At 67.8% G+C, this 56457-nt stretch carries 56 protein-coding genes (1 of these 56 only partly in view); 19 read left to right on the forward strand and 37 right to left on the reverse strand.

Annotated elements, in window-relative coordinates; all coding sequences use genetic code 11:
* Positions 1-576, forward strand: a 576-nt coding sequence (locus AC3ENX_RS10695; RefSeq protein ID WP_488184913.1) for a hypothetical protein, incomplete at its 5' end; no start/stop codon positions are given.
* Positions 577-650: 74 nt separating this feature from the next.
* On the opposite strand, the gene AC3ENX_RS10700 is transcribed toward AC3ENX_RS10695, so the two are convergent.
* The gene (locus AC3ENX_RS10700) at positions 651-1325 is read right to left on the reverse strand and encodes a Type 1 glutamine amidotransferase-like domain-containing protein (RefSeq protein ID WP_434811871.1); all 675 of its coding nucleotides are present in this window, start codon (positions 1323-1325) and stop codon (positions 651-653) included.
* A gap of 87 nt (positions 1326-1412) precedes the next feature.
* Positions 1413-2702, reverse strand: a complete 1290-nt coding sequence (locus AC3ENX_RS10705; RefSeq protein WP_434811872.1) for a serpin family protein — start codon at positions 2700-2702, stop codon at positions 1413-1415.
* A gap of 89 nt (positions 2703-2791) precedes the next feature.
* Between AC3ENX_RS10705 and AC3ENX_RS10710 the strand changes: the two genes are divergently transcribed.
* The 4 genes from AC3ENX_RS10710 to AC3ENX_RS10725 all read left to right on the forward strand — a co-directional run bounded on the left by AC3ENX_RS10710 (position 2792) and on the right by AC3ENX_RS10725 (position 5521).
* Complete coding sequence (locus AC3ENX_RS10710; protein WP_434811873.1) at positions 2792-2962, forward strand: hypothetical protein; 171 nt, start codon at positions 2792-2794, stop codon at positions 2960-2962.
* A gap of 31 nt (positions 2963-2993) precedes the next feature.
* Complete coding sequence (locus tag AC3ENX_RS10715) at positions 2994-3383, forward strand: MmcQ/YjbR family DNA-binding protein (RefSeq protein ID WP_434811874.1); 390 nt, start codon at positions 2994-2996, stop codon at positions 3381-3383.
* Positions 3384-3534: 151 nt separating this feature from the next.
* Positions 3535-4446 carry a formate/nitrite transporter family protein gene (locus AC3ENX_RS10720; protein WP_434811875.1) on the forward strand — a complete coding sequence of 304 codons (912 nt, stop codon included), beginning with the start codon at positions 3535-3537 and terminating at the stop codon, positions 4444-4446.
* Between the two features lie 97 nt (positions 4447-4543).
* Positions 4544-5521: an arsenic resistance protein gene (locus AC3ENX_RS10725; RefSeq protein WP_434812006.1), complete on the forward strand. Its 978-nt coding sequence runs from the start codon at positions 4544-4546 to the stop codon at positions 5519-5521.
* A 138-nt stretch (positions 5522-5659) separates the two neighbouring features.
* On the opposite strand, the gene AC3ENX_RS10730 is transcribed toward AC3ENX_RS10725, so the two are convergent.
* Positions 5660-6283 (reverse strand): GNAT family N-acetyltransferase, encoded by a 624-nt coding sequence (locus tag AC3ENX_RS10730; RefSeq protein WP_434811876.1) that lies wholly within the window; start codon positions 6281-6283, stop codon positions 5660-5662.
* A 111-nt stretch (positions 6284-6394) separates the two neighbouring features.
* On the opposite strand from AC3ENX_RS10730, the gene AC3ENX_RS10735 reads away from it, so the two are divergent.
* On the forward strand, positions 6395-6712 hold the full coding sequence (locus AC3ENX_RS10735) for a cupin domain-containing protein (RefSeq protein WP_434811877.1): 318 nt from the start codon (positions 6395-6397) through the stop codon (positions 6710-6712).
* A gap of 31 nt (positions 6713-6743) precedes the next feature.
* Here AC3ENX_RS10735 and AC3ENX_RS10740 read toward each other — a convergent pair whose 3' ends face one another.
* The 3 genes from AC3ENX_RS10740 to AC3ENX_RS10750 form a co-directional block, all read right to left on the reverse strand.
* Positions 6744-7172: a hypothetical protein gene (locus AC3ENX_RS10740; RefSeq protein ID WP_434811878.1), complete on the reverse strand. Its 429-nt coding sequence runs from the start codon at positions 7170-7172 to the stop codon at positions 6744-6746.
* 146 nt (positions 7173-7318) lie between these two features.
* The gene (locus tag AC3ENX_RS10745) at positions 7319-8809 is read right to left on the reverse strand and encodes a sensor histidine kinase (RefSeq protein ID WP_434811879.1); all 1491 of its coding nucleotides are present in this window, start codon (positions 8807-8809) and stop codon (positions 7319-7321) included.
* Positions 8806-9447 carry a response regulator gene (locus AC3ENX_RS10750; protein WP_434811880.1) on the reverse strand — a complete coding sequence of 214 codons (642 nt, stop codon included), beginning with the start codon at positions 9445-9447 and terminating at the stop codon, positions 8806-8808. Before AC3ENX_RS10750 ends, AC3ENX_RS10745 begins: the two co-directional genes overlap by 4 nt.
* Before the next feature lie 148 nt (positions 9448-9595).
* Here AC3ENX_RS10750 and AC3ENX_RS10755 point away from each other — a divergent pair, with 148 nt between their 5' ends.
* Together AC3ENX_RS10755 and AC3ENX_RS10760 are read left to right on the forward strand one after the other, a co-directional pair.
* On the forward strand, positions 9596-10402 hold the full coding sequence (locus tag AC3ENX_RS10755; protein ID WP_434811881.1) for a nuclease-related domain-containing protein: 807 nt from the start codon (positions 9596-9598) through the stop codon (positions 10400-10402).
* Positions 10403-10450: 48 nt separating this feature from the next.
* On the forward strand, positions 10451-10615 hold the full coding sequence (locus tag AC3ENX_RS10760) for a hypothetical protein (protein ID WP_434811882.1): 165 nt from the start codon (positions 10451-10453) through the stop codon (positions 10613-10615).
* Positions 10616-10619: 4 nt separating this feature from the next.
* Here the strand turns inward: AC3ENX_RS10760 and AC3ENX_RS10765 are convergent, their stop codons facing one another.
* From AC3ENX_RS10765 to AC3ENX_RS10785, 5 genes are all read right to left on the reverse strand, one after another.
* Positions 10620-11573: a carbohydrate kinase family protein gene (locus tag AC3ENX_RS10765; RefSeq protein WP_434811883.1), complete on the reverse strand. Its 954-nt coding sequence runs from the start codon at positions 11571-11573 to the stop codon at positions 10620-10622.
* Positions 11573-11878: a putative quinol monooxygenase gene (locus AC3ENX_RS10770; protein ID WP_434811884.1), complete on the reverse strand. Its 306-nt coding sequence runs from the start codon at positions 11876-11878 to the stop codon at positions 11573-11575. The genes AC3ENX_RS10765 and AC3ENX_RS10770 overlap by 1 nt, the downstream gene beginning before the upstream one ends.
* Positions 11875-12675 carry an ATP-binding cassette domain-containing protein gene (locus tag AC3ENX_RS10775; RefSeq protein WP_434811885.1) on the reverse strand — a complete coding sequence of 267 codons (801 nt, stop codon included), beginning with the start codon at positions 12673-12675 and terminating at the stop codon, positions 11875-11877. The genes AC3ENX_RS10770 and AC3ENX_RS10775 overlap by 4 nt, the downstream gene beginning before the upstream one ends.
* Positions 12672-13706, reverse strand: coding sequence for an ABC transporter permease (locus AC3ENX_RS10780; RefSeq protein WP_434811886.1), 1035 nt, complete (start codon positions 13704-13706; stop codon positions 12672-12674). Before AC3ENX_RS10780 ends, AC3ENX_RS10775 begins: the two co-directional genes overlap by 4 nt.
* Before the next feature lie 68 nt (positions 13707-13774).
* Entirely contained in the window at positions 13775-14884 is a 1110-nt protein-coding gene (locus tag AC3ENX_RS10785) for a substrate-binding domain-containing protein (RefSeq protein WP_434811887.1), read from the reverse strand.
* A 118-nt stretch (positions 14885-15002) separates the two neighbouring features.
* Here AC3ENX_RS10785 and AC3ENX_RS10790 point away from each other — a divergent pair, with 118 nt between their 5' ends.
* The 4 genes from AC3ENX_RS10790 to AC3ENX_RS10805 all read left to right on the forward strand — a co-directional run bounded on the left by AC3ENX_RS10790 (position 15003) and on the right by AC3ENX_RS10805 (position 21204).
* Complete coding sequence (locus tag AC3ENX_RS10790; protein ID WP_434811888.1) at positions 15003-16043, forward strand: LacI family DNA-binding transcriptional regulator; 1041 nt, start codon at positions 15003-15005, stop codon at positions 16041-16043.
* Between the two features lie 200 nt (positions 16044-16243).
* Positions 16244-19480, forward strand: coding sequence for a GH32 C-terminal domain-containing protein (locus AC3ENX_RS10795; protein ID WP_434811889.1), 3237 nt, complete (start codon positions 16244-16246; stop codon positions 19478-19480).
* A gap of 48 nt (positions 19481-19528) precedes the next feature.
* Positions 19529-19915 carry a hypothetical protein gene (locus tag AC3ENX_RS10800; RefSeq protein ID WP_434811890.1) on the forward strand — a complete coding sequence of 129 codons (387 nt, stop codon included), beginning with the start codon at positions 19529-19531 and terminating at the stop codon, positions 19913-19915.
* Positions 19916-20037: 122 nt separating this feature from the next.
* Positions 20038-21204 carry a fatty acid desaturase family protein gene (locus AC3ENX_RS10805; protein ID WP_434811891.1) on the forward strand — a complete coding sequence of 389 codons (1167 nt, stop codon included), beginning with the start codon at positions 20038-20040 and terminating at the stop codon, positions 21202-21204.
* A 188-nt stretch (positions 21205-21392) separates the two neighbouring features.
* Here AC3ENX_RS10805 and AC3ENX_RS10810 read toward each other — a convergent pair whose 3' ends face one another.
* The gene (locus tag AC3ENX_RS10810) at positions 21393-21737 is read right to left on the reverse strand and encodes a type II toxin-antitoxin system PemK/MazF family toxin (RefSeq protein WP_434811892.1); all 345 of its coding nucleotides are present in this window, start codon (positions 21735-21737) and stop codon (positions 21393-21395) included.
* Positions 21734-22024: a ribbon-helix-helix protein gene (locus AC3ENX_RS10815; protein ID WP_434812007.1), complete on the reverse strand. Its 291-nt coding sequence runs from the start codon at positions 22022-22024 to the stop codon at positions 21734-21736. Before AC3ENX_RS10815 ends, AC3ENX_RS10810 begins: the two co-directional genes overlap by 4 nt.
* 358 nt (positions 22025-22382) lie before the next feature.
* Between AC3ENX_RS10815 and AC3ENX_RS10820 the strand changes: the two genes are divergently transcribed.
* From AC3ENX_RS10820 to AC3ENX_RS10830, 3 genes are all read left to right on the forward strand, one after another.
* Positions 22383-22931, forward strand: coding sequence for an SRPBCC family protein (locus tag AC3ENX_RS10820; RefSeq protein WP_434811893.1), 549 nt, complete (start codon positions 22383-22385; stop codon positions 22929-22931).
* A gap of 66 nt (positions 22932-22997) precedes the next feature.
* Positions 22998-23183: a TY-Chap2 family putative peptide chaperone gene (locus AC3ENX_RS10825; protein ID WP_434812008.1), complete on the forward strand. Its 186-nt coding sequence runs from the start codon at positions 22998-23000 to the stop codon at positions 23181-23183.
* A 7-nt stretch (positions 23184-23190) separates the two neighbouring features.
* Complete coding sequence (locus AC3ENX_RS10830; RefSeq protein ID WP_434811894.1) at positions 23191-23499, forward strand: hypothetical protein; 309 nt, start codon at positions 23191-23193, stop codon at positions 23497-23499.
* A 283-nt stretch (positions 23500-23782) separates the two neighbouring features.
* On the opposite strand, the gene AC3ENX_RS10835 is transcribed toward AC3ENX_RS10830, so the two are convergent.
* The 13 genes from AC3ENX_RS10835 to merA form a co-directional block, all read right to left on the reverse strand.
* Positions 23783-25312 (reverse strand): multicopper oxidase family protein, encoded by a 1530-nt coding sequence (locus tag AC3ENX_RS10835; protein ID WP_434811895.1) that lies wholly within the window; start codon positions 25310-25312, stop codon positions 23783-23785.
* Positions 25305-27896, reverse strand: a complete 2592-nt coding sequence (locus tag AC3ENX_RS10840; RefSeq protein ID WP_434811896.1) for a heavy metal translocating P-type ATPase — start codon at positions 27894-27896, stop codon at positions 25305-25307. The genes AC3ENX_RS10835 and AC3ENX_RS10840 overlap by 8 nt, the downstream gene beginning before the upstream one ends.
* Positions 27893-30346, reverse strand: a complete 2454-nt coding sequence (locus tag AC3ENX_RS10845) for a phosphoketolase family protein (protein WP_434811897.1) — start codon at positions 30344-30346, stop codon at positions 27893-27895. The genes AC3ENX_RS10840 and AC3ENX_RS10845 overlap by 4 nt, the downstream gene beginning before the upstream one ends.
* A gap of 58 nt (positions 30347-30404) precedes the next feature.
* Positions 30405-31265, reverse strand: a complete 861-nt coding sequence (locus AC3ENX_RS10850; RefSeq protein WP_434811898.1) for a F510_1955 family glycosylhydrolase — start codon at positions 31263-31265, stop codon at positions 30405-30407.
* Between the two features lie 117 nt (positions 31266-31382).
* The gene (locus AC3ENX_RS10855) at positions 31383-31997 is read right to left on the reverse strand and encodes a DUF305 domain-containing protein (protein ID WP_434811899.1); all 615 of its coding nucleotides are present in this window, start codon (positions 31995-31997) and stop codon (positions 31383-31385) included.
* A 100-nt stretch (positions 31998-32097) separates the two neighbouring features.
* Positions 32098-32568, reverse strand: coding sequence for a DUF6153 family protein (locus tag AC3ENX_RS10860; protein WP_434811900.1), 471 nt, complete (start codon positions 32566-32568; stop codon positions 32098-32100).
* Positions 32569-32619: 51 nt separating this feature from the next.
* A complete protein-coding gene (locus AC3ENX_RS10865) occupies positions 32620-33303 on the reverse strand; it encodes a YobI family P-loop NTPase (RefSeq protein WP_434811901.1) in 684 nt (227 codons plus the stop codon).
* 203 nt (positions 33304-33506) lie between these two features.
* A complete protein-coding gene (locus AC3ENX_RS10870; RefSeq protein ID WP_434811902.1) occupies positions 33507-34106 on the reverse strand; it encodes a signal peptidase II in 600 nt (199 codons plus the stop codon).
* Positions 34103-36007 (reverse strand): heavy metal translocating P-type ATPase, encoded by a 1905-nt coding sequence (locus AC3ENX_RS10875; protein WP_434811903.1) that lies wholly within the window; start codon positions 36005-36007, stop codon positions 34103-34105. The genes AC3ENX_RS10870 and AC3ENX_RS10875 overlap by 4 nt, the downstream gene beginning before the upstream one ends.
* A complete protein-coding gene (gene cmtR, locus AC3ENX_RS10880; protein WP_330170743.1) occupies positions 36004-36363 on the reverse strand; it encodes a Cd(II)/Pb(II)-sensing metalloregulatory transcriptional regulator CmtR in 360 nt (119 codons plus the stop codon). The genes AC3ENX_RS10875 and cmtR overlap by 4 nt, the downstream gene beginning before the upstream one ends.
* A 246-nt stretch (positions 36364-36609) precedes the next feature.
* Positions 36610-40314, reverse strand: coding sequence for a YobI family P-loop NTPase (locus AC3ENX_RS10885; RefSeq protein WP_434811904.1), 3705 nt, complete (start codon positions 40312-40314; stop codon positions 36610-36612).
* Between the two features lie 56 nt (positions 40315-40370).
* On the reverse strand, positions 40371-40775 hold the full coding sequence (gene merB / locus AC3ENX_RS10890; RefSeq protein WP_434811905.1) for an organomercurial lyase: 405 nt from the start codon (positions 40773-40775) through the stop codon (positions 40371-40373).
* A gap of 45 nt (positions 40776-40820) precedes the next feature.
* Positions 40821-42245 carry a mercury(II) reductase gene (gene merA, locus AC3ENX_RS10895; protein WP_005882720.1) on the reverse strand — a complete coding sequence of 475 codons (1425 nt, stop codon included), beginning with the start codon at positions 42243-42245 and terminating at the stop codon, positions 40821-40823.
* A gap of 105 nt (positions 42246-42350) precedes the next feature.
* On the opposite strand from merA, the gene AC3ENX_RS10900 reads away from it, so the two are divergent.
* Positions 42351-42740 carry a heavy metal-responsive transcriptional regulator gene (locus AC3ENX_RS10900; protein WP_040347802.1) on the forward strand — a complete coding sequence of 130 codons (390 nt, stop codon included), beginning with the start codon at positions 42351-42353 and terminating at the stop codon, positions 42738-42740.
* A gap of 134 nt (positions 42741-42874) precedes the next feature.
* Here AC3ENX_RS10900 and dnaB read toward each other — a convergent pair whose 3' ends face one another.
* The 6 genes from dnaB to rpsF all read right to left on the reverse strand — a co-directional run bounded on the left by dnaB (position 42875) and on the right by rpsF (position 46864).
* Positions 42875-44245, reverse strand: coding sequence for a replicative DNA helicase (dnaB, locus tag AC3ENX_RS10905; protein ID WP_434811906.1), 1371 nt, complete (start codon positions 44243-44245; stop codon positions 42875-42877).
* 273 nt (positions 44246-44518) lie between these two features.
* A complete protein-coding gene (locus AC3ENX_RS10910; protein WP_434812009.1) occupies positions 44519-44959 on the reverse strand; it encodes a family 1 glycosylhydrolase in 441 nt (146 codons plus the stop codon).
* Positions 44960-45146: 187 nt separating this feature from the next.
* On the reverse strand, positions 45147-45599 hold the full coding sequence (gene rplI, locus AC3ENX_RS10915; RefSeq protein ID WP_434811907.1) for a 50S ribosomal protein L9: 453 nt from the start codon (positions 45597-45599) through the stop codon (positions 45147-45149).
* 11 nt (positions 45600-45610) lie between these two features.
* Positions 45611-45865, reverse strand: a complete 255-nt coding sequence (rpsR, locus tag AC3ENX_RS10920; protein WP_005054609.1) for a 30S ribosomal protein S18 — start codon at positions 45863-45865, stop codon at positions 45611-45613.
* Between the two features lie 142 nt (positions 45866-46007).
* A complete protein-coding gene (locus tag AC3ENX_RS10925) occupies positions 46008-46520 on the reverse strand; it encodes a single-stranded DNA-binding protein (protein WP_434811908.1) in 513 nt (170 codons plus the stop codon).
* A 5-nt stretch (positions 46521-46525) separates the two neighbouring features.
* Positions 46526-46864, reverse strand: coding sequence for a 30S ribosomal protein S6 (gene rpsF / locus AC3ENX_RS10930; protein ID WP_434812010.1), 339 nt, complete (start codon positions 46862-46864; stop codon positions 46526-46528).
* Positions 46865-47298: 434 nt separating this feature from the next.
* Between rpsF and AC3ENX_RS10935 the strand changes: the two genes are divergently transcribed.
* The 3 genes from AC3ENX_RS10935 (at position 47299) to AC3ENX_RS10945 (ending at position 49860) form a co-directional block, all read left to right on the forward strand.
* Positions 47299-48300 (forward strand): hypothetical protein, encoded by a 1002-nt coding sequence (locus tag AC3ENX_RS10935; protein WP_434811909.1) that lies wholly within the window; start codon positions 47299-47301, stop codon positions 48298-48300.
* The gene (locus AC3ENX_RS10940) at positions 48297-49493 is read left to right on the forward strand and encodes a hypothetical protein (protein ID WP_434811910.1); all 1197 of its coding nucleotides are present in this window, start codon (positions 48297-48299) and stop codon (positions 49491-49493) included. The genes AC3ENX_RS10935 and AC3ENX_RS10940 overlap by 4 nt, the downstream gene beginning before the upstream one ends.
* Before the next feature lie 121 nt (positions 49494-49614).
* A complete protein-coding gene (locus AC3ENX_RS10945; protein WP_434811911.1) occupies positions 49615-49860 on the forward strand; it encodes a hypothetical protein in 246 nt (81 codons plus the stop codon).
* A 183-nt stretch (positions 49861-50043) separates the two neighbouring features.
* Here the strand turns inward: AC3ENX_RS10945 and AC3ENX_RS10950 are convergent, their stop codons facing one another.
* The 5 genes from AC3ENX_RS10950 to AC3ENX_RS10970 all read right to left on the reverse strand — a co-directional run.
* Positions 50044-51141 (reverse strand): mechanosensitive ion channel family protein, encoded by a 1098-nt coding sequence (locus AC3ENX_RS10950; protein ID WP_434811912.1) that lies wholly within the window; start codon positions 51139-51141, stop codon positions 50044-50046.
* A gap of 162 nt (positions 51142-51303) precedes the next feature.
* Entirely contained in the window at positions 51304-51699 is a 396-nt protein-coding gene (locus AC3ENX_RS10955) for a DUF779 domain-containing protein (protein WP_434811913.1), read from the reverse strand.
* 110 nt (positions 51700-51809) lie between these two features.
* Entirely contained in the window at positions 51810-53357 is a 1548-nt protein-coding gene (gene exaC / locus AC3ENX_RS10960; protein ID WP_434811914.1) for an acetaldehyde dehydrogenase ExaC, read from the reverse strand.
* A 213-nt stretch (positions 53358-53570) separates the two neighbouring features.
* A complete protein-coding gene (gene malQ / locus AC3ENX_RS10965; protein WP_434811915.1) occupies positions 53571-55724 on the reverse strand; it encodes a 4-alpha-glucanotransferase in 2154 nt (717 codons plus the stop codon).
* A gap of 125 nt (positions 55725-55849) precedes the next feature.
* Positions 55850-56457: the 3' end of a GAF domain-containing protein gene (locus AC3ENX_RS10970; RefSeq protein WP_434811916.1), read on the reverse strand. It continues 703 nt past the right edge of the window; 608 of the gene's 1311 nt are visible here — the last part of the coding sequence; the start codon falls outside the window, past its right edge — the gene reads right to left on this strand; its stop codon occupies positions 55850-55852.

Below are 56457 nucleotides of genomic sequence, written 5' to 3' on the forward strand. Positions count from 1 at the left end.
GAGGATGCCGCTGGACAGGCCGTTGCCGACTCCGAGCACCGCGGCGAACATCGCGAACCACATCGCGGCCTGGGGAAGATCGTGCGTGAACGCGAGCGCCAAGAACCCGGCGCCCATCAGTCGTCCCGCGACTCGATCGCCTCCTGCCCGCGGCGACGGCGCTGGCCGTACGACACGATCGCCGGCAGCACGGCCGCGATCGCCAAGTCGGTATTGGCTCGACCGGCCCGCCCAGACGACGCGGACGAAGAGATCCTCGAGCACGGCATCGACTTCCGCTACCTCGTGATCGGCGACGGTGGGCAGCTGTACAGCTCGCCCGAGGCACCTCCCGAGGCACCGGCCAAAATCGTCGTCGACGCTGACTCCTTCCTCGAGGGCGAGCTGCGGCGGGAGCGGGTGGGCACCCAGGGTCGTCGCGAGGGCGGCTTCGAGTTCATCGGCGTTCGCACCGGGGATGGCCTCGTTTTCCGTGTGGTATCCATCGGACACGTGACACCCGGCGACCGAGTCTTCCCCGACGCTTGGTGCTCGAGGTGCCGACCTGCGCCGCAGACCCGCACGGGTATGCCGTGATCTCCGGCACCGTGTTCGCCGCGGTCATCGCTCTGCCGCTCGTCGCGGTCGGTCTCGTCACCGTCGCCCTGCAGTCAGGCTGCAGGAAACTGCTCCCAGTGCCCCTCGGAGATGACTTCGACGACGCCGTCGACCACGCTGATCGCGGTCTGATCGTCGATCGCATACGACGGGATGCCGATGCGCGCCGCCCACTCGCGAGCGCATTCGAGGGTGTTCTCATCCCAGCCGGGGTAGTCGAGGTGCGGAAAGATCGCGAAGTCGACGAGGCCGAGCGTTTCGTCGCCGCCGTCGGGGTCGCGGTCGACGAACTCGGGCCCGATGCGGGGGGTCATCACCATGCTGCCGGCGCTCACGCCGACCCACACGGTGTCATCGAGTTCGGGCAGGACTGCGGCAAGGCCGGACCGCCGCATCCATTCGGCGAGGTAGACCGCCTCGCCGCCGTCGACCAGCAGCACGTCGGCGGCGAGCACCCACGGCCGCCAGCGCTCTGCGCCGATGCTCGGGAGTGCGGTGAGTTCGAGGAGGCCGACCGACTTCCAGCCGAGGCCCGTCATCGAGGTGTGACTCGGCCACGTGTCGGCGGTCGAGTTGAACGCGGTCGTGGGGCTGCACGCCGGCTGCCCCCACTGCGCGGTCGGCACGAAGAGGGCGTTCGCCTCGCCGATCGGCTTGCCGAGCATTCTTTCGAGCGCGTTGCGGATGCTGTCGTTCGTGATCCCACCCGACGTGAGCAACAGTTTCATGCGGTCAGTCTGCCGCGCGAGACTTCACGAATGTCACGCTTCACGCACGAAATCGTGACATTCGTGAAGTCTCGCGGAGTCGGTGGATCAGCTGCGCGGGTCGCGGATGGCTGCGGCGAACAGCAGCCAGTCCGTGTCGGTGTGGGCGATCTGGAACAGGAACGGCCTGTCGAGGTGCAGTTGCCGGTCTGGCGCCGCGGGGGCGGCGCTCGCTTCCGCACCGATCTCGGTGAGCGCTGCGGCGACGGTCCCCTCCTCGTCGATCCGCAGAACGGTCTGCTGCGATGCCTGGGCGACGCACAGCTCACCAGGCACCCCGCCGATGCCCGACAAATCCGCGTCGCCCGTACAGCCGATCGATGCGACGCCGAGTGCCGCCAGCGACGGCAGGAGGTCGAGCGTGCCTGCGGTGTCGACCTTGGGGAGTGCGAGATCGAGCGGCTCCGGCGACGCGACGTCGAGTGCGGCGTCGAGGTCCGCGAGCAGGTCGGCGGAGGCCGCGGCGGGATCGATGCCGGTCGGCGGCAGCACGACGTCGGCGTGCAGCGCATCGTTGTACGGCAGCCGGGCGGCACGCCAGCCATCGACTTCGACGTAGGCGAATGGTTCGATGCTGTGCATCATGTCGACGTCGACCCTGTCGCCGCCGGGCAACATGAACGGCTGCGGAAACGTGGCCGCTGTTCCGAACGGGGTCTGCCACTGCGCCGCCAGCAGAATCGCGTCCTGCAACACGAGGCGCAGGTCGGGATTCGGCGAGATCGCGCTCTCGGGGATCAGTCCACCGGTGTGGTGATCGGCCCACGCGTCGAGTGCGTCCTTCGCCGCGGCGCCGTCGAGGTCGATGTGATGGATGCCGGCGTCGTACACCTCGGCGATCGTCGCGAGGTAGTCGTTGCTGACCTCGAATCCCTCATCGACGACCACCTGATCGGCCAGGTGCACGATCGGCTCGTCCGGCAGGTCGTCGCCCGTGGCATCCCTGGGATCTCCGTCGAGTGGCGCAAGCGCCCCGCGCAGTGCGGCGAACGCGTCGCGGCGATCGTCGCCGCTGGCACCGAGGGCCGTTTCGAGCTGCGCGAGGGAGTCGCCGCGTGCGCCCTCACTGAGCATCGACAGCGCGACTTGCAGACTCGACGGTGAGACGACGGTGTTCGCGTCGTCGGCGGCCGCGGAGAGCAGTGCCATACCCGCCTCGCGCGACGCTGCGACGACATCTGGCAGTGCTGCCGCGTCGGCGGTCGAGACGGTGCGCGCGGCGACGTCGGCACGGACGAGCCCGGCATCCGCTCGATTCTCGCTACCCGCGCAGCCGACCAGCAGGCTCACCGAGATCGCGGCGGCAGCGACAGCGGCGCACTCGGGTCTGCTCCTCATGACCGGGAAGTGTCTGCCCCGGGCGGATCGTCTCGACGCGTTCACGCCGCGACGGGCGTACGCTGTGGGGCACGAACGGAGGAGCCGCCGTGACCGAGCACACCGAGCATCATGTCGAGCCGCACGTGCCTCGCCCGGGCGAGACGACGATCCCCGAGCTCGAGGACGACGAGACGATCGCGCCACGACCGGAGGAAGAGATCGCCGACGAGCTTCGCGCCGAACCGGATGTCGCGGATCACAGCGGTCGGCACGACTGACACTGTCGGGACTGCCGCATAGGCTCGGTCCGTGGCGACCCTCGATGATGTGCGCGCGATCGCGGCCGGGCTTCCGGGTAGTGAGGAGCGCGCGACGACGGGTGGTGTGGCGTGGTTCGTGCGCCGCAAGCCGTTCGCGTGGGAGTGCCACCCGTGGCCGAGCATTCCCGCCGACGTCCGTGAGATCGTCGCGACTGAACTCGTCGTCGGTGTGAAGATCGCCGACCGGGTCGACGCCCTCGCGCTGCGCGAGATGCTGCCCGACGTCTTTCTGCCCGCGACGACCGCGTGGGGCGAGCCGAAAGTCGCGTTCCGTATGGCTGGCATCGAGCCGGATCACCTCGCCGAACTCGTCACCGAGGCGTGGCGCGCGCAGGCTCCGAAGTACCTGCAGCGCGAGTTCGACGACGCCGCCGGCTGACGGCACCCTCACATGGCCGGCATCCCCGTTGAGAGGAAGCGGTAACACGACTGTGCCGTCGTGGGCACTTCGGGGGTAACGGGGCGGTCGTAGGTTCGGTGACCATACCGCTCGACCCCTCGTCTTGCTCCCCGTCCCCTGGAGATCTGCGATGTCTTACGTCAAGCCCACCGAACTCGTCCGCGACGTCATCGACGCCGGCGCGTCGAAGGTGATGTACTCCACCCGCGACACGATCATCCGCGCCATCATGGGCGGCGCCGTGCTCACCATCGCGGCCGCGTTCGCCGTCACCGTCTCGGTGACCACCGGCAGCCCCATCCTCGGCGCCGTGCTGTTCCCGGTCGGGTTCATCATGCTGTACCTGCTCGGCTACGACCTGCTCACCGGCGTGTTCGTGCTGGCGCCGCTCGCGTGGCTCGACAAGCGGCCGGGCGTGACGCTCGGCGGCATCCTGCGCAACTGGGGCCTCGTATTCCTCGGCAACTTCATCGGCGCTTTCACCGTCGCAGTGCTCATGGCGATCGTCGTCACCTACGGATTCTCGACACCGCCGAACGAAGTCGGCGAGGCGATCGGCCACATCGGCGAAGGCCGCACCGTCGGCTACGCCGAGCACGGGGCGGCCGGCATGCTGACCCTGTTCGTGCGGGCCGTGCTGTGCAACTGGATGGTCGCGACCGGCGTGGTCATGGCGATGGTGTCGAAGAGCGTCATCGGCAAGATCTTCGCGATGTGGATGCCGATCATGCTGTTCTTCTTCATGGGCTTCGAGCACTCGATCGTGAACATGTTCCTGTTCCCGTCGGGCCTGCTGCTGGGCGGCGACTTCACGGTCATGGACTACCTCATCTGGAACGAGCTGCCCACCGTGCTCGGCAACCTCGTCGGTGGCCTCGCCTTCGTCGGCCTGCCGCTCTACTACACGTACGGCCGCCCGAGCTCGCCGCGCCGCATCCGTGAGCCGAAGCGCAGCCGCCGCGAAGCCACCCCCACCGTCGCCGCGCCCGTCACCGTCGCCGGGCACGACGTCGACCGTGAGCGCGAGACCGCCTCGGTCTGACCGCCGGGCACCACCCACCGCTCCGCAGTCAATTGCGTCGGGTCCATCCTCACTGGATGCCGCGCAACTGACTGCGGAGCGGTGGCGTACGGGCATGATGGGGAGCGTGCGAGCGAGCGCCGACTGGATGGAGAAGCATCAGGTCGCGCTGTACCTTCTTGCGCTGGCGGTGGGCGCGGCGCTCGGTCTCGGCATCCCGGCGGTCGCGCACCCCGCCGAACTGGCGATCAACCCGGTGCTGGGGGTGCTGCTGTACGCGACGTTCCTCGGCGTGCCGTTCGCGAAGATCGGGCAAGCGATCCGTGACGTGCGGTTTCTCGCGACGGTGCTCGCGCTGAACTTCGTCGTCGTGCCGGTCGTAGTGTGGGTGCTGTCGCGCATCGTCGCGCACGAGCAGGCGCTGCTGATCGGTGTGCTGTTCGTACTGCTCACGCCGTGCGTCGACTACGTGATCGTGTTCACGGGCCTCGCCGGTGGCGCGAAGGACCGCCTGCTGGCCGCGGCGCCGCTGCTCATGCTCGCGCAGATGCTGCTGCTGCCCGTGTACCTGTGGCTGTTCGTCGGGGCCGAGTTCGTCGGGGCCGTCGACCTTGCGCCGTTCGTCGAGGCGTTCGTGCTGCTGATCGTGCTGCCGCTGCTCGCCGCCGCACTCACCCAGTTCGCGGCGCGGACACGGGTGGGCGCGCGCGTGCAGGATGCCGTGCTCGGCGCGATGGTGCCCCTCATGATGCTGACCCTCACCGTCGTCGTGGCGTCGCAGATCTCAGGGGTCGCCGGCGAATTGCCGTCGCTCGCGCTCGCGGTTCCGGTATACGTGCTGTTCGCCGCGGTCATGGTGCCGCTCGGCGCGGCTGCCGGTCGCATCGGGCGGATCGACGTGCCCGGGCGTCGCGCGATCGTCTTCAGCGGCGCGACCCGCAACTCGCTCGTGGTGCTGCCGCTCGTGCTCGCGCTGCCGGCCGCGTTCGACCTCGCACCGCTCGTCGTGGTCACCCAGACGCTCGTCGAACTGGTCGCGATGGTCGTGTTCGTACGGCTCGTGCCGAGAGTCGTCAGGTCGTCAGCGCAGGGCTGACTCACACCGGTTCGGTCGTGCGGATGAGCCCGCAGTTGACGCACGACCACGCGACGAGAAACCGTTCGTCGTCGAGGATTTCGAACCGCAGCGGGTCACCGCAGGTCGGGCACGTCAGCGGGTCGGGGCGCCGACCCATCACGCGGCCGGAGGCACGGTGATCCGCATGACCGTCTTGCGTTTGCCGAGGTCGCGCTCGAACGTGAAGCCCGCCTTCTCGAACATGCGGCGCGTGCCGTTGTGCAGAAAGGATGCCGAGGTCTTCTTGCCTTCGACCGGAACGTTCGGAAACGAGACGACTTCGCCGCCGCCGGCCTTCGCGATCAGGTCGAGTGCGCCGTCGAGTGCTTCACGGGCGACCCCGGAACGTCGGTGGTCGCGGTCGACGAAGAAGCAGGTGATGCGCCACGGCGCCGGGTTCTGCTCACCGGCGTCGTACTCTTTGCGGTGATAGATGCCGGGGAGTTCTGCCGGGGTGCCGTACTCGCACCACGCGATCGCCTGATCGCCGTCGAACACGAGCGCCGCGTGCGCGACGCCCTCCTCGACGAGACGCTTCTTGTACGCGCCACGGTTGTTGTCGAAGTCGGCCTTGGCGGTGTGCTCGGTGTCGCCGTGGAAGTAGGAGCAATAGCATCCGCCCCACACGCCGTTGTGCTTGTCGGCGAGCGCGAGCCAGCCCGGAAAGGTCTCGGGCGTGAGCGGCTTGATGACGTGTCTCGTGGCGCCGGTGTCGTCGCTCGTCTGGTCGGTGTCGGCCATGGCATCCTCCCCGCGTCGGTGCAGGTCAGTTTGCCGCCTGGGTCCGACATCGTCAACGCGCGACCCGACCCGGCCCTTGTCTCGGTACGATGCCGACACGAGAATGGGGGCATGACGCTCACCTTCGTCGAGAACCTGCTGGACGTCGTCGAAATCGAGGCGGGCAAGCGCGCGTCGAAGCTCGCGCTGTCGGGGGATGCCGCGAGAGTGCTGGTGTTCGCCTTCGATGCGGGTGCCGAACTGACCGAGCATTCCGCACCGGGCCCGATCCTCGTCCAGGGGCTCACCGGACACCTCGAGTTCTCGACCGACGAGGAGACTGTCGAACTGCGACCGGGCGGGATGCTGCACCTCGACGCGCGTGTGCCGCACGCGGTGCGCGCGCTCGAGCCGTCGAAGATGCTCTTGACGATGCTGCCGAAGGGCTGACGCGCGGGCGACCGATGATCGACCGGCGCACTCACGGGTGTGCGTGCGCTCGACGCAACCCGATCAGGATGAGCGCGATGACGCCGGCGGTGAGCACGATGCCGACGATCGCAAGTGTCGGGCCCGGGCCCTCCGCAGTCGTCTCGTGGTGCGGCAGGAAGAAGGCGGGCAGCGACGGGATGAGCGAGATCACCTGCACGATGCACGCGGTGATGGCCGCGCCGCGCCGCCCGTGCCAGCCCACCACGGCGCAGATGATGGCGGCGATCGCGACCAGCACGGACAGGATCGCGAAGACGATGAGCACGACGTCCCAGCCAGAGCCGTCGAACCCCATGTCGAGCGACGGCAGTACGCCGAGCAGGCCGAAGATCGCCCCGATCACGAGGCCCGTGCGAAGCATGCCGAGACGACGTGGCCTCGTCTCGGTGACGGCGGATGGAATGGATGAAGCGGACATGATGTGAACCCCCTGTGGTTGCGGCGACGCCCGGAGCGGACGCTCACTCGATGCTCCCTGCGCGACGCGATGCGATCATGAGGGGAAGCACCCACCTGGCCGGGAGACGTATGGGGGTCCGCCCCCAGTGTCGCGGGGCGACCGTCTCAATGGAGGGGCAGTTCGGCGCTCACGAGCCAGCCCTGCGCCACCGGTCCGGCGTGAAAGCGCCCACCGAGTTCCTCGGCGCGATCGCGCATGGAGGTCGTCCCCACGCCGGCAGCCGAGGGTGGCTCGAACACGCCGGCGTTGCCCAAGCCGATGCGCATCGCGTCTCCGTCGCACTCGATCGCCAAGGTGACCTGCGAACCGGGCGCATGCCGCTCGATGTTCGCGATCCCCTCGGTCACGATACGGAAGGTGGCGAGCTCGACGGCCGGCGACAGCGCCGGGGGCGGATCCGGAAGGCTCAGGTCGGCGCCGACAGCCCCCGCGTGCCGTCTGACGGCCGACCAGATCGTCCCCTGCTCGAGCTCAGCCGGGCGCAGTCCATAGACGACGCGACGCACCTCGTCGATTGCGGTACGGAGGTCCGCGCCGATGGTGGCCAGGTCGGCATCCACCCCCTGCGGCGCCGCATCGAGTTGGTTGCGTACCGCGTCCAGGCGGTACGACGCGCCAGTGAGCAGCGGGCCCAGTCCGTCGTGCAGTTCGCGGTGAATGGTGGCGCGTTCGGCCTCTCGCGCACGTGCGGCATCAGCTCGAGCGACACGGAGCTCGGCGATCAACGCCGACTCGCGCAGCAGCAGCGCGAACGGCGCGGCGACGAGCTCGAGCGCAGCACGATCGTCGCGATGCAAGCGCGTCTCGCCGGGTCGCAACGTGACGACGAGCACGAGGCCTGATTCGTTCCCGACGGGAAGTGTCTCGCGGGCGGCCGTCGCATGCCGCGCACCCGCGGCGGCGAGCGTGCGTCCGCCCTCCATGAGTTCAAGCCGCGGCAGACGCAACGCTCGACGGGTCTCTTCGACGGCCGTCTGCACCGCACCCTCACCGATCCCGCGCTGCTGATTGACGGAGATGGCCGTTCCGGCAGGATCGACCCTCCCGCCGTAGATCGACCGCGCGACGGTGCGACGCATGAGCGCCAGGATCGGCGCGAACAGCAGCGCCACGACGATGGCGCTCGCGGTCTGGATGCTGCGCTCCGCCGCGGCAGGCAAGAGCACCGACACAGCGGCGACGAGGCCCGCGTAGATGGCCACCGTGACGACGACTGCCGCCGAGGCAAGCAGCACGGATGACGAGTCGTACAGCATCAGCGTGATCGCGACCAGACTCGCAAGTGCACCCAGTGCCGCGAAGACGACCGCGCCTGCAGGGACGACCTCGGCGGGGACGAAGAAGATCGGGGTCGCCTGCAGCATCCCCAGCAACTGGATCAGCGCGACGGCGCGCACCGCCCACTGGCGACCACGCCACGCTGGGACGAGAAGGACAACGGTCGCGACCGCGAGGACGAGACCGATGGCAGCAGCGGTGACCGGGAGCCATCCGACCTCGCCCGTCGCCGGGTCGGGTCGGATATCCAGTGCCGGCGCGAGGTTGGCGATGACGAGGAACGCGGCCAGTGCGAGACCGATCCGACGGCGCTTCATCGGCCGAACCCGGCGTCGCGTGCCAGGACGATCGCCTCGGCACGTGTCGCGACCCGCAGTTTGAGGAAAACCGACGAAATGTGGTTGCCGACGGTCTTCGGGGCGATGCCCATGCGCTCGGCGATCGCGGTGTTCGAGAGGCCGCGCGCGATGAGGTCGAGGAGTTGTCGCTCTCTCGCCGTCAGCGAGCCGATCGCGGGCGTCGAGGCGGGACCCCGCATCCGGCCCACTACCCCGGGCACGATGGCCGACGAGAAGACGGCGTCGCCTGCCGCGACGCTGCGCACGGCGCGTTCGATCTCATCGGATTCGGCTCCCTTCAGCAGGTAGCCGCGCGCGCCGGCTTGCAGGGCGTCGGTGACCAGCACGTCGTCGTCGACCATCGTCAGCATGATGATGCCCGCCTCCGGCACGTCGATCGCGATCCGTCGTGCCGCATCGATCCCACCCATCCCCGGCATCCGCACGTCGAGCAGGATCACGTCGGGACGATTCAGCAATGCTTCACGGATCGCCCCGGCGCCATCGGCTGCTTCCGCGACCACCCGAATGCCGTCCAAGGTGTCGAAGAGCGCGCGCAGACCCCCGCGCACGACGGGATGGTCGTCCGCGAGGAGCACCGTGATCTCCTCTGCCATGCCGCCATTGTCGTCCCGAACCCGGCCGACGAGTAGGGGCGAGCCCCCACGCCGTGACCGGTGTCGGCGTCACGTCGGGCGCCGCACAGTGAACCTCGCTGATGCCAGGTGGCACAGTCAGTGTCTCGGCCGCTGCTACGGTCGGGCCGTGGACGCGGAGCTGGAACAGGGCGACAAGGTCATGCGGCTGCGCTATGCGGGAATCTGTCGGCTGTGCGGCTTGGCGCTCGCGGTGAAGCAGGAGGCGGTGTACGAGCGAGCGTCGAAGACCGTCCGTTGCGTGCAATGTGCAGCGGAGCCTGTCGAATCGAGGCCGGATGTGGCAGGCGGATCGGCTCGACGCGAGTACGAGCGTCGCAAACAGGCTCGCGAAGATCGCATCCGCACCAAGCACCCGAAGCTTGGCGGGCTGATCCTTGCGCTCTCCGACGATCCGCAGAGCACCCGCGCCTGGGAACAGGGAGCGATCGGCGAGGAACTGCTCGCCGCACGAATGAAGGACCTGCCCGAGACCACACAGGTGCTCCATGACCGCCGCATTCCCGGAACGCGAGCCAACATCGACCACATCATCGTCGCTCCCAGCGGGGTGTGGGTCGTCGATGCGAAGCGCTACAAGGGTCGACCCGCCCTGCAGGTCGACGGCGGCATCTTCCGCCCGCGCGTCGAGTCGCTCCGCGTCGCGGGTCGCGACAAGACGAAGCTTGTCGCCGGCGTGCAGACCCAGGTCGAACGCGTCGCCACCGCGGTCAACGACCCGACGGTGCCGGTGACCGGTGCGCTCTGCTTCATCGACGCGGACTGGCCGCTGATCGGGGGTTCGTTCATCGTCAATGGCGTTCACGTGCTGTGGCCAAGGTTGCTCGTCAAGCGGCTCACGACAGCCACCGAAACCGACGTCGACGTGGATTCCGTCGCCACACGCCTCGCCGGCGCGTTTCCTCGCGCGGCCTGACGCACGGACGTCCGCGGCCCCGCGGCGACCCGATGCCAGACGCTCCTGATGCGCCGCCAACGCAAGCGCAACGCCGCGAAGGTACGAGCCCAGATCGCGGCTGCCGTCGCTGCCGCGCGGGCGCAGGATGCTGCGGACGCCGGCACGGACACACCGTCGAGCGACGAACCGGCGATGGCGGAACCGGCAAGGGTCGGCCCGCGTCACGACTGAACGGTCACAGCGCCATGATCTCGGCGCGCCGCGGTGGATCGGCCCCAGGACGGGACACCGTGACCGCAGCCGTGGCGACCGCGAACTGCAGCAGCGCCTCGAGCGTCGCCCCATCCACGCCGTGCAGCGCCTCACGCGCGGATGCGTCGGCCAGACCTGTGTCGATGAGTCCGTCGATCAGTGCGCCCATGAAGCTGTCGCCGGCACCGACGGTGTCGACAACGGCTGTCGTCGGTGCCGCGACACGCACCTCGCCCGACCTCGAGACGGCAACGGCTCCCTGCGCACCGCGGGTGATGACCACCACCGCAGGTCCAGTGGCGAGCCATCGGCGCGCTACTTCGACCGGGTCCTCACCGGGATGCAGCCACGACATGTCTTCGTCGCTCGCTTTGACGAGGTCGGCCGAGGCGACGGCGGCGAGCACTGCCTGGCGGGCCGCTTGGGGATCCGGCAGCAGCGCGGGGCGGATGTTCGGGTCGTAGGTGACCAGCGCTTCGGGCCTCATCGCCGTGACGATCCCGCGGACCTGGCTCGCACCGGGTTCGAGCAACGCCGCCAACGACCCGCTGTGCACGATGCCGGCACGCGGCGGGTGGACGGCGTCGAGGCGCCAGTGCAGATCGAATTCGTAACTGGCCGACCCGTCAGCGGATAGCACGGCCGACGCGGTCGAGGTCCGCTCCAACGGTCCGGCGAGCACGCGCACGCCCGACGCATCGAGCCAGGCACGGATGCGGTCACCGCGCTCGTCGTCGCCCAACGCGGTGAGCAGGATGCTGGGCCGGCCCAGTCTTCCCAGCGTCAGCGCGACGTTGGCGCTGCTCCCTCCCGGGCTCTCCTGCGCGCCGATCCCGTCGCGCTGCACGATGTCGACCAGTGCTTCACCGATGACGAGCACCCGTGCGTGGACGAGACCTTCCGCCACCTCTCCGGTGCCGTCGGCCTGCCTGCCCATCAGACCCGCGCCGTTTCGCGCAGGAAGCTGAGCGTGCTTCCCGATTCGACGATCAGCGGACCGAGCGCGTCGTTGAACGCGCGTCCGGATTCCGCGCCAAGGTGCGCCTCGAAGGCCGCCCGGTCACGGTACCGCTCGAAGACGAAGAACCGGTCCGGGGCCTCCTCGCGTCGATACACCTCGAACACCTCGTTGCCAGGTTCCGCGCGCACGAGTTGAGCGTAATCCGAGATCAACCGATCGACGTGTTCGCCGGCATCCGGTGTGGCGGTGAATTCGGCGTACAACACGACCGATTCGCTCATGCCTGCGCCGCACCGGTCATGATCGCGACCGCGTCGGTCATCGAGTGCGATTGCGGGGTGATGGTCGCCGCGCGCTTGCCGAGCCGTTGGATGTGGATGCGGTCGGCGACCTGGAACACGTGCGGCATGTTGTGCGAGATGAGGATCACGGGCACGCCGTGCTCACGCAGACGCACGATCAGCTCGAGCACCTGGTTCGATTCGCGCACGCCGAGCGCGGCGGTCGGCTCATCGAGGATGACGACCTTCGATCCGAACGCCGCCGCCCGCGCGACAGCAACCGCCTGGCGCTGTCCGCCGGAGAGGTTCTCGACGGCCACGGTCACGTCCTGCAGAGTCGAGATACCCAGCCGGTGCACCTGCTCGCGTGCCTCGCGCCGCATGCCAGAGGTGTCGAGCAGCCGCAGCACCGATCCGGCGAACCCTGGCTTTCGCCGTTCCCGACCGAGGAACAGATTGGCGGCGACATCGAGGGCAGGCGAGACGGCGAGGTTCTGGTAGACGGTCTCGATGCCGGCGGCACGCGCGTCCTGGGGACGCTTGAAGTGCACCGGCTTGCCGTCGAGCAGCAACTGCCCTTCGTCGGGGATGTACGCGCCCGTGAGGCACTTGATGAGGGTGGACTTGCCGGCGCCGTTGTCGCCGATCACAGCGAGCACTTCGCCGGGGTGCAGTTGCAGGCTGACCCCGTCGAGGCCGACCACGCGCCCGAAGGTCTTCACCAGCCGCTTGGCTTCGAGCACGGGCACTCCGTGTGCGGGCGGCGTGACGGGTGCGGCGTCTTGGATGAGGCTCATTTGCGTACCTTTCTGATCCACTGGTCGACGGCGACCGCGACGATGACGAGGATGCCGATGGCGAGGGTCTGGTAGAGCCCGTCGACGCCGGCGAGGAACAGTCCGTTGCGGAACACGCCGACGATCACGGCGCCCAGCAGGGTGCCCCAGATCACTCCCCGGCCGCCGAACAGGGATGTGCCGCCGATGACGACCGCGGTGATCGAGTCGAGGTTCAGGTCGGCACCGGCATTGGGGCTGGCTGCACCCGATCGACCGATCTGGATCCACGCCGCCACTGCCAGCACGGCGCCGGCGGCGACGTAGACGCTCATCAGCACGCGGCTGGTCGAGATGCCCGCCAGTCGCGCCGCCTCGGCGTCGTCGCCGACCGCGTACACGTGCCGGCCCCACGCGGTGCGTCCGAGCACGTAGGCGACCAGCCCGTACAGCGCGAGCATGATGAGCACGCCGACCGTCAGCCGGACGTCGCCGATGGGCAGCGGGGTGGCCGTCCAGGTGAGTAGCTCGGGCATCTCGGCCCGCCGGACGGTCTGTCCGCCGCTGTAGAGCAGCGTGAGCGCGACGAACACGTTGAAGGTGCCGAGGGTCGCGATGAACGGTGGCAGTTTCACGCGGGTCACCAAGAACCCGTTGAGTGCACCGGCGGCGAGGGCGGCGACTAGACCCGCCAGCAGTGCGATCGCGGCGGGAAAGCCGTTGTGGAACGCGGTCTGCGCCATCACCATCGAGGCGAGGATCATGGCGGCACCCACCGACAGATCGATGCCCGCGGTGAGGATGATGAGGGTCTGCGCGATCGCCACGGTGCCGACGACCGAAACCTGGTCGAGCACGAGCGACAGGTTGGCGGCGGCGAAGAAGCGCGGATTGATGGTGCCGAACACGATGACCGCGACGATCAGCACCACGGCGGGGCTGATCGCGGGGTACCGGTGCAGCAGTCCGCGTACGCGGTCGAGCGGCGTGCGCCGGTCGAGGAACTCGGCCGCCAGGTCGAGGGTCGAGGTCGGTGGGGCTGACTGGGTCACTGTGTCACTTCCGATCGGAGCGGGTGGATGCCGCGGCCGGCGCTGCGGCCGCGGCATCCGTTCGGTGCTTACTCGCCGCCCCAGCAGATGCCGGCGGCCTCGGTGGTGTCAATCGAGTCGACGCCGTCTGCCGGCTGGTCAGTGACCAGTGCGACGCCGGTGTTGAAGAAGTCGAGTCCTTCGCTGGTCTCGGGTGCGGTGCCGCTCTCGACCAGTTCGACGATCGCTTCGACACCGAGTTCTGCCATGGCGACCGGGTACTGCTGGCTGGTCGCGTCGATGGTGCCGTCGGCGACCTGCGATACGCCGGTGCAGCCGCCGTCCACCGAGACGATCAGCACGTCGTCGGCGCTCTTGCCCGCTGCTTCGAGCGCCTGGAACGCGCCGTAGGCCGCGGGCTCGTTGATCGTGTAGACCACGTTGATGTCGGGGTTCTTCGCGAGCAGGTTCTCCATCGCGGTGCGACCACCGTCTTCGGCGCCCTGCGACGCCTCGTTGCCGACGATCGTGTAGTCGCCGCCGCTGTACGAGCCGGTTTCGGCCTCGTCACCGTTGACGGTGACATCGCCGGTGTCGATGCCCATACCGTCGAGGAAGCCCTGATCGCGGTTGTAGTCCACGGTGACGGCCTTGTCGTCGAACAGATCGATCAGACCGATCACCGCGTCTTCGCCGTCGAGAGCGGCGGCGGTCCACTGCCCGATGTACTGGCCGGCGAGGAAGTTGTCGGTCGCGAAGGTGATGTCGACGGCGTCTGCCGGGTCGGGCACGGTGTCGAGGGCGATGACGTAGAGGCCTGCATCGCGCGCCTTCTGCACCGCGTCGAGCACGGCGGGCCCGTTCGGGGTGATCAGGATGCCGGCGTCGCCCTTGGAGATGGCGGCTTCAATGGCTTGGATCTGCGTGTCCTCGTCGCCGTCTTCACGTCCGGCGGCGAGGGTCAACGACACGCCGTTCGCATCGGCGGCTTCCTGGGCGCCCTCCTGCATCGCGATGAAGAAGGGGTTGGAGTTGGTTTTGACGATGAGCGAGACACCGATCTGCTCGGTGTCTCCGGTGTCACCGGTGGCTCCCGGTGTGCTGCTGCTGCTCGAGCAACCGGCCAGGGCGAATGCGGCGGCTGCGGTCAGGGCGATGGTCGCAGCTCCCACGCTGCGACGGCGGTACATGTGGTTCATCATTGAATTCCTCTCGGGCCAACGCTGTCCCTTGACAACGATGTCAATGGACTTTCTAGCCCATCGATCCGATATGGTCAATACAGAATCCGACCGTCGTTACAGGAAGTTGACACCGATGTCAGCGCCCCAGCATCCCGAAGTCCGTCGCCCCCGGGCCACCATGCGCCACGTCGCCGCCCTCGCGGGCGTGGGCACCAAGACGGTGTCGCGTGTCATCAACGATGAACCGAACGTCGCCGCTGCCACCGCCGCGCGCGTGTGGGACGCCGTCCGCGCCCTGGATTACCATGTCGACCTGCAGGCGGGAAGCCTTCGTCGATCGGACGGCCGGACCCGCACGCTGGGGTTGCTCGTCGGCAGCGTGGACAACCCGTTCTCGGGCGCCATCCACCGCGCCGTCGAAGACGTCGCATCCGCGCGGGGCGTCGCCGTGTTCGCCTCGAGCCTCGATGACGATCCCGATCGGGAGGACGGCGCAGTGCGCGCCTTTCTGCAGCGGCGTGTCGACGGGCTCATCCTCACCACCGCCGGTCGCCGCCAGTCCTACCTCGGCGCGGTCAACGAACGCGGCCTGCCGGTCGTGTACATCGACCGCGACCCGGGCGTCGATGTCGATTCGGTGGTGAGCGACAACCGCGACGGCGCCGCAGCGGCCACGGCGCACCTGATCGCCCACGGGCACCGTCGCATCGCGCTGCTGGCGGACCGCATGGACATCCAGACCGCCCGCGACCGCCACGCCGGATTCCTCGACGCGCTCGGGCAGGCGGGCATCCCCACCTCGCTGGCGACGATCGTGACCGAACTGCACGACGCCGACGCCGCCGAGCGCGCACTGTCGGGTCTGTTGGCCGGCCCGAACCCGCCGACCGCGGTCTTCAGTGCACAGAACCTCATCACGGTGGGCGCACTGCACGCACTGCAACGCGCGCGGATGCAGCACACCATCGCGCTGGTGGGCTTCGACGACCTGCCACTGGCAGATCTCGTCGATCCCGCCGTCACCGTCGTTGCCCAGGATCCGCAGCAGATCGGTCGCAAAGCGGTCGAACGCGCCTTCGCGCGCCTGGCCGGCGACCGCTCACCCGCCGGACGCGAGATCGTGCCGACCAGGCTGATCCCGCGCGGATCGGGCGAGATCGTCGCCCAGGACTGACAGGACGCCAGCTGCGACATCGCCGGTGTTCACGCGCGCCATCCCCGCATCCGCCGCATCGCTGCGACAACGGTGTCAGCATCGTTCTTGAAGCATCCCTTGCGTTGTCCGGCGGACATTCCCTAGCCTCCTGCGGAACGTGCTGACATCGATGTCAGCACGTTGGGGAACCCGCCCCGGCCTCGCCCGAAGGAGCGCGAATGAGTCATCCGATCCCTGCCCGCACACGACCCTCGATCGCGAAACGCGTCGCGGCCACCGCAGCCGCGACCGCGCTCGCGCTCACCGGCGCGATCGCCGCCACCGGTGCCGCCGCAGCAGCCGACGAGCTGCCCGGCGACGAACGCTTCCGCCCGCAGGTGCACTTCACCCCCGCCGAGAACTGGATGAACGACCCGAACGGCATGGTCTACGTCGACGGCACGTACCACCTGTTCTTCCAGCACAATCCCGACGGCACCCGCTGGGGCAACATGAGCTGGGGGCACGCGACCTCCGACGACCTGCTGCACTGGGAAGAGCAGCCGATCGCGATCCCGCAGACCTTCGACGAGTCCGGCAGCCCGATCGAGAGCATCTTCTCGGGGTCGATCGTCGTCGACGAGCACAACACCTCCGGTTTCGGCGTCGCAGGACAGGCGCCGCTCGTGGCGATCTACACCAGCGCGTACGAGCCGGCCCACCCGACACACGCCGGCATCCAGGCGCAGTCCCTCGCCTACAGCACCGACAACGGAACGACCTGGACGAAGTACGAGGGCAACCCGGTCCTCGACCGCGGGTCGGCGAACTTCCGCGACCCGAAGGTGTTCTGGTACGACGGCCCGGCCGGCGCGTACTGGGTTATGGTCGCCGTCGAGGCGCTCGACCACAAGGTCGTGCTGTACCGCAGCGACGATCTGCGGTCGTGGGAGCACCTCTCCGACTTCGGGCCCGCGAATTCCACCGGCGGCATCTGGGAGTGCCCCGACCTGTTCGAGCTGCCTGTCGACGGCGACCCCGAACGCACCAAGTGGGTCATGGTCGTCAACCTCAACCCCGGCGCGGTCGCCGGTGGCAGCGGTGGCCAGTACTTCGTCGGCGACTTCGACGGCACCACCTTCACCAGCGAGAGCACCGACGGTCCGTCCGACCTGCCCGCCGGCGAGGTGTACGCCGGGTTCGACGACGGCACATACGAGGGGTGGACGGTCTCGAACGAGCCCGGCAACCGGTTCGACGGCCCGTGGACCGCCGTCCCGGCGACCGGCACCATGGCCGGCCAGAACACGGTGACGGGCTTCGCCGGTGAGGGCCTGGTGAACGGGTTCGCCGACGGCGACTGGCCGGTCGGCACCCTCGAGTCCCCGACCTTCACGATCACGTCCGACGCCATCAATCTGCTGGTGGGCGGCGGGCGGCATCCGCACGTCGACGGCACACAGCTGGGCAATGAACCGCCGGCCGGTGCGACCGTGTTCGACTTCGAACTGCCCGATGGGCAGGACCTCTCCCAGACCGGATGGCAGCTCACCGGGGACTTCGCGACCGAACCGACCCGCAACCCGTCGACGGCCGGCGGCGACTACTACCTCGGGCAGAAGCGAGTGAACACCTGGGAGGGCGGGCCGAACGGTGACGACAACGTCGGCCTCTACACCTCACCCGAGTTCACCCTCGACGGTGACGTCGTGTCGTTCCTGATCGGCGGCGGCAAGCGCACCGACGGCACCCTGCAGGCCGAGCTCGTCGTCGACGGCGAGGTGGTCCGCACCCAGACCGGGTCGGACGCCGGCCAGCTCAACTGGGCATCGTGGGATGTCGCGTCCTACCGCGGCAGCACCGCGCAGCTGCGCATCCGCGACGAGGCGACCGGGGGGTGGGGACATCTCACCTTCGACCACGTCGTCGTCGGCGACACGTCCGCGCAGGTGCGCAGCGACGAGACCTCGGTGAGCCTCGTGGTCGACGGTGAGGTCGTGCGCACAGCCACCGGTGCCGACAGCGAGACGCTGGACTGGGTCGGGTGGGATGTGCGGGCGTTCGCGGGGAAGGATGCCACCATCCGCATCGTCGACAACAACCGGTTCGGCTGGGGACACATCCTGGTCGATCAGATCATGTTCGCCGACACCCCCGCGGCGCCCCGACTGGAGGGATACGACTGGCTCGACTGGGGGCGCGACTACTACGCGGCGGTGTCGTACTTCGGGACCCCCACCGACGGGTCGCGCATCATGCAGGGCTGGATGAACAACTGGGACTACGCCAACGACATCCCCACCTCCACGTGGCGCAGCTCGATGAGCCTCCCGCGGGAGGTGACGCTGGTGTCGACCCCTGACGGCCCGCGGCTGCGACAGCAGGTCGTCGCGCAGGTCGGCGACGTCCTCGACACCGGCGGTGCGGCGACCCGTACCGGGGTGAGCGTGGACGGGCAGAGCGAGCTCGGTCTGTCGGGCGAGGTCGCCAAGGTCGAGGTCGTGCTGCGTCCCGGGTCGGCCGAGCAGGCCGGCATCACCGTGTTCGGCGACGGTGACACCGGCACACGTATCGGATACGACCGCGACCGGGGCCGGTTGTTCGTCGACCGCCGTGCGTCCGGAGAGGTCGATTTCCACCCGGCGTTCGCCTCGATCGAGGATGCCCCTGTCGAGCTCGATGCGGACGGTACGGTGCGCTTCGAGCTGTACCTCGATCGCGCCTCGGTGGAACTGTTCGCCGCTGACGGCACGGTCACGATCACCGACCAGGTGTTCCCCGCCGAGGGGGCCGACATGATCAGCGCCTGGTCCGAGGGAGGTGCAGCCGTACTGGAACGCATCACGGTCACGCCGTTGGAGGGGACCATGTGGTCGAGCCCCGATGACGGTGCGGCAGCTGCCCCTGCTCGCGGCATCCTCAGCCATGACAACGGGTGGGACACCGGGCTGGCCGATGGTGCGTACACGGTGACGATGAACCTATGGTGGGGTGAGAACGCGAGCTCGTTCCGGTTGTTCGAGAACGGCGAGCTGGTGGCGACCGTCCCGCTCACGCACGACGGTGAGCGCGCGCAGCGCGCGACGGTGCCGATCAGCGGGCGCGCCAACGGCACGTATGCGTATACCGGCGAGCTCGTCAACAGCAAGGGCGTCACGGCGACCTCGACCGTGACGGTCACCGTCACCCAGGCGAATCCGGCCCGACCGGTGCTCAGCCACGACAACTGGGACGGTGACGGCGACTTCAGGCTCACCGCGAACCTGTGGTGGGGCACCAATGCCACGTCGTACCGCGTCTACGAGGGCGACACGCTCCTCGCCGAAGGTCCGCTGACGGCGGCGACCCCGGGCGCGCAGCGGGCGACGTTCGACGTGCGCGGCGCGCACGTCGGTTCGCACGTGTACCGGGTCGAGTTCGCCAATGCGGTCGGCGCCACCTCGAGCAACCTGCTCGCGGTGCAGGTGCGTAGGTGAGTGCGTGGGGAGGCGGGTGGGGACCCGCCTCCCCACTGAGCGTCGGCAGTGTCGCGGTCAGCCTCGCGAGGCGTCCGCGACCTCGAGAATCCTGGTCGCGGCAACGTCGGCGCCGGGCCGTTCCGCACGCAGCCTGGCACCGGTGCGGCGGGCGCGCTCCGACACGAGTTCGTCGTCCAGCAGCGCAGCGATCTCCTGCCGAAGGCGCTCCGCACTCGAGCCACCGCGGTCAACGACCCGACGGTGCCGGTAACCGGTGCGCTGTGCTTCATCGAAGCGGACTGGCCGCTGATCGGGGGTTCGTTCATCGTCAATGGCGTTCACGTGCTGTGGCCAAGGTTGCTCGTCAAGCGGCTCACGACAGCCACCGAAACCGACGTCGACGTGGATGCCGTCGCCACACGCATCGCCGGCGCGTTTCCTCGCGCGGTCTGACGCACGGACGTCCGCGGCCCCGCGGCGACCCGAAGCCAGACGCACCCGCAACCTGAGCATCCTCGGTGTGTTCGGAGATATGCCGGTCCGCTCATGGTCGAGCGCGTAGCGTGGTGGCAGCGATGGGCGCCCCGCCTCTGGCTGTGAAACGGCCGACCGGTCCCCATCGAAACTGGTGCACTATCTCTTCCACCATCACCGCGAACCGTCTCGGCCCCGTCCGTCAGACCTATGCCGGCACGACCGAGTTTCCCCCGATGACGCGGGCGTACACCGAGGTGTCGCAGGTGGTCAAAGAGAGCGGGCTGCTGCGCAGAACACCCTGGTTCTATGGCGCTGTGGGACTCGTGCTACTGCTCGGATTCGGCGGCGCGATCACGGGATTCGTGCTGCTTGGCAACAGCTGGTTCCAGTTGCTGATCGCCGGCGCCCTCGGCATCCTGTTCACGCAGGTCGCGTTCCTCGGGCACGAGGCTGCGCACCGACAGATTCTCGCGTCCGGCCCCGCGAACGACCGTCTCGCCCGCGTGCTCGCGAACGGCGTGGTCGGCATGAGCTACTCGTGGTGGACGTCGAAGCACACCCGTCACCACGCGAACCCGAACCGGGTGACGAAAGATCCCGACATCGAGGTCGACACGATCTCGTTCCTCGAAGAGGATGCCACGAAAGCCCGCGGCATCCGCCGGCTCATCACCCGACGACAGGGCTGGTTGTTCTTTCCGCTGCTGACGCTCGAAGGCCTGAACCTGCATGTGTTGGCGATCCGTCACCTACTCGGTCGCGAAGCGGTGAAGGAACGCTGGACGGAGCTGGCGCTGATCGCGCTGCGGTTCGCGGTGATCTGGACGCCGGTGTTCATCTTCCTTCCGCTGGGCATGGCGTTCGCGTTCCTCGGCGTACAGCTGGCGGTGTTCGGCGTGTACATGGGCGCCTCGTTCGCACCGAACCACAAGGGCATGGCGATCATCGCCAAAGACGCCAAGCTCGACTTCTTCAGCAAGCAGGTGCGCACGTCGCGCAACGTCAGCGGCGGCTGGTGGGCGACGTGGCTGATGGGCGGGCTCAACTATCAGATCGAGCACCACCTGTTCCCGAACATGCCGCGCCCGCACCTGGCGCGCGCCCGCGAGATCGTGATCGACCAGTGCCGCGCCCTCGGCGTGCCGTACACCGAGACGACACTGTGGCGCTCGTACGGCATCGTGATCGCCTACCTCAACCGCGTGGGCCTCGCCGCGCGCGACCCGTTCGAGTGCCCGATGATCGCCACGCGCGGGCGGGCCTGACCACCCGCGCGTTCACGCGAGTGTCGACCATGTCGCCCGAGCCCGACGCATCGCCTGGCGTGCGCGTCACATGCTCGGACGGCTCGACCGCTGCGAGCTCGACCGCAGAGTCCATCAGCCCGGAGATCATCAGCGGGACTGGCGTAGAGCCGTCTCCTTCCGGATGCGTCGAGCTTACGAGCTGCACGTCACAGGTCGAAGAAGTCGCCGAGCCAGGTGCGCACCGTGACCAAGCACTCATCGGTCACCTCTCCTGCGATTCCGGTGAGCCTGTCGCGTGGGAGGGTGCGGGGCTGCTCGGTCATGATCCACGACGGACGATCCAGTCCGCTGGGTCCATCCACTCGGACGTGGTTCGGCCACCCACGGTCGACCGTCGTGATGGGGAGCGCGATGACGAGGGTCGTCACGGCATCCAAGTAGCCCTGCGAGGCGACGATCAGCACCGGGCGATGCCCGCCTTGTTCGCGGCCACGGACCGGTTCGAGCGCCGCCCAGGCGACAGCGCCCGGAGCGAGGTCCGACGCCGTCACGACGCGTCGGACAACTCGGCGCGCTCCCAGTCCGCCGTCTCTCGCGCATACGATTCGGTCTCGGCCTCCGTCGAGCCGCTGATCACCGACTTCAGCTGCTCAAGCCGCCGCCGCCGATCTTCGGCATCGGCGAGGTGCGCGAGGTGCGCGCCAAGCGTGAGCCCATCGCGAGCAGCCTGCGCCTTGAGCCTGTCGCGGAGCTCATCACTCACCTTGATGGTCGTGGTCATACTCGGAGTATACCGGCGGCTCTGCGTGGCCTCTCCGGGATCCCCGTTCGCTCCCAGTCAAGGTTCGCGGCGATCTCGATCGCGCCGTCACGCCCGTGCTGACGCCACGCCGGCGGCGAAAGGGATACTGCCTCGCCACGCCGAAGTCCTGAGCCTGCCCACGCGGCGACGCGAAGTCCGCACCTACGAGTGCGACGCCTGCCACGGCTTCCACCTCACGAGTCAGGCCGCGTAGATCAAGGGTCACTGAGGAGCATCGAGAGGTCGCCCGCGCGTAGGACCACATCGGCAGCATCCTCGATGTCGATTCCCACCGGGCGGCGGGCGACGGCAACGGCAACGAACGAGCCGCTGTGGCTGATCGACACCTCGATCTCCGCGCCGCGGATAGAGTGTGCTTGCCAGGAGGCCCGACGTGACCACCGACAAACTGACCATCACCGAGCGCAAGATCGCAGCCCGCGCCTATGCCGGGCGAAGTCGCATTGGCGGGCTCGCTCTGCTGGATGCCCCGGCCGACGTCATCGAGGTGAAGGTCGAGTCGTGGCTGCCGCAACCCGCGGACGTCGTGATCGACTTCTGCCTGCAGCGCCAGAACTTCATCGCGATCATGCCGGAACCGATGCAGGTGCTGTGGTCCTCGACCGAGACGGGCGAACTCGGCGGCACTTATCACTTCAGGTGGTGGCTCAAACACGTCATCCCGATCGAGTGGGTTGCCTTCATCGACTCGCATGAGCCCGGGCGAGAGTTCAGCGACCAGCAGGTCCGGGGATTCTTCCGATACTTCCACCACACCCACACGGCGGTCGACGACGGAACCGGCAGCCGCTACACCGACACGCTGCGCTTCGCGGGGCCGTTCGGGCCGACCATCGACCGCGTGATCCTGCGCAGCCAATTGCTTGCAGTGTTCCGCAAGCGGCACGATCGCATGCGCCGAATGCTTTCGGTTCTCGCATGATCCGCGTGCAGCGAGTGACGTCGGCGGCGCTCGCGCGTCGCTGGGTCGCCCTCCCCGAGCGCCTGCATCGCAGCAGGCCCGGTTTCGTGCCGCTTCTGGGCGCTACTGCGTGGTAGCGCCCCGGTGGCGCTTGTCTCCGCCGAGGGGCGCTTCTCCTTCGATGATGGTTCCGTAGACCTGATGGATGAGTACATCAGGCACAACCGTCGAATGCCGGGGATGGTCGCGAACCTGCTCATGGATCGGCTGTAGCGCGCTCGTGTCCGCTGGAGACCGCTTCCGCGCTCTCCCCATCGCAAGCACGGCGCGAAGGAAGCCTTGGCGCATACGCCACCGGATTCCCGAAGAAGTTCCGGCGAAGGTCACCGAAGACCCTGCCTGCCAGATCGCCGCCGCGAACAATGACAAAGCCAACGCGAAGATCGCGATGGTCGATGCGCTCGGCCGCGTGATGCTCAGCCTGGTCCGTGACAAGACTCAGCTCTTCAAGGAGTACTCGGACAACGCTGACTTCAAGAAGTGGCTTGAGGATGCAGTGTTTCGGGCCACGTACAAGAAGACCGCCTGACTGACGCGAGAGGCCCGAGCTCTGGGACGCTGAACGCAGCCTCCCACCAGCGTCGCATCACTCCGAGGAGGTCCGAGTTCGAGAGCCGAAACGTCCATATGGACACGGTCAAGTTGGCGGAGAACTCGGGGATTCCACGCTAATTGGCAGCAGTTTCGTCAGCAGGATTCCGCGCGAAATGGCAGATCCCTACATAAGAGTAGGAAGTCCACTTAGACTTGACGTCCGCCGCCGTCCGATCGCCCGCGCGATCATCCTCCCGTGCTGGGGATGAACGCGCGGTTCATGACTGGTATCCGAGCACCGTGGTCATGCCGGTCTCGGCGTGGTAGATGTTGTGGCAGTGCGCGACCCACTGGCCGGGGTTGTCGGCGTCGAAGTCGACTGTCAGGGTCTGGCCCGGGAGGATGATGGAGGTGTCCTTCCGGGGGCCGCCGTTCGCGTGCTGGTAGGTGTGGCCGTGCAGGTGGAACGGATGCCACATCTCGGTGTCATTGCGGATCCGCAACTGCACCCGCTCCCCCATACTGATCGCGTGCGCGTCCCGCAACGGGTCGTTCATGTCGAACCGGCGCCCATTGATCCCCCAGTCGTACGCCTCCATCCCCCCGGTCAGCGCGAGGTGCACGACCCGGTCGGGGGATGCCTGGTGCAGGGTGACGGAGGCGGTCGCGCTCAGTCCGGCAGCGGTGCCGACCCTGCCGGTGCCGAGCTCGGCGACGGGGGCGTCGCTGGCCGGAGCCGTGCCAGCGGCGGTGCGAACGAGCGCGAACGCGCGATCCTGCTTGCCTTCCGCGTCGGCGACGACAGGGAACACCCCATCGTCCAGGGTGACCTGCAGGTCGTAGCGTTCGCCCATCCCGATCAGGACACTGTCGACCTCGACAGGATCCACCGGGAACCCGTCGGTGTGGGTGATCGTCAGGGTGTGGCCGCCGATCGCGAACCGGAACGCGGTGTCGCTGCCGGCGTTGATGACACGGATCCGCACCCGGGCACCAGGAGTGCCGGTGAATTGGGCGGGGTCGGCTTTGGGTTTGCCGTTGATGAGGTAGTGCGGGTAGTAGACGTCGCCGGCGTCGCCGCCGAGCAGGTCGGAGGTGGCGCCCATCAGCAGGTTCCCCATCCGCATGAACATGTCGCCCATCCCGCCCATGTCTCCCATGCCCTTCGAGAGGTCGGTGAGGACCTGGTCCGGGGTGGCGGTGACGCCGTCGAGCCAGTCGTCGAGGATCAGCACCCATTCGTCGTCCCACGTCACCTTCTCGTCCGGGTCGTCGATGATGAGCGCACCGTAGAGGCCGTGGTCCAGTTGCGGGCCGACGTGGGGGTGGAACCAGTAGGTGCCCGGATGCGGGGTGACGAACTCGTATGCGAACTGTCCGCCCGGGGCGATGGGGGCTTGGGTGACCGGAGGGACCCCATCCATGTCGTTGCGGAGGGCGAGTCCGTGCCAGTGCACGGAGGTGTCCGCGTCGAGCTGGTTGCGGACGGTCGCTTTCAGCGTGTCGCCTGCGGTGAGCCGGATTACCGGGGCCGGGATACCTCCGAACGCCCAGGTGGCGGCGGCGGTACCGGCCAGGTCGAGCGTGGTGGGGGCGGCGGTGAGGTCGACGGTGGTGACTCGGCCGGTGCCGCCGCGGTTCTTCTCCGTGCCGGACACCGCTGCGCCGGTGGGTGTCACCCATTGCGGCGCGGGGGTGCAGGAGGCGAGCACGGCTGCCGCGACGGCGCCCAGTCCGAGTCCGAGCACACCTCGTCGGGTCAGCAGCATCGGGGAGGACGGTGTGGGAGAGAGCGGACGGTCAGGCATGTTCGGGCTCCTTCTGCATGGTCGTCGCAGCGGGCGCCTGGGCGGGCAGGCGGAGCCGCTTGAGGAGGAGGGCGTTGACGGCGACGATCACGGAGGAACCGGACATCGACAGGGCGGCGATCTCCGGGGACAGCATGATCCCGAACGCCGGGTAGAACACGCCGGCGGCGATGGGGAGGGCGGCGGCGTTGTATCCGATGGCCCAGCCCAGGTTCTGCCGCATCTTTCGCAGTGTGCCCTTGCCGATCTTGAGTGCGATCGCAACATCGAGCGGGTCCGAGCGCATCAGCACCACGTCGGCGGTCTCGATGGCGACGTCGGTGCCGGCGCCGATCGCGATGCCGAGGTCGGCCTGGGCGAGGGCGGGGGCGTCGTTGACGCCGTCGCCGACCATCGCGACCTTCTTGCCCGTCTTCTGCAGCTCGGCGACCTTCGCGGACTTGTCCTCGGGGAGCACATCCGCGATCACGGTGTCGATGCCGAGGAGAGCGGCGATCCGGTCGGCGGTGGGCTTGTTGTCCCCGGTGAGCATCGCGACCTCGACGCCCTGCTCGTGGAGAGCGTCGATCGCGGTCTTTGCGGTGTCCCGGGGTGCGTCGGCGAGACCGATGATCCCGGCGACTTGCCCGTCCACGGCGAACAGGATCGCGGTGCGGCCGGACCCAGCCAGGTCCTGCTGAGCGGCCTGCACCCCGCTGATGTCGATCCCCTCCCCGGTGAGAAGGCGCGGGTTGCCGATGACGACCTGTCGACCGTCGACGGTGGCGATCGCGCCCTGTCCGGTGACGTTTCGGAACGCGGTTGCGGTGCGACGGGGGATGTCGCGGGCGTCGGCGTAATTCACGATCGCTTTCGCCAGAGGATGCTCGGATTCCCGCTCCAACGCGACCGCGAGGGAGAGGGTCTCGAGGTCGTCGCCGCCGACGGGGATGTAGTCGGTGACCTCCGGCTCCCCCTTGGTGAGGGTGCCGGTCTTGTCGAACACGACCGTGTCGATGCGGGCGGCGATTTCGATCCCGGATGCGTTCTTGAACAACACGCCCCGTTTCGCGCCGAGCCCGGTGCCGACCATGATCGCCGTCGGCGTCGCCAATCCGAGGGCGTCGGGGCAGGTGATGACGACGACGGTGATGGCGAACAGGATCGCCATCGGGATTGCAGCGCCGGCGAGCAGCCACACCAGGAAGGTGAGGGTGCCGCCGATCAGGGCGACCAGGACCAGCCAGAACGCTGCCCGGTCGGCGAGGCGCTGTCCGGGGGCTTTGGAGTTCTGCGCCTCCTGCACGAGCTTCACGATCTGGGCCAACGCCGTGTCCGACCCGACTTTGGTGGCTGTGACGCGGAGGGTGCCGACGGTGTTCACGGTCGCTCCGATCACCTCCGACCCGGGCGCTTTGTCCACCGGCATGGATTCGCCGGTAACCATCGACTCGTCCACCTCGGACTCTCCGGATTCCACGACACCGTCGGTGGGGATCTTCGCCCCCGGCCGCACCAGCATCAGATCCCCCGGGACGACCTCGCTGGTGGGGATCTCGACTTCCTGCCCGTCACGGATCACGACCGCCTGCGAGGGTGCGAGCTCCAGCAGGGTGCGGATGGCGTCGTTCGCGCCGCCGCGGGCGCGCATCTCCACCCAATGCCCCAGCAGCACGAAGGTGGCAAGCACCGTGGCGGCTTCGTAGAACACTTCACCGCCGCCGGTGAGGGTGACCGCGAGGGAGTACAGCCAGCCGGCGCCGACTCCGACCGCGACGAGCACCATCATGTCGAGGGTCTTCGCGCGCAGCGCCCGGTAGGCGCCGTCGAAGAAGATCCACGCGGAGTAGAAGATGACCGGCAGCGACAGGATCAGCATGAACACGTCATCGCGCAGCCCGAACGGTGCCGGCACTTCGAATCCGATCACCTCCCGCCCGATCGGAGACCACAGGGTGATCGGGATCGACAGGATCAGCGCGACCAGGAACCGGTTGCGCATGTCGCGGATCATCGCGTCCATCGACATCCCGCCGTGATGCCCACCGTGGCCCATCATCTCCTGCGCACTGTGACCCGACGCTGCACCATGATCGTGCCCACCCGCGGCCGCGGTGTGACCGGCGTGCTCACCGGCATCCGCCGTCGCCGACGGGGCGTGCGTGTGGTCGTGGCCAGCGGCGTGATCGTGGACGGGGTCGTCGTGATGGCCTGCGTGACCCTCATGGCCCGCGTGGCTGGCGTGACCCGTGGCATCCGTGTGGCCCTCGTGCGCGTCGTGACTCGCGTGCGGTTCTTGTGCGCCGTCGGCTGAGGGGCCGGCGTGGTCGTGGGCGCCGTGGTCGTGTGAGTCGCCGGTGGGAGGGCAGATGTGGTCGGGGACGGACTGGCCGGCGCAGTGGTACCCGCAGTCGATGACCCATTGCTGGAGGTGGGCGACCGAGGTGGTCTCGGGGTCGTAGGTGACGGTCGCGGTCTGCGAGACCGGGTTCGCGTCCACGGCGATCACCCCGGGTTGTCGGCCCAGGTGGGCTTCGGTGACGTTCTTGGAGGTCGCGCGGATCATGCCGCTGACCTGCAGGGTCACGGTTCTGGTGTCACTCATTTCGGTTCCTTCCCGATGGCGGGGTCGGTGGTGTCGGGGTGGGGCCAGTGCCAGTCGGCGACGGCGGGGATGTCGGTGCCGTGCTCACGGGTGTGGGCGCGGGCATGCAGGCGGGCGTCCTGCAGCTCCTGCCGCAGCTCCGCGTGGCGGGCGGCGAGGCCCGGGACGTGGTCGAGGACGTCGATCGCCAGCCGGTACCGGTCGAGGTCGTTGAGCATGACCATGTCGAACGGGGTCGTGGTGGTGCCGCGCTCCTGGAAGCCGTGCACGTGCAGGTTCTGGTGCCCGGCGCGGTTGTAGGTGAGCCGGTGGATGAGCCACGGGTAGCCGTGGTAGGCGAAGATCACCGGCTTGTTGGGGGTGAAGATCGCATCGAACTCCCGGTCCGGCAGCCCGTGCGGGTGCTGATCCTCCGACTGCAGCCGGGTCAGGTCGACCACGTTCACCACCCGCACTCTCAGGTCGGGGACGTGCTCGCGCAGCAGCGCCGCGGCGGCGAGGGTCTCGAGGGTGGGGACGTCGCCGGCGGCGGCGAGCACCACATCCGGCTCCGTGCCCTCGGTTTCCGTGCCCGCCCACGGCAGGATGCCCAGCCCGCGGGTGCAGTGCTCGATCGCCTCGTCCATCGTCAGCCACTGCGGGGCGGGCTGCTTCCCGGCGACGACGACGTTGATGTACCCGGCCGAGCGCAGGCAGTGGTCGTAGGTGGACAGCAGCGTGTTCGCGTCGAACGGCAGGTAGACGCGGACGATGTCGGGGCTCTTGTTCAGGGCGAGGTCGATGAACCCGGGGTCCTGGTGAGAGAACCCGTTGTGGTCCTGCCGCCAGACGTGGCTGGAGAGCAGGTAGTTGAAGCTCGGGATCGGGTCCCGCCACGACACCTCCCGGGCCGCTTCGAGCCATTTGGCGTGCTGGTTGAACATCGAGTCGACGATGTGGGTGAACGCCTCGTAGCAGTTGAACAGCCCATGCCGGCCGGTCAGGACGTAGCCCTCGAGCCAGCCCTGGCACTGGTGCTCGCTGAGCACCTCCATCACCCGCCCAGTCGGGGCCAGGTGCTCGTCGACGGGCTCCACGGCCGCGTTCCACTGCTTGCCCGTCGCCGAGTAGACGGGTGGGGCGAGTCGGTTGGAGGCGGTCTCGTCCGGGCCGAAGATGCGGAAGTTGTCCGGATTGTCCCGGATCACCCCCGCCAGCCAATCCCCCAACGTCCGGGTCGCTTCGCCGGTCGACGCCCCGCGCGCGGCGGGGTCGACGGGGTGGGCGTGCTCGCGGAAGTCCGGGAGCCGCAGCGGGATCGTGAGTTGTCCGCCGTTGCCGGCCGGGTTCGCGCTCATCCGCCGATCCCCGTCCGGGGCGATCGCGACCGTGGTCGGGCGCGGGGCGCCGATCACGTCGAACAGCCCGTGCGGACGGTAGGACGCCAGCCAGTCCTCGAGGATCCGCAGGTGCTCCGGATTGTCGCGGACCTCGGCGAGCGGCACCTGATGGGCCCGCCAGGTGCCCTCCACCGGCAGACCGTCGATGATCTTCGGGCAGGTCCACCCCTTCGGGCTGCGCAGCACGATCGCCGGCCACGCCGGCCGCCCCTCCAACGTCCCCGCCGCCGCGGCGGCCTTGATGTCCGCGATCTCATCCAGTACCGCATCCAGCACTGCCGCGAAGGCCGCGTGGGACTCACGCGGGGTTTCCCCATCGAAGCCGACCGTGACGACGTGGGGGTCGTGGCCGTAGCCGCGCAGCAGCGCGACCAGCTCTTCCTCGGGGATGCGGGACAGCACGGTCGGGTTGGCGATCTTGTACCCGTTCAGATGCAGGATCGGCAGCACCACCCCGTCGTGGGCGGGGTTGAGGAACTTGTTGCCGTGCCACGCGGTCGCCAACGGCCCGGTCTCTGCCTCCCCGTCACCGATCACGCAGGCGACCAGCAGGTCGGGGTTGTCGAACGCCGCCCCGTAGGCGTGCACCAGGGAGTAGCCGAGCTCGCCGCCCTCGTTGATCGACCCCGGCGTCTCCGGGGACGCGTGCGAGGGGATCCCGCCGGGGAAGGAGAACTGCCGGAACAACGCCCGCAGCCCCTCTTCGGTGCGGTCGATGCCCGGGTAGCGTTCGGTGTAGGTGCCGTCCAGGTAGGCGTTGGCGACCATGCCGGGTCCGCCGTGCCCGGGCCCGGTCACGTACAGGGCGTTCAGGTCGCGATCGCGGATGGCACGGTTCAGGTGGGCGTAGAGGAAGTTCAGGCCCGGGGTGGTGCCCCAATGGCCCAGCAGCCGCGGCTTGATATCGTCCCGGCTGAGGCGGTGGCGCAGCAGCGGGTTACCCTGCAGGTAGATCTGGCCGATGCTCAGATAGTTCGCCGCCCGCCACCACGCATCCACCGCCGCCAACTGCTCGACGGTGGCATCAGTGGTGCGGTGCGCCCACGCGGGGGGTGCCGGTGTGGGGGTCATGGTCGGTCTCCTTCCGATCCGCGGCCGCTCGGGTCGCGCCAGGTGCGAATGACGGGGGTCATGGTGTTGCCGCCGGGATGAGAACGGTGGCGGTGGTGTCGCGGATCCAGACCACGCCGCGGTCATCGACCAGGACGATCGCACCGTCCCCGGTGACCCCGAGGGCTTGGACGGTTCCCGTGGTGGTGCCGACGTTCTCCCAGCCGGTGCCGACTAGGCGTCGCAACGTCCCGTCGGTGTCCACTCCGACCACCCCACCGGTTGGGTCGGTCTCCACCAGGTACAGCACTGGCGCGTCCGGCGCCGGGGTGAAGGTGGCGCCACCGTCGGTGCTGTGCTGCAGCCCGTCCTGGGTGGCGGCGTACAGGGTGCCGTCGGTCGCGGCGGCCAGGTCGACGGCGGGCAGCTCGGCACCGTCCGCCCAACTCTGCCCGCCGTCGCTGCTGGTGCGCAGCAGTGGGCGGGAGGATCCGATCCCGTACAGGGTGCCGTCGCCGGTGACGGTGAGGACGTGGAAGTCCTCTTCCCCGGTGAACGCGACCGGTTCCCACGAGGCGCCAGCGTCGAGGCTGCGGATGATGCCGAGGTTGGGGGCGCCGAGCTCCGCCGGGGTGGACGGGCCGGGGTGCCCGGACGCGTAGAGGTTGTCACCGGTAGCGGTCAGTCCCATCGCGTCCAGGTCGATGCCACCGACCGGGCCGGTGACGGTGCCGTCCTCGCCCAGCGTGTACAGGCCGGTGTGGGTGCCCAGCAGCACGGTGCCGTCACCGGCGTCGACGATGCCGTGCACATGCCCGAACCCGGCCGCGGTGCTCGCGGGGGCATCGGGCTCCGCAGGGGTGGTGCTGCAGCCCGTGAGCAGCAGCGCGACGGTGACGGTGGCCGTGATCGCCAGTCTGCGGGTGGTGGGAGAGATCATGAACGGAGAGCCTTTCCGTGCGGGTACGCCGGATACCGGTGACCGCACAGGGGTCGAGGGTGGGGCCTCGGACGGGACCGGCATCGGGAGCGCGGGTCCCGTCCGAGGGGTACCGGGTCAGAGGCTGGCGAGGATGTCCTGCATCGTGGTGATCTCGGCGGTCTGCCCGTCGATGATCTGCTGCGCGAGGGCGGCCACGTCCGTGTTCTGCCCGTCGGTGAGCACCGACTGCGCCATCGTCACGGCGCCCTGATGGTGAGCGATCATGCCGTTCAGGAACAGGCGGGTCGCCTCGACCCCGGTCGCGGCATCCAAAGCGGCCATGTCGTCCTCCGACATCATCCCGCCGCCCATGTCCATGCCCTCCATCCCGGACATGGAGTCGTCGTACGGAACGCCCCACTCCTGAAGCCAGCCCTTCATGGTCTGGATCTCCGGGTCCTGTGCGGCCTTGATCTGCTCGGCGAGGGAGACGACCCGCTCGTCGATGCCGTCTTTCGCGAGGATCTGATCGGCCATCTCGATGGCCTGCTGGTGGTGCGGGATCATCATCGTCACGAACATCTCGTCCGCGGCGTTGAACGCGGCGGCGGACTGGGACGGGGCGGTGCTGGTCATCCCCCCGGAGCCGTGGTCCATGCCGGGCATGGTGCCGTCGGTGGGGGCGCAGCCAGCGAGCACGAGCACGGTGGCCAGGGCGCCAGCGGTCAGCGTGAAAGTACGAAAACGCATCAGGGGTGTCCTTGTCTATTCAGTCGGTGAGGGTCTGATTCAGTGCCCGGGAGGGCAGAGCGCAGCATCCCCGGCAAGGGTCGCCGGGGTTCAGGCGGAATCAGGTGCGACTGATGGACAGGACAAGCAGTGAAGGCGGGCGGGGATGCGGCAATCCGGCCAGCAGAGTCCGGGTATGGGAGCGCGAGCGGGCTACGGCGTATGTGAGAAGGGCACGGAACGTCGGGGCGAGCAGGACGATCACCGCGGCCAGCAGCGCCAGCACACACACCATCATCAGCAACGAATGATCCGGCATCCCCGCAGGGCTGCCGCACCCGTCCTGGCAATGCCCCCCAGCGCCCTCCGCCGCAGCTGCGGTCATCGGCGTATCGTCGGCGGCGGCTGGTGCGGAGCCGACCTGGCTGTGCGTGCTCATCGCGCTGGTCTCTGATGCCAGGGCGGGCTGGTGGGAACCGGTCAGGACGTGCATGGACAGCAGCCCGGTGATGATCGCCAGGGCGATCGGAGCGGCCAGCAGGAGCCGTCGCACCCCGGGGGTCAGACGCGCGTGCGAGCGAATCACGTTCACGACCGACCTCCTTCCCGTCCAGGGTAGCGGTGCCCTGCCTCCGCGACACGGTCAGAACACCACGCACGGGAGCGGGTACTCGTCGAAGTAGCTCCCATCGGCGTCTCCGGTCAGGCTGACCGACGTTGCCGCGGTGCCGAGCTTGTCGATTCGCATCCGGTTCGACAACAACACTTGCGCCGCGAATGTGCCAGTAGCGGCGAGCAGCCCGATCACAGTCAGGATCGTCGGACGCTGCCACCACTCCGCATCCGCCCCCAGTTGGAGTGGAGCGCCCCAGCCAGTCACCCAGAACACTGCGGTCACCAACACGCCGGCGAGTACCGAAGTCACAAGAGCGCGGCGCATGGGCAACCGGCTGATCCGCCGGAACCGAGACCCCGGCACCGAGATCGGACGCTCGCGGTACAGCGGCTGCTTGACGATCTCCTTCTGAATGTAGTTCGCCAGCGCATTGCTCTGTCGATCGAACGGCTGCACCCCGACATCGCTCAGCGATGATAGTGAGATCTCGACGACCCTCGACGCCAGACGCTCACGCACCCCCGCAAGGACGCTGCTCTTGCCGCTCCCGTACCCACCCGTCAGCGCGATGTTCCAGACCCGCTTGCGGCGCTCATCGTCCTCCAAGAGCGACACGAGCTCGTCGCTGTACACCTTGTGCTGCTCGGGTACATGCACCGGAACGAGCGGCACCAACCCCAGACCAGTCCCGTCCCCAACGACGTCTGCCATTCCTCTACCCCAGATCAATACACACGATCCGTCCACGAGACCTGGCCCAATGGCCAACTGTGGGCCATCTTGCGGTAGACAATGCCATCTCCACGTGGAACCTACAAACACTGTAGGAACCGCTCAGAGATGTCCATCTGCGCAGCGAAAGGACGCGGGAGTGACAAGCGAGATGTCCTCGAAAGCCAGCCGCGAACATGCTGCTAGATGTCTTCGGGAGTCGATCTGTGCTCGTCGGGCGGATGACTCCACCTTTTGCCTTTCGGCGGCGAGATGTAGAGCAAAATGCCGAGAGCGATGCCGACACCGAGGATGACGTCGGCGAGGTTGCCGATGAACAGGTTGCCGTAGGCGAGGAAGTCGGTGACGTGGCCTCGGCCGAATCCGGGTGGGGCGAGCAGGCGGTCTAGGAGGTTGCCGACTGCGCCTCCCCACAGCAGGCCGATCGCGACCGCCCACCCGGCGGTGCGGGCGCGTGTTGCGGCGATGAGCAGAGCCACGGATGCCGCGGCTGCGATGATGGTGAGCAGCCAGGTTGAGCCGGATCCGAGGGACATGACGGCGCCGGGGTTGAACGCGAGCTGCAAGCCGAGCCAGTCTCCCAGGAGTGGGATGCGGGCTTGTTCGCTGAGCTGCGCGAGGGCGAGTGCTTTGGTTCCCTGGTCGATCAGCACCGCCCCGACAGCGACGGCGCACGCGATCAGGAATAGACGCGGTCGGACGCGCGCGCCAAGAGGGCCGGCGGAACTCACTTCCACGGCATCCGCCCTTCCCTGCGCGAGGCCGTGAACGGGACCGGTCATGCCTTCGTGCGCCGCGCCGCGCGGAGCCCGTTGAGGATAACGATGACCTCCGCGACTTCGTGCACCAGCACCACGGCGGCGAGGCCCAGAATGCCGGTGATCGCGAGCGGTAGCAGGACCGCGATGATCGCGATGGACAGGACGACGTTCTGGTTGATGATGCTGCGGCCGCGGCGGGCGTGAGCGAGGGCCTGCGGGATGAGGCGCAGGTCGTGGCCGGTGAACGCGACGTCGGCGGACTCGATCGCGGCATCTGCGCCCTTGGCTCCCATCGCGATCCCCAGGTCGGCGGCTGCGAGAGCGGGGGCGTCGTTGATGCCGTCCCCGATCATCGCGGTGGGCTGCGACTTCGACAGTTCCGCGACGGCGGTGGCCTTGTCCTCGGGGCGCAGTTCGGCGCGCACGTCGCTGATGCCGGCCTGTGCGGCGAGGGCCGCGGCGGTGCGGGCGTTGTCGCCGGTGAGCATCGTCACGCCGATCCCGCGCCGGTTCAGTATGGCGATGACCTCGGGGACTTCGGGGCGCAGCTCGTCCCGCACTCCGATCGCTCCGGCGGGCTGGTCGTTGCGGTGGACGATGACGACGGTCATCCCCTCGGACTCCATCGCCTCCACGTCGCCGACCAGCGTGCCGGCGTCCAGCCAGCGTGGACTCCCTACGGCGAGACGAGCACCGTCGAGGGTGCCGGCGATGCCGTGGCCGGCGGTCTCGCTGACGTCTGCAGCGGCCGGAGCGTTGGGAACCGCGGTGGTGATCGCTGCGGCGAGGGGATGCGTGCTGTGACCTTCCAGGCTCGCCGCCCACGCCAGCACGTCAGCCTCGGTCACGCCGGTGGTGACGACGCGGGTCACGGTGGGCTCGTTGCGAGTCAGGGTGCCGGTCTTGTCGACGGCGAGGTGGCGGATGCCACCGAACCGCTCGAACGCGGCACCGGACTTCACAACCACACCGAACTTCGACGCAGCCCCGATGGCGGATACGACAGTGACCGGGACGGCGATCGCCAGAGCACACGGCGACGCTGCGACCAGCACGACCAGGGCGCGGGTGATCCACAGCTCGGGGTCGCCGCTCAGCAGCGACCCGAGCACGCCGACCAGCACGGCGAGGATCATCACGCCGGGCACGAGGGGTCGGGCGATGCGGTCGGCCAGGCGGGCGCGGTCGCCCTTCTCGGCCTGCGCCTGCTCGACCAGTTCCACAATCGTGGTGAGCGAGTTGTCGGTGCCAGCGGCGGTGGCCTCGACCTCGAGGACGCCGGTGGTGTTGATCGACCCGGCCGACACGTCGGTGCCGGGTTCGACCTCGACCGGGATCGACTCGCCTGTGATCGCGGACGTGTCCAGGCTGCTCCGCCCGGCGCGCACGATACCGTCTGTCGCGATCCGTTCACCCGGCCGGACCACGAGCACGTCACCGACGCGCAGCTCCTTCGCCTCTACCTCGGCTGTGGCGTCGCCGCGCTTGACGAGCGCGGTGTCGGGCACGAGTTTCAACAGTGCCCGCAACCCCGCGCGGGCGCGGTCCATCGCCTTGTCTTCCAGCGCCTCTGCGATCGAGTACAGGAACGCCAGCGCGGCGGCCTCCTCGACGTAGCCGAGGATCACCGCGCCGGTGGCGCTGATCGTCATGAGCAGGCCGATGCCGAGCTTGCCCTTGGTGAACAGCTTGCGCAGCGCGCCCGGCACGAACGTGTACGCGCCCAGCAGCAGACCGATCCAGAACAACACCAGGCCCGCGGTCTCCGCGCCGGTCCACTCGCACACCAGGCCGGCGGCGAACGCGACGCCGGAGGCGATCGGGATCAGAACGCTCGGGCTCCGATACCAGGACCGGTCATCGTCATCATCGTCGTCGTCGAGGTCGACGTGCTCGACTTGCGAACCCGTGACCGCGCTCACGCCCGCACCTCCCCCGCCACGCAACCTTCGACCCCGCAGTTCGGGTCCATGCACGGCACGCTCTCGTCGACCGCGAGTGTCACATCCACCAGCGCCGTCAGGGCGCGGGCAAGGTGCGGGTCTGCGACCTCGTAGCGGGTCTGCCGGCCCTCGGGCTCGGCCACCACGATCCCGCACCCGCGCAGACACGTCAGATGGTTCGACACATTCGAGCGGGACAACCCCAACTCGCGAGACAGCACCGCCGGGTAACTCGGGCCGGCCAAGAGAGTCAGGAGAATGCGAGAGCGGGTCGGGTCGGCCATAGCTCGACCGAGCCGGTTCATCACATCAAGTTGATCAGCAATAGTCAGCACACGATGACTATACATCAACTGCTGTACTCCGTCGGGCGCTTGCTTCTTCGTACTTTGACCCGCGATTCTCCCGAGAAATGTCCGGATGGACATCGCGTGGACATTTCATCCGCCAAATGGACAACTCAGAAAAATCCCTACAACACCTTGTCGGGCACTTCACTAGTTTGTCCGGACACGGCGGCTTCGAGGGCATTCCGCCAGCAGTTTGTCCGGAGTTTCCGCCAGCTAGATTTGTCCGCGGGATCACATCCGGTTACGGACACCCTTCCCGGCTCCCCATCCGCGGCTGAATATCTCGACGCGACCGGCCCCCTCAAGACGCTCCAGGAGGGTCTTGGCTGACGAAACGGGCGGAAGGTCGAACTCCACCCCCGGACCGCTTGTTAGCGCGTTGTATGGCGCCCCGAGGAATGCCATCGTCTCGATCAATTGATCAGGGCTGAGATCTCGATCTCGAACCAAATGCGGGAGCACGGCGCTGGCGTCCATGGTGACTCTCGCGATACGGCTGACCTGCTCGCGCGGAATCCTGATCCACTTTTCCGCGGCGTAGACGCCCACGGCCCGGAGCGGCTCGACCTCGTCATCCGGGACGAACGCAGTGACTTCCTCCGCAACCCTGTTGCGGAGGACCTCCGGGACGCCAGCGCTGCGAACCAGCTCTGCGACATACCCCGACACGAGCGCTGGCGTGAGGAACGTCTCGACGTTCTCCGATACGGCGAATGCGGCTGCGACGGAGGCCCAGCCGCCGCTGGAGAAGTGCTCGAACGTCGACGCCTCGTCAGGAACGAGTCCGGCTTCTAGCGCCCTCGCCAAGAGATCGTCGCCGGCTGGCGCCAGGGCAGCCGCGTCAACCCCGTTACGTAGGTCGAGCTGGATCGCAAGACCTACCCGAACAGATGCCGGGAGAAGTGCGCCGGCATTGAGGACAAGCACGGCGAGAGCGCGCCGGTCGTCTTCGTCAACCTCATCAACACCCTGCAGCGGAATGGCCTCTCCGTCGTCGACGAGAAACTGAACGAGGTCGTGATCGATGCCGTGCGCCGAGGCGTACTCATTCACATTGGCGACAGCGGGCATAACACGACGCTCCGCAACAAGAAGGGGCCAGGCGTCAAGTGGGACATCAGTGATATCGGCAAGCGCTGCTGTCTGCGAGCTCGACGCGATGACTCTTGCGAGTTGCTCATCGCTCCACGTGCCGTGCTGTTCCGAGATGACGGCTTGAAGGACAGCCTCGGCAGTCACGGTCTCTGCGTCAGGCTGAGATGCGAAGAGCGTGCCTAGGTATACGTCAATGTTCTCCTTGACGTAATGCCAGACCGCTTCGTGCTTGCGCGCCTCGTCAATTGTGGGGGTGGTCGTGATCTCCAGGGCAAGCTGCAGGTTCGGCGTCGAGATCTGATACATCTCCCCAGCAACGACGCGCGTTCGCAACGGTGCGCCGAGGACACCCAGATCCTCGACGAGGATGTTGGCGGACTGGAGGAATCCGTAGATCGTCGCCGTCCTCTCCGGAGACTGGGGATCACGAACGCCACCAAGATTCGCGTACTCACTGGAGAGTAGTGAGAGAGCTTCACCGTCGACATCATAGGCATCGGCCGTCTTGCTGCTTAGCAGCGCCGCGTCGAGGAGGCGGATCCGGGTGTCTTCGTCGGGCATGCCAGAGTGAGTGGCGATGTACTGAAAGAGGTCTCTCCATGGATGCTCGGCGAGCAGCGCGACAAGCTTCTCGCGTGGCGTCGTCGGCGAATTGATGAACGCGTCGAGGAAGGTCTGAGCGTCCTTGCTGAAATCGGCGACGACAAACTCAACCACTTCTTTGGCCGCCGCCAAGTCGTTGCCCAGGAGGTACGAGACCACTTCCAGGTTGAGCGCACTGGCGGAACTTGTGAAGTCTGCCGGTACTTGTTCGAGCAGGTTCGCCACCGCATTCTCGGTCTTGAATGAGTAGTCGACGTACATCTGGTTCGGCTGGACGCTGTGGTTGTAGAAGAAGGCGACGTCCACGCCGATGAAGCTCCCGTAGAACCGAGCTGAGTACTCCGCGTAATTCCGGGTCAGGAATCCGCGACGCACGAGGTCCCGTGCGAGCTCGGAATCGAGCGTGCTCGTGATCGTGTCCTTGAACGGTGTCTTGCCCGAAGCGATGTTCTCGTAGTGAGCGAGGTCCTTGAAATCCGCACCGCGTAGGGATGCAATGTCCTCGTCGTATCGCCGCACCTGACGGGTGAGTTCTGCGGGACTCGAGTCGCGCCAAACGTCGCTGTCCATGCTGTCGGGGAACAAGGACGTGAGTTGTGCGGCATCGATGATCACGGCATTGTTCTCGTAGTTCGGCCGGGCGGGTGTCAGCGTCAGCGTGCCTGCTTCTGAGACGTGCCGCCAGAACGTCGGGGAAGTCACCTCATCGAACGCGCGGGTTTGCCCTTGGACGTAGATTCCCGCATAGCCGTATGAGGTACGAGCCGACACCAGGTCCTTGACGAGTAACAGGCGTGCTCCGAGAGTCGCCGCCGTTTCGTCTTGGACGCGTCGCTTCTCTTCCGTCCGGATCAGTTCGCGACGCTTCTTCTGTAGCTCCTCGATGGTGGCCCGAACGAGCCCTCGATGGCTGTTCTCAAGCGCGTCAAGAGCACTCGCCCGCTGGGGGATTGCTTCGAAGTCCGCGAGGTGGAAGTTCTTGTAGGCGACCAGTGCGAACAGGTCGTCCGGGGTCATGCCTGGTGCGCGATTCTCAGTCCAGTAGAGCTGCTCGGCGAACACCGCGAACTCGTTGCAGATGTTGATCAGCAACCTCATGTCAGTGGTGTGGCGCGCGACGAGATCCAAGAGCGGCCGGGTCACGAGATCCTTCGGAAGGCCGAGCTTCGTGAGCGCTCCTGCAAGGAGGTCTCGAGCGTTGCGATGGGAGATGAATGGCACGACGGGAACCACCAGTTCAAAGAACTTCGTCCTGTTCGCACGTTCCACGGCCGCGGCGGCCAAATCAATCTTGCGTTCCCGGTCAGTCGTCGGTTTCGACGGTTCGTCGTCCGATCCCGGATCCTTCTCGTCGAGATCCGTGCCGATCTTCTCAAACAAGCTGTCCTTGATCGCGTAGATATACCGAAGCGGATGATCCTTGCCGATCCAGTGAGAAGAGGCGTTGATCAACGTGTTGAGTTCACGGAGAGAGTCGAAGATCTGCGGATCGTCGAAGCGATCGAGGTCTTCAAAGATCACGTACTTCGGTTCAACAGCGTCGAAAAAGGCGACGATCTCGTCGAGATAGCCGTCGAAGTACGTGGTCGGCTTATCGCCGAGGGTGATCGTCGTCCCCGCTGTCGTGACCTGTGAAACGACGCGGTCCCCGATGACCAGCCGCACCACCCACACGACCGCAACGACGAGAGCGACGAATATCCCGCCCAAGAGGAGTGTCAAGAACGGGTTGCTGGTGCCCCCGAACCAACTGTCACCCGGACGGAGACCTATCAGCCAGAGCAGTAGCAGCCCTCCAGCTGTGATCCCGACCGCTTCGAAGAACGCACGCCAGCGGGTGAGCGGTCTGCTTCGCACGAACCGCGAACGGCGGAGCTTCCCCGGCTCGGCACGATAGACGAGCTGTTTGACAAGCTCTTTCTGAATCCGGTTGGTGAGGTCCTCGTCGTCCTCGTCGGGTCCGAGAGTATTGATGCTGATTCGGAGAGTATCGGCCTTGTGTGCGCGTTCGAACTGATCGAGCACGCTGGACTTTCCGGAACCGTATCGACCTGTGAGTGCGATGTTGCGATTCCTGGGGTCCTTCATCGCATCCTCAAGATGCCGCAGATAGCCCGCGTGGTGTGGTTCCTCATACTCGGGAGCAAGAGAGCGGAGGACAACCGTCGGCGCCGGCTGCTCCGACGGCTGAGATTCAACGTCGGTCGCTATCCGATCAGCTTCGTTCTCTGCAGGCACAGTGCCAGTATGGTCGGACCCTCGGACGAAGCCTGTGTTGCCGTGCGCACACGGACCTAGACCGCGCGGGGCACGATGGTGACCCGGATCGGCTCGCCGCTGGTCGGGGAGACCGACTCCACGCTCGCCGCGCGCTCGAGCAGGGTCGGAAAGATCAGGGTGTCCAGGGCGCACCAGGTGTAGAGCTCCTCACCGGCCACGGTGAACCGGTGAGGGGTGGGGCGCAGGGTGAGGCCCTGGCCGATGATGCGGCCCTGGTCGTCGTACTCGGTGTCCGGCACCGCGGCCAGACCCGTGCGTACGTCGTCGACCGGACGGCCGGCGGCCGCGGCGAACTGCTCGACGGTGACCGGGCCGCCCTCGACGATCAGCCGCAGCAGCGGGATCAATAGGACGGCGTCAAGGCCGGTCTCTTCGGTGTTGTTGAGTCGTTCGGGCAGTTGCGTCGTGAGCTCCGACATGGCGGTACCTTCTTCATGAGTCGGGTGGAGGCTGTCGGCTGCGGGTCACGCGCAGCAGGACAGCTTGGAGATGTCGGTGGTGAAGGCCTTGGCGGCGATCCGGATGCCTTCGGTCATGGTCAGGTAGGGCGCCCATGCGTCGGCGACCTCGGTGACGGTCTTGCCGAGAATGTGGACACCGGCGGCGGCGAGCTCGCCGGCGTCTTTGGCGACGGCGGTGAGGCCGAGGATCTCGCCGGTCTCAGCGTTGGCGACGATCTTGATGAAGCCGCGGGTGTCGCGGTTGACCAGCGCCCGGGGCACGTAGTCCAGCGGCAGGACGCGGCAGTCGCAGCGGATCCCGGCAGCGAGCACCTGGGCCTCGGTCATCCCGACCGCGCCGATCGCCGGACTGGTGAAGGTCACCCGCGGCAGCCGGCTGTGGTCCACCGACCGCTCAGCGCCAGCGAACGTGTTCTCAGCGACCATGTTGCCGTGGTGGGCGGCGACGTAGACGAACTCGGGGTGCCCGGTCACGTCGCCGGCTGCCCAGATCCGGGGGTTGGAGGACTGCAGTTGGTCGGTGACCACGATCTCGCCCGTGTCGCCGGTCTTCACCTCCACCGCATCGAGGTTCAGCCCATCGGTGACCGGTCGGCGGCCGAGGGCGACGAGGACCTGTTCGGCGTGGAATTCCTGCTCGCCGCCGGAGATGTCAGCGGTGACAACAACCTGGCCCCTGACGTCGTCACGGGCAACGTGGGTCGGGACCGCACGGCGGACCACGCGGATGCCCTCGTCGGCGAAGACCTCCTGCAGCGCCTTGGATACCTCCGGCTCCTCCTTCGACGCCAGCCGGGAACGAACCAGCAGGGTGACCTTCGACCCGAGCCGGGCGAACAGTTGGGCCTGCTCCAAGGCGACGTAGCCGCCGCCGAGCACCAGCAGCGAGTCGGGAACCTTGGTCAACTCCATCGCCGTGGTCGAGGTCAGGTAGCCGGCCTCCTCAAGACCGTCGATCGGTGGGGCCCATGCGCTGGCGCCGGTGGCGACCAGGTAGTGATCAGCGTCGATCGTCTCGACCGCACCGTCAGTCGCGGTGACCTCAAGAACGGGCGCTTCTGGCGTGCCGGCGAACGCAGCGTCGCCGTGGCGGATCTGCCAGCCGTAGGCGTCGGCGACGTCGACGTACTTCTCACCCCGAAGTTCCTCGACGAGGTCCTGCTTGCTGCTGATCAGCGCGGGCATGTCCACGTCGTCCGCTGTGGTGGCGATCCCCGGGAAACGGTTGCCCGCCTCGGCAGCGGTCTGGCGGGCCTCAGCGGCGGCGATGAGCGCCTTCGACGGCACGCAGCCGGTGTTCACGCACGTGCCGCCGAAAGTGCCGCGCTCGATCATCACCACCGACTTGCCGAGCGTGGTCGCGCGGATGGCGGCGGCGAACGCGGCGCCACCCGATCCGATGATCGCAAGGTCGTACCTGGACTGCATCCCGATTCCTCCCCTGAGTCTTGAGAATTGCTCTTGATGCAGCCACAATGGACCTTCCAGTACGGGGGAAGGTCAAGTGCGACCTGTGACACATCGGAGACCCAGATGAGGATCGGCGAACTCGCCGAGGCGGCCGGCACCACCGCCAAGACCCTGCGGTTCTACGAGGAGCAGGGCCTGCTTCCCGCGGCCGAGCGCACCGCGTCGGGATACCGCGACTACGATCCGGAAGCAGCGACTCGGATCGACTTCATCCACCGCGGCCAGGCTGCCGGACTTACCCTCGCGCAGATCAAACAGATCCTCGACATCCGCGATGGAGGCGAGATTCCCTGCGGCCACGTCCGGGACCTCCTAGACGTTCGTCTGAAGGACATTGAGCGCCAGATCTCGGATCTCGTCTCCCTCCGCGACAACGTTGCCGCCCTCCGCGACGCAGCCGCAGAACCCGAACCCGAGACCTGCAACGCCGACGAGGTCTGCAGGTACCTGTAGCCAATCCGAGATGACGCGCGCAGAGGCGGAGCCTCCTGCCGCGACCTTCCTACGTGACCACAACGTTATGGCCAGCAACAACTAGCCGACATCTCGATCTGGAATCCGACATCTTCACGTGGAACCTACAATACCTACCCGAAGTCCTGCGCCATGTCCGTGAAGCGGGAGAAGTGGCCCTGGAAGGCGACCGTGATCGTGTCGGTGGGGCCGTTTCGGTGCTTGGCGACGATCAGGTCGGCCTCGCCTGCACGGGGGCTTTCCTTGTCGTAGGCGGCTTCGCGGTGCAGCAGGATGACCATGTCGGCGTCCTGCTCGATCGAGCCCGATTCACGCAGGTCGCTGATGGCGGGCTTCTTGTCTTGCCGCTGCTCGGGGCCACGGTTCAGCTGTGACAGCGCGATCACCGGCACCTGCAGTTCTTTCGCGAGCAGCTTGAGGGCACGCGAGAACTCCGAGACTTCTTGCTGGCGCGACTCGACGCGCTTGCCCGAGGTCATCAGCTGCAGATAGTCGATGACGACCATCCGCAACCCCACGCGCTGCTTGAGTTTTCGGCACTTCGCGCGAATCTCGACGAGCGTCATGTTGGGGCTGTCATCGATGTAGAGCGGTGCGTCGTTGATCTTTCCGCGGGTCGCGGCGATCGTCGTCCAGTCGCGCGAGTCGAGCGACCCCTTGCGCATGCTCTGCAGCGGCACGGCACCCTCGGCGCTCATCAGACGCATCGCGATCTCGCTGCGCCCCATCTCGAGCGAGAAGAAAATCGTCGGCTGCTTGTGTTTGATGGCCGCCGCGCGGGCGAAATCCAGAGCCAGCGTTGACTTGCCCATCGCCGGCCGCGCCGCGACGACGATCATCTGACCGCCGTGCAGACCGTTGGTGAGCTGGTCGAGCCCGGCGAAGCCGGTTGGGATGCCGGTCATCTGCCCATCGCGGCCGCGTGCAGCCTCGATCTCTTCGACGGCGGTGTCGACGGCGACCTGCAGCGGGACGTAGTCCTCGGTCTGCTCGGCACCGGTCACGCCGTAGATCTCGGCCTGCGCGTTGTTGACGAGGTCGAGCGCCTCACCCTGTCCGCTGTAGCCCATCTGCACGATGCGGGTGCCGGCCTCGACGAGCCGGCGCAGCAGGGCGCGCTCGTTGACGATCGACGCGTAGTAGCCGGCGTTGGCCGCCGTCGGCACGATCGAGGTGAGCGAGTGCAGGTAGTCGGCACCGCCGGCACGCTGCAGTTCGCCGTTCTTGATGAGTTCGTCGGTGACGGCGACGACGTCGGTGGGCTCGCCGTGCGAGTAGAGGGAGAGGATCGCCTCGAAGATCAGCTCGTGCTTGGGCACGTAGAAGTCGGTGCCGCGCAGCGACTCGATGACATCGGCGACCGCGTCGCCCGACAGCAGCATGCCGCCCAGCGCAGACTGCTCGGCCAGCAGGTCGTGCGGCGGAGTGCGCTCATGCTCGCGGGGTCCCCCGAGCCGGTCTTCTCCGATGTCCGCAATCGACATTGCGCGCCTCACCCCACTCTGACTCGCATCCCGGGTTTTCGAGCCGGAGTACACGGTAAGGAGGGGGTGCGACAGCCGCAAACCACCCTGTGGATAACTGTGTGGAGAATCTGCACGAAACGCCGGAACGCCTGTGTACAACTCCTGTGGAAAACGCCCGAGTCTACAAGGATTGGAGAAATCTATAGTCAGCTTGACCTGGGATTCTTTCGTTCACAGGCTGTGGATGACGAATGTGATTGAAGTGTGTGTTGAAGGTTCGCGGTGTGTGTATCAACTGGGGAGAACTTCGACTTTGTCAAGTCCAGTTCCCTGGGCCTCACGCACCGCGGCGTACAGCGCGGCCCCGAGCACCGAAACGACGAGCCATGCGGTCGTGAAGAGCGTGAACCAGCGGGCGGCAACCCTTCCCTGGCCGCCGGTCGCGTGGTCGACGTGCACGAGCCCGAGGCGCTGCGTGTACCCCTCGGCCCACTCGAAGTTGTCGACCAGCGACCATGCCGTGTATCCGGCAACGTCGACGCCTGCCGCTCGAGCCCGCGCCACCGCTGCTATATGCCCGTGCAGGTATGCGATTCGGTCGGTGTCGTGGAGTGGCCCGTCGACGGTGTCTGGTTCGGGGAACGCCGGGTCGGCGAACATGCGGTTGTGCAGCAGGTCGTACATGCCGGCCGCGATCGTGTCGGGCTCACCGTCTGACGCCGGACGCCACACCGCCAACCGCGGAGCATCCACCCGCCGTCACCGTGAGCGGCGCGCCGGAACGACAGATGCCCCGGACCGTGGAGGTCCGGGGCATCTGATCTCGATACACCGCCTGCGGCGGCACTCGATCATCGGAGTGAGGAGCGCCTGCTCGGCACTCGATCACCGGAGTGAGGAGTGCCTGGGCGGCATCCGATTACTTGGCGGCGACCACCTGGAGGGTGATCACGGCGGTCACGTCGTCGCGCAGGCGGACGACGGCCTCGTGGTCACCGACCGACTTGATGGGCGACGGGAAGGTGATCTTGCGCTTGTCGAGCTCACCGATGCCGGCAGCCTTGACCGCGTCGACGACGTCAGCGGTCTTGACCGAGCCGAACAGGCGGCCTTCCTTGCCCGCGGTCACCTCGAGGCGAACCTTATCGCCCTCGAGCTTGTCCTTGAGCGCCACAGCGTCTTCGTGGTCGTGGATCGCGCGTGCCTCGCGGGCGGCGCGGATCGACGCCACCTGCTTCTCGCCACCGCGGGTCCAGGCCACAGCGAAGCCCTGGGGGATGAGGTAGTTGCGGGCGTACCCGTTCTTGACCTCGATGACGTCACCGGCGCTTCCGAGCCCGGCGACCTCGTTCGTGAGAATCAGCTTTGCCATGTCGGTGCTCCTCAGCGGCCAGCGCCGGCGTAAGGCAGGAGCGCCATTTCGCGGGCGTTCTTGATCGCCTTGGCGATCAGACGCTGCTCCTGCACCGAGACACCGGTGATACGACGGGCACGGATCTTGCCGCGCTCCGAGATGAACTTGCGAAGGGTGGCGACATCCTTGTAGTCGATGACGCCGACGCGGATCGCCTTCGCGGGGGCAGCGTTCTTCGCGCCCTTCCGCGGCTTGCGGCGATCGCCGGTAGCCTTTCCAGCCATTGTTTGTCCTTAGTACGAAGTTGTGGATGCCGGTCGTGCCGGCTTCCTGTGATCTTGGGTTTCGATACGCCGCCTTCGGCGGCTACTCAACCTTGCGTCGCGGTCGCATCAACGCCGCTGCGCGGCATTGACCCGCCCCGACTCAAAAGGGCGTGTCGTCGCCGTAGCTGGCGCCGGGGGCGCTCCACGCGTCGGGTGCTGCCGAACCGGGGGTCGACCACGGCTCGTCCTGCTGACCCTGCTGCGGGCGCGCGGCCTGCTGGCCTCCGCCGAAGTTGCCGCCACCGCCGGAAGCGGCGCGCGTCACCTGGGCGGTGGCGTAGCGCAGCGAAGGACCGATCTCATCGACCTCGAGCTCGATGGCCGTGCGGTTGTTGCCGTCACGGTCCTGGTAGGAGCGCTGCTTCAGGCGGCCGGTCGCGATGACCCGCATGCCCTTCGTCATCGAACCTGCCACGTGCTCTGCGAACTCCCGCCAGACCGACGCGCGGAGGAACAGCGCTTCGCCGTCCTTCCACTCGTTCGCCTGACGGTCGAAATTGCGGGGCGTCGATGCGATCGTGAAGTTCGCGACCGGCAGTCCGTTCTGCGTGTACCGCAGCTCGGGGTCGGCCGTGAGGTTCCCCACGACGGTGATGATCGTCTCGCCGGCCATCGCGATTACGCCTTCGCGGCCTTGCGGGCGGCCTTGGCCTCAGCGCGCTCCTTCTCGGCGGCGACCTGAGCGATCGCCTCCTCGGCACGGAGGACCTTGGTACGCATGATCTGCTCGTTCAGCTTGAGCTGACGGTCGAGCTCGTGCGTGGCCTCGCTCGTGGCGGTGAAATTGACGACGGCGTAGATGCCCTCATTCTTCTTCTGGATCTCGTACGCGAGACGGCGCTTGCCCCACACGTCGACGTTCTCGATCGAGCCACCATCTGCGGTGATGACCTTCAGAAAACCGTCGAGCTTGGGAGCGACCTGGCGCTCGTCGACCTCGGGGTCAAGGATGACCATGAGTTCGTACTGGTGCGTGTGCGTCACTAACCCACCTCCTTCGGACTTGAACGGCTGCCGGGCGTTTCCCGACAGCAGGAGGGTTGATGCACGTGTCGCCGACCGGGCATGCCGGAGGCAGACAACCACAACAGTCTAGCGGATGCCACGGCTCACCGCCGACGCGGCCGAATCGGCGCGCGAACGACGTCGCGCCGCCGGGGTTCGGGTCCCCGGCGGCGCGAAAGCCGACTCGCGCTCGACCACGGACCGGAGCGTCGCAGGGGGTGCAGGGTGCCCCGGGTCACGCGGTCGAGCGCAAGAAGGACGGCGCGAGAGCAGTACGCTCTGCAACGCCGCCGGTGTCGAGTCTACCCCCTTGTCCCCCAAATGGGGGACACAGCGAGGACAAAGGATTTCTCTTCGCGACGCGACGGCCCGGTAGCGTGGCCCGCATGGAATGGGAACCCGACACGAGCGTCGGGGAGTGGCTGCGCGAACGCCTCGACGACCCCTGGCTCGGCACGATGCACGACGTCGTCCCGCGCGGCTTCGAGGCCTACGCGCGCGTGTTCCATCCGGCATCCGTCACCGAACTTCCCGGCGAGCGGATGCCGGCGCCCGACGAGGTGCGCGAGATGCCGTGGCACCAGCATGAAGCCCTCTTCGACCGCATGGTGACCAGTGCGGTCACGTGGGCGCAGACCGCTGCGGCCTTCGGCACGACGTTCCACGCCGGTGCGCAATGGAACCGTCTCGTCCGCAGCCCGGGTGACCCGCTGGGCGACGCGAACGGCTGGCAGCAGGTCATCGGGCCGGATGGCCGCGAATACAACGCGCCACCCGAAGGCGACATGGACCCCGGCCTCGTCGCCCGCCTCGCCGGCATCCTGCGTGAGCACACGACGGCACCGACCGAGGGTCACATCGCGCAATGGGAGGGCATCGGCGGGCTCGTCGGGCACCTGGGGCACAGCCCGTCGCGCGCGTTCCTGCAGATCGGCGACCGCTACGACGACGACCTCGCGAAGCACAACCGCATGCTCGGCGCTGCCACGCGCGACGTCTTCAACGACGTGTTCCGTCGCAAGACGTGGCAGGACGGCATCCTCTCCCGTGAGGTCTCGGAAGGACCGCGTTTCGATCTGCCCGGACGTCCTCACGTCCTCTTCCGCGGCGGCATCGACGAGCTCGCCGCCCCAGACTGGGTGCTCGACGCGCCATGGCGAGACCGGCCCGCCGAAGAACACGGCTTCGATCCGTCGGCGCACGCACCGAGCATCGTGTGGCCCGCCGACCGCGCCTGGGTCTGGGTCACCGAAGTCGATTACGACTCCACGATCGTCGGCGGCAGCACCGCCCTCGTGCAGTCGCTGTGCGCCGCCGACGGCATCGAAGCGTTGCCTATCGGCGAGGGCACGACCCTGACGTATTTCTCCGACGAGGTGAACGCATGACGAACCCGACCGCACCGCGCACGTACCCGTTCGACGCGCGACCGCTGACCGAACCCGTCGACCGGGCCACCGTCAAGGCCTACAAGAAGCAGCTCATCGCAGAAGGCCGCGCGCCCGGCGGCTCGCTCACGGGTGGCATCGTCGTGTTCATCGTGATCGGGATCGTCTTCCTGTTCATGTTCAGCAGCGTGCTGTTCGGCATCTTCGGTGCCCTCGCCACCTCGTTCAGCGAACCCGGCCTCGGCGCCACCGCAGTGATCGGATCGATCGTGCCCGTCGTCGTGATGCTGACGATCGTCGGCGGCATCACCGCCCTCGTCATCACCGCGATGCGCCGCTCGGGCGAGAACTGGTACCGCTTCGACCGCTTCGCCAAGGCCAATGGCATGACCTGGTACCCGACCGCCTCGAACCCGCCGCTGCCCGGCATGATCTTCAGCCTCGGCAGTTCGCGCCAGGCCACCGACATCCTCCGCGGATCCGAACCCCGCCTCGTCGAGTTCGGCAACTACCGGTACACGACCGGCTCAGGCAAGAACAAGACCACCCACAAGTGGGGCTACGTCGGCGTGCACCTGTCGTCACCGCTGCCGCACATCGTGCTCGACGCCGTCGGCAACAACGGCCTGTTCGGCAGCTCGAACCTGCCCGCCGCATTCGACAAAGACCAGCGCCTCAGCCTCGAAGGCGACTTCGACAAGTACTTCCACCTGTACTGCCCTCAGGGGTACGAACGCGACGCGCTCTACTTGTTCACGCCCGACATCATGGCCCGGTTCATCGACAACGCAGCCGCCCTCGACATCGAAATCGTCGACGACTGGCTGTTCCTCTACGCCAAGCGCGACTTCTCGACGCTCGACCCCAACATGTGGAACTGGCTGTTCTCCGTCGTCGGCGCCCTGCTCGACAAACTCGCACAGTGGGAACGCTGGCGCGACGAACGCCTCGCCGCGCAGGCCGCCGCGCAGGCGTTCCCGCAGCCGCAGCCCGTCCACGCCGCCGACGGCGGCGCACAGGCGCTGCCCTTCGCAGCACCCGTCGAATCCTTCACACCACCTCGAGGCGTGGCCAAGCAGGGCCAGCGCCTGCAACGGCGCGTCCGTTGGGTGCCGATCATCGCCGTCGTCGGGTTCGGCCTGTTCTGGATACTCACCCAGAGCGGCATCCTCACCCGGTTCTTGTTCAACTGAGTCGGGTGCTCTCGCGCCCGGCGCCGCCGTCGAAGTCAGCGCACGCGGGTCGCCCGCCGTTGAGAGTCCCTGCGCCACAGCATTCCAGGCCTGGGCGTTGCCGAATGTGACCGCTTCGACCATGCCCCGCATTGTTCCGGCAGCCGTCTCGTACTGGAACGTGGCGGTGGCCGCGGTCACCGAGAAGCCGCCGTCGCCGAGGCTCGCCGTGAGCAGATCGAGCACCTCCTGCGCGCGCACCGGGTCATCCATCGGGCCCTCCAGCACGAACTCGTCGAGCCCGCCGAATCGCGTCGCCGTCCACTCCTGCACCCACTGCGTGGCCGGGGTGTACTCCACCCACTCCGAGGTGACGGTTCGCCGCTGAGCGGCATCCGCCCCGACGGCCGGTCCCGCACCTGCGGGGCCGGCCGTTTCACGTGAAGCAATCGGGCGGGTTGCCTCGGTCGCCCGTGCGGAACTCCTGAGTTTTCGCGCGGCCGAGGCGAAAACGGCCCGGATCCGGGGGTGCAGGCCGCGAAAGTGAGGAGTTACGCGCGCAACAGGGCGCTCACTCCTCGGTCGAGCCGGGAGCCGGCACCGGAGACGGCACCGGGGATGGCACGGCGGTCGGGGCGTCGAAGGCGACTCGCTGCAGCGGCAGCCCCTCGGGGGCCTCACGGCGCACCCAGTCGGCGAGCTGCTCGCGCACCAGGCAGCGCAGGTCCCACAGGGCGCTCGAGTCGCTCGCCGAGACGACGACGCGCACCTGCAGCTGACCGCCCACGGCATCCGTCACCGAAATGCTCGCCGACTGACCGTCCCACAGCGGGGTGCCTTCGAGGATGCGGTCGAGCTGCTCGCGCATGCGATCGACCGGCACCCGCCAGTCCAGGTCGAAGTAGACCGTGCCGAGCAGGGCGCGGCCGAGTTTCGTCCAGTTCTCGAACGGCGTCGTCGTGAAGTACGTGCACGGCAACACGAGGGTGCGCTGATCCCACAGCTGCAGTACGACGTAGCTGAGGGTGATCTCGTTGATCGTGCCGAACTCGCCCTGCACGACGACGACGTCACCGACACGGATCGCCTCGCTGAAGGCCAACTGCACCCCGGCGAAGAGGTTGCCGAGCAGCGACTGGGCAGCAAGACCGGCGACGATCGACGCGATGCCGGCGGATGCCAGCACGCTCGCCCCGACGGCACGCACCGCGTCGAAGGTCATGAGGATCGCGCCGGCGGCGAGCACCACGATCACGACGATCACGAGTCGCCGAACGATCTGCAGTTGGGTGCGGATCTTGCGGGCCGAGAACGTGTCGGTCTCGGCGAGGCGGTAGCGCTGCGTGCCGCTGTCGACGAAGAAGAGGAACAGGTTCGCGAGCAGCCACGCCCCGGCGACGATGATCGCGATCGCGAGGCCGTGCTGGATGCCGCCGCGGATGTCGGTCTCCACCGGCAGCGCTGCGGTCGAGCCGAGCAGCGCGATCAGCAGCAGGGTGGTGCGGAAGGGCCAGCGCGTGCGCGTCGACAGTGCGTGCGGCCAGGTCTTGCGGCGCCCGATGAGGACGAGCACGAAGGTTGTGACGAACGCGATGACGATTGCGATGCCGATGAGGATCGCGAGGACGACGCCCCACGCGAGCCACTGCTCCCAGAGGTCCTGATCCACGGTGCTCCTTTCGTTTGCGGTCCTTCCACGCTAGAAGCCCGACCCCCTTCAACGCGAAACAGCATCCGTACCGTCGAGACCGCGCGGAAGACGCACAGTCTCGACAGCGCAGATGCTGTCTCGCGGATCAGCCGGGTCGGATCAGGATGCCGGCGTCAGCCGTCAGCTCGGCGCGAGCCCGAAGGCCTCCAGCTCCGCGTCGTTCAGCATGCGTGAGCGGATGATGAAACGGTTGCCCGTCGGGCCCTCGACACTGAACCCGGCGCCACGGCCCGGCACGACGTCGATGGTGATGTGCGTGTACTTCCAGTACTCGAACTGGGCCTCCGAGATGAACACCTCGATCGGGTCGTCAAGGCCCACCTCGAGGTCGCCGAGCTTCACGTCGCTCGGCCCGGTGATGAACATGCCGACGGGGTAGCACATGGGGGCGCTGCCGTCGCAGCATCCGCCCGACTGGTGGAACATCAGCTTGCCGTGCTGCATCGTCAGCTCGCGCAACAGGCCGGCCGCGGCATCCGTCACCGCAACCCGCTGGTACTGCTCGGTCGTGGTCATCATGACCTCCTTCGCCGACCGTGCGTTTCGTCTCGCTCCGCTCGCTCAACGACCGGCTGGGGGCCACCGGTCGTTGAGCGAGGAGCGGAGCGTCGAAACGCGGATGCCGATCAGAAGAAGCCCATCGCGCCTTCGGCGTACGAGACGAGCAGGTTCTTCGTCTGCTGGTAGTGGTCGAGCATCTTCAGGTGGTTCTCGCGACCGATGCCGGACTGCTTGTAGCCGCCGAACGCGGAGTGGGCGGGGTACTGGTGGTACGTGTTCGTCCAGACACGACCGGCCTCGATGGCGCGGCCGGCGCGGTAGGCGGTGTCGCCGGAGCGGCTCCACACGCCGGCGCCGAGGCCGTAGAGGGTGTCGTTGGCGATCGACATCGCGTCGGCGAAGTCGGTGAACGAGGTCACCGAGACCACCGGTCCGAAGATCTCCTCCTGGAAGATGCGCATGTCGTTCGTTCCCTCGAACACGGTCGGGGCGACGTAGTAGCCGCCGCTCAGCTCGCCGCCGAGGTCGACCCGCTCACCGCCGGCGAGCAGCTTCGCGCCGCCCTCCTTGCCGATCTCGATATAGCTGAGGATCTTCTCGAGTTGGTCGTTCGAGGCCTGCGCGCCGATCATCGTCTCGGGGTCGAGCGGGTTGCCCTGCACGATCTTGCCGACACGGTCGAGGCCGTCGGCGAGGAACCCGTCGTACATCGACTTCTGGATGAGCGCACGCGACGGGCAGGTGCACACTTCGCCCTGGTTGAGGGCGAAGAACGTGAAGCCTTCGAGCGCCTTGTCGTAGTAGGCATCCTTCTCGCGCGCGACGTCGTCGAAGAACACGTTCGCCGACTTGCCACCGAGTTCGAGGGTCACCGGGATGAGGTTCTGCGACGCGTACTGCATGATGAGCCGACCGGTCGTGGTCTCACCCGTGAACGCGACCTTGCGAATGCGCTTGTGCTGCGCGAGCGGGGCGCCGGCTTCGATGCCGAACCCGTTCACGATGTTCACGACGCCCTCCGGCAACAGGTCGCCGATGATGTCGAACAGGAACAGGATGGATGCCGGGGTCTGCTCTGCCGGCTTCAGCACGACGCAGTTGCCGGCGGCGAGCGCGGGGGCGAGCTTCCACGTCGCCATCAGCAGCGGGAAGTTCCACGGGATGATCTGCCCGACCACGCCGAGCGGCTCGTGGAAGTGGTACGCGACGGTGTCTTCATCGAGCTGGCTGAGCGAACCCTCCTGGGCCCGCAGCACGCCCGCGAAGTAGCGGAAGTGGTCGACCATCAGCGGGATGTCGGCGTTGAGGGTCTCGCGGACCGGCTTGCCGTTCTCCCACGTCTCGGCGACGGCGATCGCTTCGAGGTTCTGCTCGATGCGGTCGGCGATCTTGTTGAGGATGACGGCGCGCTCGGCGGGCGTCGTCTTCTTCCACGACTCGAACGCCTTCCAGGCGACGTCGACGGCGCGGTCGATGTCTTCGACTGTGCCGCGCCCGACCTCGCAGAACGGCTTCCCGGTCACGGGCGTGATGTTCTCGAAGTACTGGCCCTTGACGGGCTCGACGAACTCGCCGCCGATGTAGTGGCCGTAGCGGGAGCGGTAGTCGGCGACGGCACCCCGCTGGCCGGGTGCGGCGTAGACGCTCGAGACGCCCTCTTCGACGATGGTCATGATGGTCTCCTTCGACAGTCCATGAGCGTCGCGCTTCGGTGCTGCGACGTGTCGGGCACGCTACGCCGTGCAACGTTGCATCCCGTTGCGAGGGGTGCGGGCCGCCCGGCATCCGGTTCACGCGTCTGCGCCAGTTCGCGGCGACTGCGGCATCGATCGATGGCGCGGATGCCGGAATGTGGCCCAGTCGTGGTGACTGAACGCGACGCGCGGTCAGCGAAGGGCGCGGTCGACCGCCGCGAGCAGTGACGTGAAGCGTTCGTCGGCGGGCAGGTCTTCGAGCAGCACCGCGGCGCCGTCGGGGCCGGCGAGCGGCACCTGCCAGTTCGGGTACTCCTTGTCGGTGCCGGGCTGGTTCTGCACGCGACGTTCGCCCACGGCATCCACGAGGGCGACGCCGAGCAGGCGCGACGGGGATGCCGCGAGGAACACGTGCAGCGCCTCGATGATCTGCTGTTCGTCGGCATCGTCGTCGATGAGTCCGCGGCGGCGCAGCTCGTCGAGCATGCGCCGCCGCTCCTCGTCGGCCTCGGCGAGCGCCTCATCGACCGGCTGCGTGAGCAACCCCAAGCGGGCGCGCAGGGCGACGTGCTCGTCGGCGAGGTAGCCGGCGGTCGGCGGCAGGTCGTGCGTGTTGACGGTCGCGAGCAGGTCCCGCCGGTAGCGCTCGGGCGGCAGCGGACGGTCGCCCTCCTGCTCGAACCACAGCACGCTCGTACCGAGGATGCCGCGGGCCGACAGGTAGTCGCGCACCCACGGCTCGACGTTGCCGAGGTCTTCGCCGATGAGCACCGCGCCGGCGCGCTGCGCCTCCAACGCCAGCACGCCGATCATCGCCTCGTGGTCGTAACGCACGTAAGTGCCGGCGGCGGGGCCCAGGCCCGCCGGAATCCACCACAGCCGGAACAGCCCGATGATGTGGTCGATGCGCAACGCGCCCGCGTGTCGCAGGAGGGTGCGGATCATGTCGCGCAGCGGCGCATACGCGGCCTCGGCCAGCGCTGCGGGCAGCCACGGCGGCTGGTTCCAGTTCTGCCCCTGCTGGTTGTACATGTCAGGCGGGGCGCCGACCGTGATGCCGCCGGCGTACATGTCACGCAACGACCACGCATCCGACCCGCGCGTGTGCACGCCGACGGCGAGGTCGTGCATGATGCCGATGCCCATGCCGGATGCCACGGCTCCCGCCTGCGCGGCCTCGACCTGTTCGTCGGCGACCCACTGCAGCCAGGCATGGAACGCAACCCGGTCGGCAAGGCGGCCGCGCAGCTGCGCGACGAGTTCGGAGCCGATGTCCCACGCGTCGGCGGGGCGCTCATCGGCGGGCACGTCGGCGTAATGCTCTTCGAGCGCACACCACAGCGCGAAGTCCTGCAGCGCCTGCCCCTCACGGGCGAGGAACGCGTCGAGTTCGATCTGGCGCGCCGCCGAGCGCGGTGCGGCGAAGACGAGTTCGAGGGCGGCACGCTTGGCTGTCCAGACAGCATCGCGGTCGATGCGCTCGGCATCCGTGTTCATCGCGCCGACCGCTGCCTGCGCCTCGGTCACGACGGCGCGGTCGCCCTCGTCGAGGTACGCGACCTCACGGATGTCTTCGGGGCGCACGTACAGCGGGGCGAGGAAGCGCCTGGTGGCGGGGAGGTACGGCGACGGTTCGATCGGCACGGTCACTTCGGCTGCGTGGATCGGGTTCACGAGCAGGAAGTCGGCCCCGCGCTGCCCGGCGATCGCGGCGAGGTCACCGAGGTCGGCGAAATCGCCCATGCCCCACGACCGCTCCGACCGCACCGAGTACATCTGCGCCATCAGGCCCCAGCCGCGCTCGCCCGAGCGCACAGGTGGGTCGGGCAGTCGCGCCGGCGTGACCGCGAGCACACCTTCGGCCACGCGGGTGTCGGCGCCGCCGTGGACCCATTGCGACACCTGCACAGTGTGCCAGCCGAGCGGCACATCTGCGGGCACCGGCACACGCACGCGCCACAGCCGGATGCCATCAACCTCGCGAGCTTCCGGACTCTGCACCGGAATCTCGAGCACGCGGCTGCCGCCCGTCTCGAACCGAATGGTGACGGTGACGTCGTGGCCGTCGGCCACGTGCAGCACGAGGTCACCGGCGCCGGGCCGGACGACGGTCGATGCGGGCACGAGCGCCCGCCACGGCTGGTCCTGCACGTCGGCGAGTGCCCGCGCCACGGCATCCGCATCGTGTGCGGCGACCTCCATGGCGGTCAGGACGGCCACGAGGGTCGAGGCGGGCACGACGACCTCGTCGCCGAAGAACGACCAATAGCGCGTTGCGATGCCGTGGGCCTCGGCGAGCGCCGTCAGTTGCTCGCTTGGCAGGTCGGATGCCGTGTCATCGCTCATCGCCGATCCTTTCGTCGCACCCATCCTCCCACCGCGACGCCACCGGACGCACTATCCGAACACACGGTCTCCGGGTCATCCGGTCACCCGCAGCGCGTGCGCGCTCGCGACCGAGGCCTGAGCCGTCAGGCCTCGAGCCGTTCCAGGCGTGCAACGAGTCCCGCGCGCTTGGGTGAACGGGCGGGCAGCATGCTCAGCGCGAGCGTGAGCACCTCGGCGTCCGAGGCACCCTCATCGATGTCGGCGTAGGCCAGCAGCACGTCGACGGACGCCTCCGACAACAGCGCCTCACGCAGCGCGACGCGCACCTGCTCGCGGAACTCCTCGACACCTGGGGCGACCGAGTCGGGCAGCACCGCGCCGCGGTACGCCGACAGGGCGACCCGGTGCGCACCACGGTCGAGCAGCGAGATGAGGTGGTGTGCGTCGGTCTCGAGCGGCACCGGCAGCCGGTACGGACGCGACGCCGGCACGAGGTGCGGAGCGGTGCGTTCGAGCACCTTGCGCAGCCGGACCAGCTCGGGTCGGATGCTGTCGCCGCCGCCCTCGCCGTAGATCATCTCGCCGAGGGCCTCGGCCGACACGCCCTGCCGGTGCACGGCCAGCATGAGCAGGATCTCGGCGTGCCGGGCCGACAGCTCGGTCACGGTTTCGTGGCCTTCACCCGCGACCTCGAGCAGCGCCTTGTCACGCCCGAGCACCCGCAACGTCGTCGTCTCGGGCGTGCGCACGG

Source organism: Microbacterium sp. bgisy189 (genome assembly GCF_057707225.1).

Bases quoted from the DNA above. Each gene is read 5' to 3' on its own strand.
- AC3ENX_RS10700 (WP_434811871.1), bottom strand. From the start codon at position 1,325: ATGAAACTGTTGCTCACGTCGGGTGGGATCACGAACGACAGCATCCGC.
- AC3ENX_RS10705 (WP_434811872.1), bottom strand. From the start codon at position 2,702: ATGAGGAGCAGACCCGAGTGCGCCGCTGTCGCTGCCGCCGCGATCTCG.
- AC3ENX_RS10720 (WP_434811875.1), top strand. From the start codon at position 3,535: ATGTCTTACGTCAAGCCCACCGAACTCGTCCGCGACGTCATCGACGCC.
- AC3ENX_RS10725 (WP_434812006.1), top strand. From the start codon at position 4,544: ATGGGGAGCGTGCGAGCGAGCGCCGACTGGATGGAGAAGCATCAGGTC.
- AC3ENX_RS10730 (WP_434811876.1), bottom strand. From the start codon at position 6,283: ATGGCCGACACCGACCAGACGAGCGACGACACCGGCGCCACGAGACAC.
- AC3ENX_RS10735 (WP_434811877.1), top strand. From the start codon at position 6,395: ATGACGCTCACCTTCGTCGAGAACCTGCTGGACGTCGTCGAAATCGAG.
- AC3ENX_RS10740 (WP_434811878.1), bottom strand. From the start codon at position 7,172: ATGTCCGCTTCATCCATTCCATCCGCCGTCACCGAGACGAGGCCACGT.
- AC3ENX_RS10745 (WP_434811879.1), bottom strand. From the start codon at position 8,809: ATGAAGCGCCGTCGGATCGGTCTCGCACTGGCCGCGTTCCTCGTCATC.
- AC3ENX_RS10750 (WP_434811880.1), bottom strand. From the start codon at position 9,447: ATGGCAGAGGAGATCACGGTGCTCCTCGCGGACGACCATCCCGTCGTG.
- AC3ENX_RS10760 (WP_434811882.1), top strand. From the start codon at position 10,451: ATGCGCCGCCAACGCAAGCGCAACGCCGCGAAGGTACGAGCCCAGATC.
- AC3ENX_RS10765 (WP_434811883.1), bottom strand. From the start codon at position 11,573: ATGGGCAGGCAGGCCGACGGCACCGGAGAGGTGGCGGAAGGTCTCGTC.
- AC3ENX_RS10770 (WP_434811884.1), bottom strand. From the start codon at position 11,878: ATGAGCGAATCGGTCGTGTTGTACGCCGAATTCACCGCCACACCGGAT.
- AC3ENX_RS10775 (WP_434811885.1), bottom strand. From the start codon at position 12,675: ATGAGCCTCATCCAAGACGCCGCACCCGTCACGCCGCCCGCACACGGA.
- AC3ENX_RS10785 (WP_434811887.1), bottom strand. From the start codon at position 14,884: ATGAACCACATGTACCGCCGTCGCAGCGTGGGAGCTGCGACCATCGCC.
- AC3ENX_RS10790 (WP_434811888.1), top strand. From the start codon at position 15,003: ATGTCAGCGCCCCAGCATCCCGAAGTCCGTCGCCCCCGGGCCACCATG.
- AC3ENX_RS10795 (WP_434811889.1), top strand. From the start codon at position 16,244: ATGAGTCATCCGATCCCTGCCCGCACACGACCCTCGATCGCGAAACGC.
- AC3ENX_RS10805 (WP_434811891.1), top strand. From the start codon at position 20,038: ATGGGCGCCCCGCCTCTGGCTGTGAAACGGCCGACCGGTCCCCATCGA.
- AC3ENX_RS10835 (WP_434811895.1), bottom strand. From the start codon at position 25,312: ATGCCTGACCGTCCGCTCTCTCCCACACCGTCCTCCCCGATGCTGCTG.
- AC3ENX_RS10840 (WP_434811896.1), bottom strand. From the start codon at position 27,896: ATGAGTGACACCAGAACCGTGACCCTGCAGGTCAGCGGCATGATCCGC.
- AC3ENX_RS10845 (WP_434811897.1), bottom strand. From the start codon at position 30,346: ATGACCCCCACACCGGCACCCCCCGCGTGGGCGCACCGCACCACTGAT.
- AC3ENX_RS10850 (WP_434811898.1), bottom strand. From the start codon at position 31,265: ATGATCTCTCCCACCACCCGCAGACTGGCGATCACGGCCACCGTCACC.
- AC3ENX_RS10855 (WP_434811899.1), bottom strand. From the start codon at position 31,997: ATGCGTTTTCGTACTTTCACGCTGACCGCTGGCGCCCTGGCCACCGTG.
- AC3ENX_RS10865 (WP_434811901.1), bottom strand. From the start codon at position 33,303: ATGGCAGACGTCGTTGGGGACGGGACTGGTCTGGGGTTGGTGCCGCTC.
- AC3ENX_RS10870 (WP_434811902.1), bottom strand. From the start codon at position 34,106: ATGACCGGTCCCGTTCACGGCCTCGCGCAGGGAAGGGCGGATGCCGTG.
- merB (WP_434811905.1), bottom strand. From the start codon at position 40,775: ATGTCGGAGCTCACGACGCAACTGCCCGAACGACTCAACAACACCGAA.
- merA (WP_005882720.1), bottom strand. From the start codon at position 42,245: ATGCAGTCCAGGTACGACCTTGCGATCATCGGATCGGGTGGCGCCGCG.
- AC3ENX_RS10900 (WP_040347802.1), top strand. From the start codon at position 42,351: ATGAGGATCGGCGAACTCGCCGAGGCGGCCGGCACCACCGCCAAGACC.
- dnaB (WP_434811906.1), bottom strand. From the start codon at position 44,245: ATGTCGATTGCGGACATCGGAGAAGACCGGCTCGGGGGACCCCGCGAG.
- rplI (WP_434811907.1), bottom strand. From the start codon at position 45,599: ATGGCAAAGCTGATTCTCACGAACGAGGTCGCCGGGCTCGGAAGCGCC.
- rpsR (WP_005054609.1), bottom strand. From the start codon at position 45,865: ATGGCTGGAAAGGCTACCGGCGATCGCCGCAAGCCGCGGAAGGGCGCG.
- AC3ENX_RS10925 (WP_434811908.1), bottom strand. From the start codon at position 46,520: ATGGCCGGCGAGACGATCATCACCGTCGTGGGGAACCTCACGGCCGAC.
- rpsF (WP_434812010.1), bottom strand. From the start codon at position 46,864: ATGGTCATCCTTGACCCCGAGGTCGACGAGCGCCAGGTCGCTCCCAAG.
- AC3ENX_RS10935 (WP_434811909.1), top strand. From the start codon at position 47,299: ATGGAATGGGAACCCGACACGAGCGTCGGGGAGTGGCTGCGCGAACGC.
- AC3ENX_RS10940 (WP_434811910.1), top strand. From the start codon at position 48,297: ATGACGAACCCGACCGCACCGCGCACGTACCCGTTCGACGCGCGACCG.
- AC3ENX_RS10945 (WP_434811911.1), top strand. From the start codon at position 49,615: ATGCCCCGCATTGTTCCGGCAGCCGTCTCGTACTGGAACGTGGCGGTG.
- AC3ENX_RS10955 (WP_434811913.1), bottom strand. From the start codon at position 51,699: ATGACCACGACCGAGCAGTACCAGCGGGTTGCGGTGACGGATGCCGCG.
- exaC (WP_434811914.1), bottom strand. From the start codon at position 53,357: ATGACCATCGTCGAAGAGGGCGTCTCGAGCGTCTACGCCGCACCCGGC.
- malQ (WP_434811915.1), bottom strand. From the start codon at position 55,724: ATGAGCGATGACACGGCATCCGACCTGCCAAGCGAGCAACTGACGGCG.